The organism is Neptuniibacter sp. (genome assembly GCF_024231755.1).
GTDB lineage: Bacteria > Pseudomonadota > Gammaproteobacteria > Pseudomonadales > Balneatricaceae > Neptuniibacter.
Genome location: NZ_JAAEQH010000279.1, coordinates 1 through 57,671, shown reverse-complemented (window position 1 = coordinate 57,671; position 57,671 = coordinate 1). Strand labels below are relative to the sequence as shown.

Annotated in this window: 46 protein-coding genes and 1 riboswitch; of the genes, 32 read left to right on the top strand and 14 right to left on the bottom strand. The window is 43.7% G+C overall.

What is annotated here, in order from left to right:
- Window positions 1–71: 71 nt before the first annotated feature.
- Window positions 72–1,202, bottom strand: coding sequence for a DNA-processing protein DprA (gene dprA / locus GY843_RS16060; protein WP_297311062.1), 1,131 nt, complete (start codon window positions 1,200–1,202; stop codon window positions 72–74).
- A 12-nt stretch (window positions 1,203–1,214) separates the two neighbouring features.
- On the bottom strand, window positions 1,215–2,246 hold the full coding sequence (locus GY843_RS16055; RefSeq protein WP_297311060.1) for a LysM peptidoglycan-binding domain-containing protein: 1,032 nt from the start codon (window positions 2,244–2,246) through the stop codon (window positions 1,215–1,217).
- Between the two features lie 203 nt (window positions 2,247–2,449).
- Here GY843_RS16055 and def point away from each other — a divergent pair, with 203 nt between their 5' ends.
- The 10 genes from def to GY843_RS16005 all read left to right on the top strand — a co-directional run bounded on the left by def (window position 2,450) and on the right by GY843_RS16005 (window position 14,043).
- On the top strand, window positions 2,450–2,965 hold the full coding sequence (gene def / locus GY843_RS16050; RefSeq protein WP_297311058.1) for a peptide deformylase: 516 nt from the start codon (window positions 2,450–2,452) through the stop codon (window positions 2,963–2,965).
- Between the two features lie 69 nt (window positions 2,966–3,034).
- Window positions 3,035–3,979, top strand: a complete 945-nt coding sequence (gene fmt / locus GY843_RS16045; RefSeq protein ID WP_297311057.1) for a methionyl-tRNA formyltransferase — start codon at window positions 3,035–3,037, stop codon at window positions 3,977–3,979.
- 4 nt (window positions 3,980–3,983) lie between these two features.
- Window positions 3,984–5,282, top strand: coding sequence for a 16S rRNA (cytosine(967)-C(5))-methyltransferase RsmB (rsmB, locus tag GY843_RS16040; protein ID WP_297311056.1), 1,299 nt, complete (start codon window positions 3,984–3,986; stop codon window positions 5,280–5,282).
- 56 nt (window positions 5,283–5,338) lie between these two features.
- Window positions 5,339–6,715: a Trk system potassium transporter TrkA gene (gene trkA, locus GY843_RS16035; protein ID WP_297311055.1), complete on the top strand. Its 1,377-nt coding sequence runs from the start codon at window positions 5,339–5,341 to the stop codon at window positions 6,713–6,715.
- Window positions 6,716–6,730: 15 nt separating this feature from the next.
- Window positions 6,731–8,179 (top strand): TrkH family potassium uptake protein, encoded by a 1,449-nt coding sequence (locus GY843_RS16030; RefSeq protein WP_297311053.1) that lies wholly within the window; start codon window positions 6,731–6,733, stop codon window positions 8,177–8,179.
- Window positions 8,180–8,225: 46 nt separating this feature from the next.
- Entirely contained in the window at window positions 8,226–8,672 is a 447-nt protein-coding gene (locus tag GY843_RS16025; protein ID WP_297311051.1) for a YtoQ family protein, read from the top strand.
- A 204-nt stretch (window positions 8,673–8,876) separates the two neighbouring features.
- Window positions 8,877–9,845: a glycine--tRNA ligase subunit alpha gene (glyQ, locus tag GY843_RS16020; protein ID WP_297311050.1), complete on the top strand. Its 969-nt coding sequence runs from the start codon at window positions 8,877–8,879 to the stop codon at window positions 9,843–9,845.
- Window positions 9,845–11,893 (top strand): glycine--tRNA ligase subunit beta, encoded by a 2,049-nt coding sequence (glyS, locus tag GY843_RS16015; RefSeq protein ID WP_297311048.1) that lies wholly within the window; start codon window positions 9,845–9,847, stop codon window positions 11,891–11,893. Before glyQ ends, glyS begins: the two co-directional genes overlap by 1 nt.
- Before the next feature lie 89 nt (window positions 11,894–11,982).
- Window positions 11,983–12,540 (top strand): D-glycero-beta-D-manno-heptose 1,7-bisphosphate 7-phosphatase, encoded by a 558-nt coding sequence (gmhB, locus tag GY843_RS16010; protein WP_297311046.1) that lies wholly within the window; start codon window positions 11,983–11,985, stop codon window positions 12,538–12,540.
- Window positions 12,541–12,687: 147 nt separating this feature from the next.
- A complete protein-coding gene (locus GY843_RS16005; protein WP_297311044.1) occupies window positions 12,688–14,043 on the top strand; it encodes a patatin-like phospholipase family protein in 1,356 nt (451 codons plus the stop codon).
- Between the two features lie 116 nt (window positions 14,044–14,159).
- Here GY843_RS16005 and GY843_RS16000 read toward each other — a convergent pair whose 3' ends face one another.
- Window positions 14,160–14,822 carry a porin family protein gene (locus tag GY843_RS16000; RefSeq protein WP_297311042.1) on the bottom strand — a complete coding sequence of 221 codons (663 nt, stop codon included), beginning with the start codon at window positions 14,820–14,822 and terminating at the stop codon, window positions 14,160–14,162.
- A gap of 290 nt (window positions 14,823–15,112) precedes the next feature.
- On the opposite strand from GY843_RS16000, the gene GY843_RS15995 reads away from it, so the two are divergent.
- The 6 genes from GY843_RS15995 to GY843_RS15970 all read left to right on the top strand — a co-directional run bounded on the left by GY843_RS15995 (window position 15,113) and on the right by GY843_RS15970 (window position 20,373).
- The gene (locus GY843_RS15995; RefSeq protein WP_297311040.1) at window positions 15,113–15,826 is read left to right on the top strand and encodes a response regulator transcription factor; all 714 of its coding nucleotides are present in this window, start codon (window positions 15,113–15,115) and stop codon (window positions 15,824–15,826) included.
- Between the two features lie 22 nt (window positions 15,827–15,848).
- Window positions 15,849–17,363 carry a HAMP domain-containing sensor histidine kinase gene (locus GY843_RS15990; RefSeq protein ID WP_297311038.1) on the top strand — a complete coding sequence of 505 codons (1,515 nt, stop codon included), beginning with the start codon at window positions 15,849–15,851 and terminating at the stop codon, window positions 17,361–17,363.
- A 240-nt stretch (window positions 17,364–17,603) separates the two neighbouring features.
- Entirely contained in the window at window positions 17,604–18,542 is a 939-nt protein-coding gene (locus GY843_RS15985) for a LysR family transcriptional regulator (protein ID WP_297311037.1), read from the top strand.
- Window positions 18,543–18,636: 94 nt separating this feature from the next.
- Window positions 18,637–19,098, top strand: coding sequence for a cytochrome c (locus GY843_RS15980; RefSeq protein ID WP_297311035.1), 462 nt, complete (start codon window positions 18,637–18,639; stop codon window positions 19,096–19,098).
- Between the two features lie 70 nt (window positions 19,099–19,168).
- Window positions 19,169–19,828: a cytochrome b/b6 domain-containing protein gene (locus tag GY843_RS15975; protein ID WP_297311034.1), complete on the top strand. Its 660-nt coding sequence runs from the start codon at window positions 19,169–19,171 to the stop codon at window positions 19,826–19,828.
- A gap of 140 nt (window positions 19,829–19,968) precedes the next feature.
- Entirely contained in the window at window positions 19,969–20,373 is a 405-nt protein-coding gene (locus tag GY843_RS15970) for an SgcJ/EcaC family oxidoreductase (protein WP_297311032.1), read from the top strand.
- Window positions 20,374–20,572: 199 nt separating this feature from the next.
- Here the strand turns inward: GY843_RS15970 and GY843_RS15965 are convergent, their stop codons facing one another.
- On the bottom strand, window positions 20,573–21,073 hold the full coding sequence (locus GY843_RS15965) for a hypothetical protein (RefSeq protein ID WP_297311031.1): 501 nt from the start codon (window positions 21,071–21,073) through the stop codon (window positions 20,573–20,575).
- Window positions 21,074–21,189: 116 nt separating this feature from the next.
- Between GY843_RS15965 and GY843_RS15960 the strand changes: the two genes are divergently transcribed.
- From GY843_RS15960 to GY843_RS15950, 3 genes are all read left to right on the top strand, one after another.
- On the top strand, window positions 21,190–21,324 hold the full coding sequence (locus tag GY843_RS15960; RefSeq protein WP_297311030.1) for a hypothetical protein: 135 nt from the start codon (window positions 21,190–21,192) through the stop codon (window positions 21,322–21,324).
- A gap of 2 nt (window positions 21,325–21,326) precedes the next feature.
- Window positions 21,327–21,488: an alpha-amylase gene (locus GY843_RS15955; protein ID WP_297311028.1), complete on the top strand. Its 162-nt coding sequence runs from the start codon at window positions 21,327–21,329 to the stop codon at window positions 21,486–21,488.
- Window positions 21,489–21,629: 141 nt separating this feature from the next.
- Entirely contained in the window at window positions 21,630–21,905 is a 276-nt protein-coding gene (locus GY843_RS15950; protein WP_297311025.1) for a hypothetical protein, read from the top strand.
- 30 nt (window positions 21,906–21,935) lie between these two features.
- Here the strand turns inward: GY843_RS15950 and GY843_RS15945 are convergent, their stop codons facing one another.
- The 5 genes from GY843_RS15945 to GY843_RS15925 form a co-directional block, all read right to left on the bottom strand.
- A complete protein-coding gene (locus GY843_RS15945) occupies window positions 21,936–23,816 on the bottom strand; it encodes a TniQ family protein (RefSeq protein ID WP_297311023.1) in 1,881 nt (626 codons plus the stop codon).
- Entirely contained in the window at window positions 23,813–24,757 is a 945-nt protein-coding gene (locus GY843_RS15940; RefSeq protein WP_297311022.1) for a TniB family NTP-binding protein, read from the bottom strand. The genes GY843_RS15945 and GY843_RS15940 overlap by 4 nt, the downstream gene beginning before the upstream one ends.
- 4 nt (window positions 24,758–24,761) lie before the next feature.
- On the bottom strand, window positions 24,762–26,684 hold the full coding sequence (locus GY843_RS15935; RefSeq protein ID WP_297311020.1) for a Mu transposase C-terminal domain-containing protein: 1,923 nt from the start codon (window positions 26,682–26,684) through the stop codon (window positions 24,762–24,764).
- On the bottom strand, window positions 26,626–27,270 hold the full coding sequence (locus GY843_RS15930; RefSeq protein ID WP_297311187.1) for a TnsA endonuclease N-terminal domain-containing protein: 645 nt from the start codon (window positions 27,268–27,270) through the stop codon (window positions 26,626–26,628). The genes GY843_RS15935 and GY843_RS15930 overlap by 59 nt, the downstream gene beginning before the upstream one ends.
- A 281-nt stretch (window positions 27,271–27,551) precedes the next feature.
- On the bottom strand, window positions 27,552–27,938 hold the full coding sequence (locus GY843_RS15925) for a helix-turn-helix transcriptional regulator (RefSeq protein ID WP_297311019.1): 387 nt from the start codon (window positions 27,936–27,938) through the stop codon (window positions 27,552–27,554).
- A 420-nt stretch (window positions 27,939–28,358) separates the two neighbouring features.
- Here GY843_RS15925 and GY843_RS15920 point away from each other — a divergent pair, with 420 nt between their 5' ends.
- The 6 genes from GY843_RS15920 (at window position 28,359) to GY843_RS15895 (ending at window position 40,404) form a co-directional block, all read left to right on the top strand.
- Window positions 28,359–29,270 (top strand): DUF4007 family protein, encoded by a 912-nt coding sequence (locus GY843_RS15920; protein ID WP_297311018.1) that lies wholly within the window; start codon window positions 28,359–28,361, stop codon window positions 29,268–29,270.
- Window positions 29,267–32,737: a hypothetical protein gene (locus GY843_RS15915; RefSeq protein ID WP_297311017.1), complete on the top strand. Its 3,471-nt coding sequence runs from the start codon at window positions 29,267–29,269 to the stop codon at window positions 32,735–32,737. Before GY843_RS15920 ends, GY843_RS15915 begins: the two co-directional genes overlap by 4 nt.
- Window positions 32,727–33,557, top strand: a complete 831-nt coding sequence (locus GY843_RS15910) for a phosphoadenosine phosphosulfate reductase family protein (protein WP_297311016.1) — start codon at window positions 32,727–32,729, stop codon at window positions 33,555–33,557. Before GY843_RS15915 ends, GY843_RS15910 begins: the two co-directional genes overlap by 11 nt.
- Before the next feature lie 40 nt (window positions 33,558–33,597).
- Complete coding sequence (locus GY843_RS15905) at window positions 33,598–35,955, top strand: sensor histidine kinase (RefSeq protein ID WP_297311014.1); 2,358 nt, start codon at window positions 33,598–33,600, stop codon at window positions 35,953–35,955.
- Window positions 35,952–37,871: a hypothetical protein gene (locus GY843_RS15900; protein WP_297311013.1), complete on the top strand. Its 1,920-nt coding sequence runs from the start codon at window positions 35,952–35,954 to the stop codon at window positions 37,869–37,871. Before GY843_RS15905 ends, GY843_RS15900 begins: the two co-directional genes overlap by 4 nt.
- 100 nt (window positions 37,872–37,971) lie before the next feature.
- Entirely contained in the window at window positions 37,972–40,404 is a 2,433-nt protein-coding gene (locus GY843_RS15895) for a hypothetical protein (protein ID WP_297311012.1), read from the top strand.
- 161 nt (window positions 40,405–40,565) lie between these two features.
- Here the strand turns inward: GY843_RS15895 and gyrB are convergent, their stop codons facing one another.
- The 4 genes from gyrB to dnaA all read right to left on the bottom strand — a co-directional run bounded on the left by gyrB (window position 40,566) and on the right by dnaA (window position 46,955).
- Entirely contained in the window at window positions 40,566–42,992 is a 2,427-nt protein-coding gene (gyrB, locus tag GY843_RS15890; protein ID WP_297311011.1) for a DNA topoisomerase (ATP-hydrolyzing) subunit B, read from the bottom strand.
- Window positions 42,993–43,013: 21 nt separating this feature from the next.
- Window positions 43,014–44,105: a DNA replication/repair protein RecF gene (gene recF, locus GY843_RS15885; protein ID WP_297311009.1), complete on the bottom strand. Its 1,092-nt coding sequence runs from the start codon at window positions 44,103–44,105 to the stop codon at window positions 43,014–43,016.
- Window positions 44,106–44,172: 67 nt separating this feature from the next.
- A complete protein-coding gene (gene dnaN / locus GY843_RS15880) occupies window positions 44,173–45,276 on the bottom strand; it encodes a DNA polymerase III subunit beta (RefSeq protein WP_297311008.1) in 1,104 nt (367 codons plus the stop codon).
- 53 nt (window positions 45,277–45,329) lie between these two features.
- Window positions 45,330–46,955 (bottom strand): chromosomal replication initiator protein DnaA, encoded by a 1,626-nt coding sequence (gene dnaA, locus GY843_RS15875; protein ID WP_297311007.1) that lies wholly within the window; start codon window positions 46,953–46,955, stop codon window positions 45,330–45,332.
- A gap of 633 nt (window positions 46,956–47,588) precedes the next feature.
- On the opposite strand from dnaA, the gene rpmH reads away from it, so the two are divergent.
- The 4 genes from rpmH (at window position 47,589) to mnmE (ending at window position 51,271) form a co-directional block, all read left to right on the top strand.
- A complete protein-coding gene (rpmH, locus tag GY843_RS15870; RefSeq protein ID WP_007021587.1) occupies window positions 47,589–47,723 on the top strand; it encodes a 50S ribosomal protein L34 in 135 nt (44 codons plus the stop codon).
- Window positions 47,724–47,751: 28 nt separating this feature from the next.
- Complete coding sequence (gene rnpA, locus GY843_RS15865) at window positions 47,752–48,123, top strand: ribonuclease P protein component (RefSeq protein ID WP_297311006.1); 372 nt, start codon at window positions 47,752–47,754, stop codon at window positions 48,121–48,123.
- A gap of 14 nt (window positions 48,124–48,137) precedes the next feature.
- Window positions 48,138–49,778, top strand: a complete 1,641-nt coding sequence (yidC, locus tag GY843_RS15860) for a membrane protein insertase YidC (RefSeq protein WP_297311005.1) — start codon at window positions 48,138–48,140, stop codon at window positions 49,776–49,778.
- A gap of 125 nt (window positions 49,779–49,903) precedes the next feature.
- A complete protein-coding gene (mnmE, locus tag GY843_RS15855) occupies window positions 49,904–51,271 on the top strand; it encodes a tRNA uridine-5-carboxymethylaminomethyl(34) synthesis GTPase MnmE (RefSeq protein WP_297311004.1) in 1,368 nt (455 codons plus the stop codon).
- Between the two features lie 41 nt (window positions 51,272–51,312).
- Here mnmE and GY843_RS15850 read toward each other — a convergent pair whose 3' ends face one another.
- Entirely contained in the window at window positions 51,313–53,205 is a 1,893-nt protein-coding gene (locus tag GY843_RS15850) for a TonB-dependent receptor (RefSeq protein ID WP_297311003.1), read from the bottom strand.
- Window positions 53,206–53,238: 33 nt separating this feature from the next.
- Window positions 53,239–53,465, bottom strand: a riboswitch (cobalamin riboswitch).
- An 815-nt stretch (window positions 53,466–54,280) separates the two neighbouring features.
- Between GY843_RS15850 and mnmG the strand changes: the two genes are divergently transcribed.
- The 3 genes from mnmG to GY843_RS15835 are packed head-to-tail and all read left to right on the top strand — an operon-like array spanning window position 54,281 to window position 57,605.
- Window positions 54,281–56,170 (top strand): tRNA uridine-5-carboxymethylaminomethyl(34) synthesis enzyme MnmG, encoded by a 1,890-nt coding sequence (mnmG, locus tag GY843_RS15845; RefSeq protein WP_297311001.1) that lies wholly within the window; start codon window positions 54,281–54,283, stop codon window positions 56,168–56,170.
- A complete protein-coding gene (gene rsmG, locus GY843_RS15840) occupies window positions 56,170–56,808 on the top strand; it encodes a 16S rRNA (guanine(527)-N(7))-methyltransferase RsmG (RefSeq protein ID WP_297310999.1) in 639 nt (212 codons plus the stop codon). The genes mnmG and rsmG overlap by 1 nt, the downstream gene beginning before the upstream one ends.
- Before the next feature lie 2 nt (window positions 56,809–56,810).
- Window positions 56,811–57,605, top strand: a complete 795-nt coding sequence (locus GY843_RS15835) for a ParA family protein (protein ID WP_297310997.1) — start codon at window positions 56,811–56,813, stop codon at window positions 57,603–57,605.
- The last annotated feature ends 66 nt before the right edge of the window (window positions 57,606–57,671 follow it).

The following is a 57,671-nucleotide window of genomic DNA, read 5'->3' as shown; positions in this document are numbered from 1 at the left end:
AGCCGGGCAAGTTTAGGAGGCTGAACACTAAATGTTCAAGGTGCTTTTTTCAACTCCTGTCTGGAAGGGATTTAGAGTCTCATATATCCACCAGCATGTTGAGCCACCAAACCTTTCAGTTCCAGCGCAACGAGGAGCTGACTCAACTCCGGCAATGAAAAACCGCTGTTTTGGCTTATTTGATCAATATGCAGCACCTCAAACCCCATGAAATTCAGCAACAAGCTCTCACTCGGGCTGAGATCGTCTGTGAGCGCTTTTTCATCTGAGGTATGCTCTGGGTTCAATTGGTTCGAAAAAACACCCAATATTTGGCCGATTTGCTCAATAATCTCCTCAGCACTTTCAATTAAATAGGCTCCGTCCCGGATCAACCTGTGCCCACCTTTACTTAGCGGGTTATTTAAAGCACCAGGAATTGCAAACACCTCGCGGTTTTGTTCCAACGCCATTCTCGCCGTAATTAGTGAACCGCTTTTCAAAGCCGCTTCGACAACTAGCACCCCGGTACTCATTCCACTGATAATCCGATTTCTTTTCGGAAAGTTGGAAGTTAATGGAGGAGTACCAGGAAAGAATTCACTTACCCAGCAACCATTCTGCTCCAAAATTTGTGCTGCAAGGTTTCGATTACGCGCCGGATAAAGCTTGTCGATACCTGTACCAAACACCGCAACAGTTTTCTCCGCCTTATCGACAGCCCCCTGATGCGCAGATGCATCTATTCCCAAAGCAAGTCCGGAAGTAATCACCAAACCATGCCCAGACAGATAGGAGGAAAAGTCGTATGCCTGCTTTAAGCCTGTAACTGAAGCGTTACGACTACCAACGATAGCTAGCTGCGGTAGATTTAATGCTTGTAGATTCCCTCTGACAAAAAGCACCGCTGGAGGATCATAGATTTCACGCAAGAGAGCAGGGTAGTCAGTGTGTGTAACAGGCAAAATATGCGCATCAGTAAAACGCTCCTGCCAGGCTAACGCCTCTGTTACTCGAGTTAGAGTGGGGGTATTTCTGTTCTGAGACAGCCCATTCAGGGCATTGATTGTTTTCTGCTTAAGACCTAACCGCTGCCATTCAATCACATCGACTGCGAGAAGCTTTTCCGGCGTCCAGCCAGCATCCCACAGTTTTTTGATGGAAGCCGCACCCAAGTCGGGTAGGGCGGCAACGGTGATCCAGTCCTTTGGATCAACCGTCATATTATTTACCTTTTATGGTTCGCGTAATTCGTCACCAATAGAAACAACATTAGTACTCTGCATGATCAGGCCATAGCTGACCTTTTCAAATACTTTAAAGACCATCAGTTCACCAGAACGCTCTGGTGGGAGGTTCAGCATCTCATTAGTTACTGGGTCTTTAATCAACTCACCCTTGCGGTAGATTGCAAAGACATGACCAGCTTCAAGACCTTCACGCATTCCGCGGTTGAGTGCTACCACGTTGAACTGACCAGCATCACGAACACCGCTGAGAACCGAGAGCACTTTACCTTCAACACCTTCAGGAGATGCCTTGGGATAGAATACAGACTGGATACGCACCTCTTCTGTCGGCACAACGCGATCCAGAATGCGCACTTCTTTGTGAGACTTAACGACATCCAGTGTGACTATTTCATCTTTAGAGTGAGCAACTACATCAGCATCAGCAATCTTCAGCATTTCGTAACCCAGAAACTCTTCAGTATCTGGATCTTTATATTCGCTAGCAGCCCGGTAGATACCCTGACGACGCTGATCTTCCAGTAAAGTACCACGAGCATAAATACGATCGCCGGCACCAGCGATGATGCGTTCACTCTGTCCGCCTAAAACATAAGGAGCTTTCTTCAACAAATCTTCTGACAACACACGGTTATCATTCAGGAAACTGATGATGTCCCGAAGCGGAATTGCATGTATCGCTTGTTCCAACGGGCTAACACGTGCTTTGGGATAGATACTACTATCACGCTTCACGCCTAGACGAGGCTTACCGTCCACCCAGGTCAGATAAATAATATCGCCGGGATAGATCAGGTGGGGGTTATCAACCTGAGGGTTTACCCCCCAAACCTCAGGCCACTTCCACGGACTTTTCAGAAAACGTCCGGAAATATGCCAGAGGGTATCCCCTTTAACCACAACATACTCTTGCGGATGATCGTCACGGAGAAGCAGTGTGTCCTTGCGTGTCTCAGCCTGAACAGGCAACAGAGAGAGCATTACGAAGGCGAGCAAACTGCAAAGCAAGTTTTTCATGTCCAGTTCCCTTGTTCCTTCCATCTACACCCTAAAGAAGGCAATCCCTCTGAGGTAATGAAAGTAACGACAATGCATTGAGCGTTCTATTCAGTATAATAGGCAGATTAATTTTTTTCGCTATTCTTCTCGATAATATATTTCGGCTAAGAGTCTGAAAATTCGAGTAAATAGCAGCTAATAAATGTAGATAGTATTCAATCATGGCAAAACTGACCATTCTGGAATATCCGGATCCACGCCTGCGCACTATAGCAGAACCTGTAGAAACCGTTGATGATGAGGTTCGAGCACAGATCGATGATATGTTCGAAACAATGTATGCAGCCCCAGGCATTGGTCTAGCAGCTACTCAGGTCAACATCCACAAACGTATTGTAACTATGGACATCTCTGACGATCAGAATGAACCTCTGGTTATGATCAATCCTGAGTTCGAAGTACTGGATGAAGAGTTACATAAATATCAGGAAGGCTGTTTGTCGGTTCCGGGCTTTTACGAAAACGTCAAACGTCCTCAGCGCGTCAAACTAAAAGCTCTGGATTACAACGGTGAAGCCTACGAGCTAGAAGCCGAAGGCCTGCTGGCTGTTTGCATCCAGCACGAACTCGATCACCTAAACGGTAAACTTTTTGTGGATTATATCTCCATGCTTAAGCGCAACCGCATCAAAAGCAAGCTTGAGAAGATTCACAAGCTGCAGGAAAAACAGGCTTAATTCCATTACTGAATTGCATGCAGGCTTGCAGGTGTTACCGGCAAGCCTGTTTTTATTTGGAGAAGATCCATGTCAGATCAGCCGCTACGTATCGTCTTTGCCGGCACGCCCGATTTCGCCGCAGCAAACCTGCAAGCGATTCTGGACAGTGAGCACGAAGTTATTGCTGTTTACACTCAGCCAGATAAGAAAGGAAAACGTAAAAACCAGATGGCTCCACGTCCGGTTAAAGACCTGGCAAACGCAAATGGCATTCCGGTTTATCAGCCTCACAGCCTAAAAGAAGCAGAGGAACAGCAAGTACTCGCTAACCTGAAAGCCGACATTATGGTTGTGGTTGCCTACGGCATGTTGCTACCAAAAGCGATTCTTGAGACACCCCGCCTAGGTTGTATCAATGTACATGGCTCAATTCTTCCTCGCTGGCGTGGCGCTGCACCCGTTGAACGTGCAATGCTGGCTGGAGATAAAGAAACTGGTGTGACCATTATGCAGATGGATGAAGGTCTGGATACCGGCGATATGCTGTATAAGGTTTTCACTCCTATTGAATCAACAGATACTGCCGCCAGCCTATTTAACCGTCTGGCTGATCTTGGCTGCGATGCTCTGGTTGAGACACTGAAACAGTTCCAACAGGGCACTATTACCGCAGAAGCTCAGAACGGTGAACTGGCTACCTACGCTTCCAAACTCAAGAAGGAAGAGGGCATTATCGACTGGACAGCTTCAGCTGCAGATATAGATCTAAAAGTACGCACGCTGAGCCCACGCGTAGCAGTTACATTTAAGTTAGGTGAAGATGCAGTGAAGCTGCTTGGCTGTGAACTGCTGGAACAATCAGGTACGGCGGGTGAAATCCTTCCTTCCGACAAAAAAAGCATTGTTGTGGCATGTGGGGAAGGTGCACTGAAGATTACTCAGTTACAACTGCCCGGAAAAAAACCAATGGATGCAGCTGCAGTGCTAAACTCCAAACGAGAACAACTCAGTGCTGGAGTAACGTTGGGATAGTTTTATGGCTGTAAATATCCGCGCCCTGGCGGCACAGGTTCTAACCCCGCTGCTACTAAACAAAGGCTCCCTGAACACTCAGTTTGCCACTGTAGAAAAACGCTGTCCGGAAAAAGACCGAGGACTGCTGCGTGAGCTTTGCTATGGCACTATGCGTTTCTACCCACAGCTGAACGAGATACTTAAGCTTCTTCAGAACCGTCCCTTCAAATACAAGGACATCGATGCCCGTGCTGTCGCCCTGATTGGCTTATACCAACTAATCCACACCCGTATCCCGGGGCATGCGGCGATTAACGAAAGCGTAGAAGCCTGTAAGGTTCTCAAAAAACCAGGAGCAGGTAAGCTTATCAATGCTCTATTACGACGCTTTCAACGGGAGCAGACCGAGATAGAAGCCGAATTGGCTCATAACGATAGTTATACTTTTAACCATCCGGACTGGATGATCGCCAAGTTAAAAAATAACTGGCCAGAGCATTGGCAGCAGATACTGGAAGCCAACAATCAACAAGCTCCGCTTACCTTACGTGTTAACCAAAAAGCCACAGACCGTCAAAGCTACCTTACGCAACTTCAGCCCGTTGTTTCAGCTGAGGTAACAACTCATAGCGAACAGGGGTTACGTCTTGCTGAATCAGTAAATGTGGAATCACTGCCTGGATACAATGTCGGTGCTTTCAGCGTTCAGGATGAAGCAGCTCAACTCTCTGCTGAACTACTGGATCTGCACCCAGGTCAGCGAGTGCTTGATGCCTGTGCGGCACCAGGGGGCAAGCTTTGCCATATTCTCGAAACAGAACCCGCTTTAGCCGTAGTTGACGCTATAGAACTTGAAGAGAAACGCGCTGGACGGATCGAAGAAAATTTAAAACGGTTGCGCCTTAAAGCTAACCTCATTATTGCGGATGCCTCCTCACAAACATGGTGGAAGGGTGAGCAATACGACCGAATTCTTTTGGACGCTCCCTGTTCAGCCACCGGTGTTATTCGTCGCAACCCGGATATAAAATACCTTAAAAAAGGTGAGGATATTCATGAAATATCCAAACTCCAGTTTGCTATCTTGCAGAACTGCTGGGAACTATTAAAACCCGGTGGAAAACTTCTATACGCCACCTGCTCAATTTTTCCTCAGGAAAATGAACGTTTGGTGAAACGTTTTATTGAGCAAAGTACTAATACCCAACATCTGCCGATAGATGCAGGTTGGGGGGTGGAACGGGAATATGGACGACAGCTGTTCCCGCAAAAAAACGGCCACGATGGTTTCTACTATGCACTTTTGCAGAAAACAGAGTAAGCTCGCATAAACATCTTTAGCACCTGCTAAATTACAGCAGTAGTAAAAGGCTGATCATGAAGATCATTATTCTTGGTGCCGGTCAGGTAGGCGGCACATTGGCAGAAAACCTGGCTAGCGAAGATAACGATATCACTATCGTAGATACCGATACCGGACGCTTACGAGAGCTACAGGACCGCCTTGATATCCGTACTGTTGAAGGCAAGGCCTCTTATCCTTCAGTGCTTGATCAAGCAGGCGCACAGGACGCCGATATGCTCATCGCGGTGACCAACTCCGACGAAGTTAACATGATCGCCTGCCAAATCGGCCAGACCCTTTTTAATACACCAACAAAAATTGCTCGAGTACGCGAACACGATTATCTGCGTAAGAATCAGAAGATCTTTGGTGAGAAGGGCATTCCAATTGATGTACGTATTAGTCCTGAGCTGCTGGTTACCAAGCATATTAAGCGACTGATCCAGCATCCAGGAGCACTGCAGGTACTCGACTTTGCCGAGGGTAAAGCCCAACTAGTAGCCGTGAAAGCCTATTACGGTGGCCCTCTGGTTGGCCGCGAGATCTCATACCTTCGCGCGCATATGCCAAATGTTGATACCCGCGTTGCGGCCATCTTCCGTCGCGGCAGCCCGATAATCCCTGAAGGTAATACTGTCATTGAAGCTGACGATGAGGTTTTCTTCATCGCCGCGCGTAAAGATATCCGTGCAGTAATGAGCGAACTTCGCCGTCTAGACAATCCTTATAAACGCATCATTATCGCTGGTGGTGGTAATATCGGAGCTCGTCTCGCAGAGTCGATTGAGGATGAGTTTCAGGTAAAAATCATCGAACGTGGTATTCAGCGCTGTAACTGGCTGGCCCGTCATCTGGACAACACCATTGTCCTGCAGGGTAGTGCCTCAGATCGTGAACTACTTATCGAAGAGAATATCGAAGATACCGATGTTTTCTGCGCACTCACCAACGATGATGAAGCCAATATCATGGCCTCCATGCTGGCAAAACGTCAGGGTGCCCGTACTGTGATGACCCTGATTAACAATCCAGCTTACGTTGATCTGGTACAAGGCGGTGCTATCGACATAGCTATCTCACCACAACAAACAACCATTGGTGCTCTGCTTACTCACGTACGTCGCGGTGATGTAGTAGCAGTTCACTCACTCCGTCGCGGTGCTGCTGAGGCGCTGGAAGCGGTCGCTCATGGTGACAAGTCATCTTCCAAGGTAGTAGGTCGATCCATTGAAGAGATTAACCTGCCACCCGGCACAACCATCGGAGCGATTGTACGTAACGATGAAGTACTGATCGCCCATGACGATGTTGTGGTAGAGAGTGGCGACCACGTTATTCTATTCCTTGTTGATAAACGTCGAATCACCGAAGTGGAGCGTCTGTTCCAGGTCGGTCTGACGTTCTTCTAGGCGGATACTTACCCGATGCATTACAAAGTCATCCTGCGAATTCTTGGCATCCTGCTGATGATCTTCAGCATCTCTATGCTGCCACCTCTCGGGATCTCGTATCTTTACGACGACGGAGCCGAACTGGCCTTTATCGCCGGATTCCTGATCACTTTGATGACCGGTTTTTTTATCTGGATACCGGTTTACAGAGTAAGACAGGACTTAAGGACCCGAGATGGATTCCTTGTAACAGTTCTGTTCTGGTCGGTACTGGGTCTGTTCGGTGCCTTCCCGTTTATGCTGACGGACAATCCACATCTGACATTCATTGATGCGTTATTCGAATCTCTTTCTGGATTGACTACAACCGGGGCAACCGTAATTACTGGGATCGATGACCTGCCAAAATCCATTCTATTCTATCGTCAGGAGCTTCAATGGCTTGGCGGGATGGGTATCATCGTATTGGCCGTGGCTATTTTACCAATGCTCGGTATCGGTGGTATGCAGCTATACCGCGCCGAAACTCCTGGTCCTGTGAAAGACTCCAAATTGACACCACGTATTACCGAAACAGCCAAGGCTCTCTGGTATATCTATCTGTCCCTGACGGTAACCTGTGCATTAGGTTACTGGATCGCAGGTATGGATCTGTTTGATGCCGTCAGCCATAGTTTCTCAACGGTCGCCATCGGGGGGTTCTCCACCCATGACGCCAGTATCGGTTATTTTGATTCAGTCGCCATTGAGATGATCTGCATCTTCTTCATGACCATCTCTGCAGTGAATTTCGGCCTGCACTTCTTCGCTTGGCGTCAACACTCAATAACTCATTATCTACAAGACCCTGAGTTTAAATTCTACTTGGCGACGCTTTCTGCCATCACTGTAATCGCAATATTTGCTCTGGTAAGCACCGAGACCTACGCACCCGGCGAATCTATACGAAAAGCTGCCTTCATGGTGGTATCCATCGCAACAACAACAGGCTTTGCCACCGCTGATTTCGCTCACTGGCCTGTAATGCTCCCATTCCTGCTATTTGTAGCAGCCTTCGCCGGCGGCTGCGCAGGCTCCACAGGGGGTGGCATGAAGGTTATCCGCGTACTATTAATTCTTAAACAGGGTTATCGTGAGATCCAACGCCTGGTTCACCCCAACGCAATTATCCCAGTAAAACTCGGTAAGAAGCCCATCTCAGACAAGGTTCTAGAAGCGGTATGGGGTTTCTTCTCCGTGTACCTAATTGTGTTCGTTATTATGCTGATTGTTCTTCTGGCTACTGGCCTAGATCAGGTAACAGCATGGTCAGCAGTTGGCGCGACACTGAATAACCTTGGTCCTGGGCTGGGAGATGTTTCTGCCCATTACGGTGATCTGAATGAACCGGCAAAGTGGGTTCTATGCTTTGCCATGCTGCTGGGCCGCCTTGAAGTATTTACATTGCTGGTACTATTCACACCAGCATTCTGGAAACGATAGGGCAGCACAGACTGCCTCCACACACTAAATTTAGACGAGTCTAACCATGCGCTATACAGTTTACTTATCTGGCGAGATTCACACCGATTGGCGTGACAAAATCAAAAAGGCTGTTAATGAGAATGGCCTGCCTGTTGAGATCCTTACACCGAATACCGACCATGATTCCAGTGACGGATGCGCAACAGAGATCCTTGGCCCTGAAGAGAAAAATTTCTGGACTGATCACAAATCCGCCAAGATGAACACTATGCGTCATATGACAGCGATCAAACGAGCTGACATCGTAATTGTTCGTTTTGGTGATAAATACCGCCAGTGGAATGCAGCATTTGATGCTGGCTTTGCCATTGCGAATGGCAAGTCTCTAATCGTTGAACATGCGCCAGAATTAACTCATCCTCTAAAAGAGATTGATGCTTGCGCTCATGCTGTTGCAGAGAATACAGAACAGGTAATTGAGACCCTGAAATACCTTTGCCTGGATTACTAATTCCAGCTTCTCTATTAATCTCCAATGGGCAGAAACTCCTTCTGCCCATTCTTTTAGTTAAAATTGCCAATTTATCGCTATTTCAGCGCTTTTCCTGACACCTGCTGTTCATTTTTTGTTGTATAATTGCCGCCTTATTTTTCGGGCTAATACAGGTGCCGCATCGCAACTTAAGCGATTTAACATGCGGCATATTTGCAAAAGGTGAACGCTGTGACTGACAAGGCGACCCCAGACGTAAGTACATTTCAGGGTCTGATCCTAGCTCTGCAGGAATACTGGGCAGAGCATGGGTGCGTAATCGTACAACCATTGGACATGGAGGTTGGTGCCGGCACCTTCCATCCTGCAACTTTTCTTCGTGCAATTGGACCTGAGACTTGGCGCTCTGCATACGTGCAGCCAAGCCGTCGTCCGACTGATGGCCGTTACGGTGAAAACCCTAACCGTCTACAGCACTACTATCAGTTCCAGGTTGTTCTTAAGCCATCTCCTGACAACATTCAGGAGCTCTACCTGGGCTCTCTAGAGCGTATGGGTATCGATCTTGGTATTCACGACGTTCGCTTCGTAGAAGATAACTGGGAGTCTCCAACACTGGGCGCTTGGGGTCTTGGTTGGGAAGTTTGGCTGAACGGCATGGAAGTAACTCAGTTTACTTACTTCCAGCAAGCAGGCGGTCTTGAATGCTACCCTGTAACCGGCGAAATCACTTACGGCCTTGAGCGTATCGCAATGTACCTGCAGGGCGTAGACAGCGTTTACGACCTAACATGGGCAGTAAACCCAGATGGTTCTAAAGTTACTTACGGCGATGTATTCCACCAGAACGAAGTTGAGCAATCTACTTTCAACTTCGAGCATGCAAACGTTGAAGAGCTATTCAAAACCTTCGACAACTGCGAAGCTGAATGTAACAAATTGCTTTCTCTGGAAACACCGCTTCCTCTTCCTGCTTACGAGCAGGTGTTAAAAGCGTCTCACACGTTCAATCTACTGGATGCGCGCCATGCTATCTCTGTAACTGAACGTCAGCGTTTCATTCTGCGTGTCCGCACACTAGCCCGTGAAGTCGCACACGCATACTTTAATGCCCGTAAAGAACTGGGCTTCCCACTGGCACCAGAAGCGCTTCGCCAAGAAGTTCTGGCTAACTGCGAGGAGAGCAAATAATGGCACAACACGATTTTCTCGTTGAGTTGGGAACCGAAGAGCTACCACCAAAAGCCCTCAAAACTCTGTCCGACGCTTTCACTTCTGGCATTACTGCTGGCTTAAAAGAAGCGGGAGTTAATTTTGGTGATGTAAAGAGTTATGCATCTCCTCGCCGCCTAGCAGTTTTGATCAACGCGCTAGATGATAAACAGGCTGACCGCGAAATCGAAAAACGTGGCCCTTCTGTAAAAGCTCCAGAAAAAGCGGTCGAAGGTTTTGCTCGTTCTTGCGGTGTGACTATCGATCAGCTTGAAAAGATCGATACAAACAAAGGTGAGTACTACAACTTCAAGAACACGGAAGAGGGCAAAGCGACATCTTCTCTGCTACCTGAACTTGTAGAAACATCTCTAAACAAATTACCGATCCCTAAGCGCATGCGCTGGGGTGCATCTCGTGTTGAGTTCGTTCGTCCAGTTCACTGGTTAGTAATGCTATTCGGCGACGAAGTTGTAGATTGTGAAATTCTTGGTCTGACATCGGGCCGTAAGACTCGCGGTCACCGTTTCCACTACAACCAAGAGATCGAGTTGATCGCGCCATCTGAGTACGCTGATCGTCTAGAAAACCCGGGTATGGTAATCGCTGATTACGACATCCGTAAGGCGATGATCAACGAGCAAGTTCAAGCAGAAGGCGAGAAGCTGAATGCGACTGCTCAGATCGACGAAGATCTTCTTGATGAAGTTACAGCACTTAACGAATGGCCAGTAGCACTAACAGGCCGCTTCGAAGAGCGTTTCCTTGAAGTACCAGCGCAAGCGCTAATCTCTTCAATGAAAGAGCACCAGAAGTACTTCCACCATCTGGATGCTGATGGCAACCTTCTGCCTAACTTTACAACGATCTGCAACATCGTTTCTAAAGATCCTCAGCAGGTAATTGAAGGTAACGAGAAGGTTATTCGTCCACGCCTATCTGACGCTGCGTTCTTCTTCGAAACCGACAAAAAGACTACGCTGGAATCTCGCATTGAGAAGCTAAAAACCATCGTATTCCAGAAAGACCTTGGCACTGTTTACGATAAAGCAGCACGCATCAGCGCGCTGTCTGGCAAGATCGCTGCGACTCTAAATCAGGATCAAGCTAAGGCAGAACGCGCTGGCTTACTATGTAAAACCGATCTTCTTACAGACATGGTTTACGAATTCACAGACCTGCAAGGTTTGATGGGTTACCACTATGCTCTGAATGATGGCGAAGATCAGGATGTAGCACTAGCTCAAAATGAGCAGTATATGCCTCGTTTTGCTGGCGACGAACTGCCTCAGACAGCTCCTGGCATCGCTGTAGCAATTGCTGACCGCCTAGACACCCTAACAGGCCTATTCGGCATCAATCAGCCACCTACAGGCTCTAAAGATCCATTCGCACTACGTCGTGCAGCACTAGGCGTGCTGCGAATTATCGTAGAGCGCGAACTAGACCTGGACCTGCGAGAGCTACTAACTATTGCGGCTAACAATCACAACGATCTACCAGGACGCGAAGGCCTAGAAGATAAAGTTCTAGACTTCATGCTTGAGCGTTTCCGCGCATGGTACGAAGACGCAGATATCAATGCTGAAGTATTCCTTTCTGTATTGGCGCTAAAACCAAGCCGTCCATTAGACTTCGATCGTCGTGTTAAAGCGGTTAATCACTTCCGCTCTCTTGCTGAAGCTGAAGCTCTTGCTGCTGCCAATAAGCGTGTATCTAACATTCTTAGTAAGCAGGGTGTAACAGGTACTACTGACGTTAACAACGAGCTACTTGCTGAAGCTGCAGAGAAAGCACTTGCGGCTGATATCGAAGCCCAGAAAGCCGCACTTGCACCACTATTTGCAGAAGGTAAATACCAAGAAGCGCTTGAGTCACTAGCTGGCCTTCGCGGATCTACTGACGCCTTCTTCGAAGACGTAATGGTTATGGCAGATGACGAAGCCGTTAAGAATAATCGTCTGGCTCTTCTTAGCCAATTACGAGCTCTCTTCCTTGGCGTAGCTGATATCTCAGTGCTCGGATAATCCCAGCCATTTAGATAAAATAAAAGCCGGCTTACATAGCCGGCTTTTTTTGTTCCACGTGAAACATAACAGCAGAACTGGTACCTGAAGTGAATACGATACCCCCAGAAAAATTAATAATCCTAGATAGGGACGGTGTAATAAACCAAGACTCTGATGAATACGTAAAGTCTGTTGATGAGTGGATACCTATTGAAGGGAGCATTGAAGCAATCGCAGACCTACACAAAGCCGGATTCACTATTTGCATCGCTACAAACCAATCTGGCTTAGCAAGGAAATATTTTACTTTGGCGACCCTAGACGCGATGCATGAGAAGCTTAGATCTCTTGTAGAGTCAAACGGTGGCAAAATTCACTCTATAGAATTTTGCCCACACGGGCCGGACGACAACTGCGACTGCAGGAAACCACTGCCCGGAATGTTCCGCACCATTGCTGACAAATTTAAACTCGATGACCTAACAGGCTGCACAACAGTAGGGGATAGCCTTAGAGATCTAGAGGCTGGTTCTAAGCTCAATTGCACTACGATACTTGTTAGAACAGGTAAAGGAGAAAGAACACTCAGTGCTGGCAAGGAACTACCAAACGGTACTATAGTTTTTGACAACCTGAGAGCATTTGCGGACTCAATACTGAACTAAAAATTCAATGAGTCTATTTATTTTCGCCTATGTTTCACGTGAAACATAGGCAACCAAAAGATCAGCAGATAGCCGAAATACTTATTAGCATTCGGCATAGCCCTAACTTAAGCAAATCATGCACAAAACCTAAAGATGGGACAAGAGATGGAACTTTCAACAACAGCTAAATTATTAATTGTCACATTCTTTAGCTGCTTTCTATCAGCCTGCACATCATACGGTGTAATAGAGAATACAGAGAAACTCTCAGTAAATGAGCTCTCACTTAACACACAGAGAGAAAGAGCACGGATAAACGAGAACGATGCAACCATTATCCTTGCTTTCTCAGGAGGGGGCAGCAGAGCAGCAGCCCTATCATTCGGCGTACTACAAGCTCTGGAAAGCATAAAGTTAAGTGATAAAAAGACACTGCTAGATGAAGTAGACAGCATTAGCGCCGTATCCGGCGGATCCATTACAGCAGCTTACTACGGGCTAAACGGTAAACGAATATTCACAGAATACAGAGAGAACTTTCTTTACCAAGACAATGAAAGCCAGATAGTAAGGAGAGCCTCTTCACTCTCACATCTATCAAGCAACAAAGGGAGAAGTGAGGCAGCAATAGAATACTTTGACCAACAGCTATTTTCTGGTGCCCAGATATCACAACTTACACAAGGAGCTGGCCCCAATATCATTCTCAACAGCTCAGATTTAGGGAGGGGCGTACGCCTGTCATTCACCCCCGAATACTTTGATTTGTTGTGCTCTGATGTGAGTGTGTTTCCCGTATCAAGAGCCGTTGTCGCATCAGCAGCAGTACCATTACTGTTCAATCCTATTGTCGTTAGAAACTACCAAGGCTGCGGTCAGGGCGTGCCTGGATGGCTTAAGAGAGCGAAAGCAAGACTTGCCAATGATGAAGAGATGTCACTGGTAATCAAAAAACTTGAAACTCTGACCGATAAGAACAACAGACAATATATCCACCTTGTCGACGGGGGTATAACAGACAACCTTGGTCTGAGAGCTATCTACGAAACTGTCGAATTAGCAGGTGGTGCTGAAGCGCTCAGCAGTAACAGAAATAAGGACTACCCCGAGGCAGCAATAGTCATTGTTGTTGACGCCTCCACTGAACCGCAACACAAAATGGACACTAGCCTTGAAGAGCCAAGCTTAAGTGAGTCGATTAATGCAGTCACAGACATTCAAATTCATAGATACAATGCCGCCACATTAAAGTTATTTGAGTCCAAACTTGAAGAATGGGCAGCAAGCATTAGCACCACACAAAACAAAGTTACGCCTTACTTTGTAAAATTGCGACTGCAGGATCTAACTGATCCAGAGGAAAGAGCATACTTCAACAGTATACCAACAAGCTTCACCCTACAGCAGGATCAGGTAGATAAGTTGATTAATAAGGGAAGCCAGCTACTAACTGACAATCATGATTTCATCAGATTTATTGATAAAACCTGGGGGTCAGCAAAAACCAGTTCAACCTACTAAATATCTTTGTATTTATAATTTGGTATTTAATTTGTTCCACGTGAAACAATGTTTTATATAAAACTAAAAGTTTCACGTGAAACAACATCTCTAACGAAGGGGGGGGGTAGAGACTTTTAGAAGGAATAGCTGACAGCAATAGAAAGGCTATCGTAGTCGACCTCGTTAGGGTTAATCTTCCCAGGGATCGCGACTTCAGGCAGAGGATCAAAATTCACATCTTTAACCTGTACATATTCACCTTTGACAGACCAAGCACTGTCGACCTGATATTCAAAACCAGCACCAAGACTTAAACCGACCTCATCTGTGCTACCGCTACGCATGGGTGGCGCGAATGGGTAGCTATTGTGAATATCGAAGTCCAGCCAAGTTGCTCCGGCGATACCATAAACAGAGAACTTTTCTGTAACGTCTACACCTGCCTTGAAATTGACACCGTATGTTGATTCCAGTTCAAGTTGTGTCTGGAGCATATTATTGATGTTTGTCGTAGAAGCACTTTCAGAGTTATAAAACAGCTCAGCAGCGACAAAGGTATCATCAGTTACATGCATTTTGTAACCAAGAAAAACGCCACCAGCAACATCTGTTTCCTCTGCAAAAGTAGTAATACTAGGATTATCAGCAGCTCCCGTATTTCGCTGAAGCTCATGCCCAAATGTAGAGCTCTGGAGTTTAGCGCCTGCATAAAACCCATCCGCAGCTAATGCACTTGCGCTTATACCTAGTGAACCAAGCATCAACGCAGTAAAGCCTAGATCTTTAACTTTTATCATCTCTGTTTCCTTTGTTTCTGTTGGGCTAACTGCCCTAAGTAATCGAGGGGACTGTCGTAGTTTAAGGAAAGTAGACGACACGATTATCCAGCAGAAGTAAGGAAATTCTTAAGAAAATATCCGCAACATTCACGGAGAAGAAACAGATCTCACGGTTTGTGATGAATATAAATACGCTGTGATATTCACGTGATAATTGTCATATAGAATTTATTAGCTTCCGGGTTGTCACACTTCAACAAGACTGCTTCGTAGAAAAAAAGAAGCACTAAAGAATTGAGAAGGGCCATATGGAAAACAAAAGGATTCTGGTAATTGAAGACCAGGAAGAGATTGCACAGATTCTATTACTGCATTTAAGTGATTTAGGCGCAAAGGTTGACCATGCAAAAGATGGTCATGAAGGATTGTATAAAAGCCTGAACGAAAACTGGGACATGATCATTTTAGATATACAGCTGCCAGGTCCTTCTGGGCTAGAGATATGCAGGAAACTCAGAAAAGAGCACAGCTATGTCCCTATCTTGTTACTGACCTCCCGAGCAACTGAGCTAGATAGGGTTCTGGGATTAGACCTGGGGGCAGACGATTACATCACAAAGCCCTTTAGCATTATGGAGCTAATTGCACGTATTAAGGCAGTGTTCCGTAGAGAGGCAGCACTGAAAGAAAAAAGTTCAATTCCAGAAACTCAAGTCACTGTAGGCTCTTTAGTGGTTGATGATGCTCACCACCAAATTGAACTGCATGGTCGAGGCATAGAACTGACATCACGTGAATTTGATCTTCTTAAGTACTTTGCAAAACACCCAGGCCGCGTGTTTAAGCGTTCTGAGCTTCTAGACAACGTTTGGGGTTATGGACACGAAGGTTATGAACATACCGTCAACTCTCATATAAACAGGCTTAGATCAAAAATTGAAAGGGATCCTAACAATCCAGAAATCATCGTTACCGTCTGGGGCGTAGGGTACAAACTAGAAGAGAAAACGTTGTCTGCATAGCAGTACAGAATAGGTAAAAGCAATGGCATTACCCTACTGGATTAAAAGCCCACTCAATACAAAACTGGCGATTGCTCTCATCGGGATAGTTTTTGCGTCAGGGGTCTTTATGTTATTAAGCACCCAATATTGGATGAATCGATTCCATGAAGAATCCATTCAAAAGCTTAATGCCAGCATTGCTATGTACATTAACGACGAATACCAACTTCTTTCTGGCCGGGAAAACAGCGTTAACTTAGACGCAATTAAACAGCTTTCCCAGCAAGCCATGATTATCAACCCAATGGTTGAAGCTTACCTTCTTGATAGGGATGGTAATGTCATTGCTCATGGGCAAGAACAAGGAAAGATAAAACAAACTCATATCGACTTGGCGCCTATTCGACAATTCATATTAGCAACTAGCAACGAACTACCAATCTATGCCCAGGACCCTAAAGCAAATAACCAACATAAAGTTTTCTCAGCAACAGAGCTAAGAATAGAAGGTGAACTGCATGGCTATTTGTATGTAGTTTTGGGTAGCAGCCTGTACGAAGACATCACCACTTTGGCATCGAAGAGCTACAGTGCAAGCATGTTGATAGTAAACATTGCATTGGTCTCTCTATTAGCCGTGCTTTGTGGATTGCTTGTCTTCAGAATGATTTTGAGCAGGCTTCACAACCTTACACATCAAATTTGTAACTTTACCCAACAGCACACTAAAACAGTCGCATGCGATAAGGCTGAAAGTGATGTGAAAAGTACAGATGAAATCACTCTTCTGACTTCAACCTTTGAAGAGATGTCGGATGAAATAAGCCGACAATTTCAATTACTCAAAGAGTCTGATCAAACGAGAAGAGAACTGATCTCCAATGTTTCCCATGACCTAAGAACCCCCTTAGCATCGATTCAAGGTTATCTTGAAACCTTAATTATCAAAGATAATAGCCTCACTAAAGAGCAACGACAGTATTATCTGAACACCGCGATGAGCAGCTCAAAACGATTGAGTAATCTTGTTGGCGAGCTGTTTGAGCTTTCAAAGCTAGAAGCGGCAACCACATCCCCCAACGTAGAAAGCTTCTCACTAACTGAGTTGGTGTATGACACTATGCAAGAGTTTGAGCTGGAATTGCAGAAGAAGGGAATTACCTGGCGGCTAGAAAGCCCACAAGAAAACATCTCGGTGATCGCAGATATAAGTCTGATCCAACGCGTCTTTGAGAACCTAGTGCGCAATGCTATTGCACATACGCCTATGAGTGGTGAAATCACTTTTGTACTAGAACAAAATACAGAGCAGCAATATAAACCAATCAAGGTGAGCATTATGGATAACGGGGTAGGTATTGGACAGGAGGATCTACCTCACATCTTCAATCGCTTTTACGCCAACGCTGATAAAAGCAGAAAAGGAACCGAGTCAAACGGTCTGGGGCTTGCAATTGTTAAACGTATTTTGGATCTTCATAACTGCCCTATAAGGGTTGAGAGTAAACCAGATCAAGGGACCAAGTTTGAGTTTGAACTGCCTTCAGCAGCATAAAGCCAACCTGGGCAGAAGCTGCCTTAGAGAATAGAGCATTAGATAAGGCCATACAGACCTTCTTATCGTCCAGAATAAAATATCTCTTAACAGTAAAAGCTAGTTTCAGTTCCCTTTATAACCCGTTCAAAGTGCACCAGAATTTAAGTACAGGGCTTAGTAGTAATACCATTCATCTTTCTCCCAATATTTTTCATTAGGATAGAGAACAGCAATCATGAAGAATAACAGCCTGTTTTCATGGCCTTTGTTGATGGACCAAAATTGATAGAAAGAGCACATTTAAAAATACTCAGGGAGATAAATCGTCAGGGCTCGTTAACCGCTGCTGCAGACAAACTCTGCCTCACTCAATCAGCGCTAAGCCATACCATCCGAAAATTAGAGGATGTCCTAGGCTGTGAGCTTTGGGAGAAAAGAGGGAGAAATATCCATCTTACTCCATCTGGTAACTACCTTTTGAAGGAAGCTGAACGCATCCTGCCTCAACTTGAAAGAGTAGATAGCAAACTAAAAGAGTTTGCTAATAATGAAGTCGGCAACCTACATATAGGTATGGAATGTCACCCTTGTTATCAGTGGCTAACAACAGTCTCGGCTGCTTACCTGAATAGGTTCCAAGGAATAGACCTGGATGTTAAACAACGGTTCCAGTTTGGTGGCATAGCAGCACTACTCAACCATGATATTGATATTCTAGTAACACCTGACCCAATAGAGCTGAGTGCGATAAACTTTGAACCCGTGTTCGAATATGAACTCGTTGCTGTAGTTAGTGATGACAACCCTCTCTCACAAAGAGAATCACTAAAACCACAGGACCTAAATAAAGAGACCTTAATCACATACCCCGTGTCTATTGAGCGGCTAGATCTGTTTCAAAAGTTTCTGTTACCTGATAACTGCCGCCCTATAAAACATAAAACGATCGAAGCTACGGAAATTATCATTCAGATGGTAGCTGCAAACAGGGGCGTTACCGCACTGCCTAAATGGTTAGCTGATGAGTACTCAGGAACATTACCGATCAAGACGGCACGTTTGGGCGAAGAGGGGATACACAAATTTATTCACTTAGGGACAAGAAGCAGCGATACAACAAATGAACAGATCAGCACGTTTATTGAGATCGCTAAAGGCTGTAGCCTCGACAAGAAGAAGCTCACAAAAGTTATATAAAAACTTAACTTAACTTAACAATGCTATATTAGCCGCTACCAATATATTGAGATATGATTGTCAAACTCGGTGAGAAACTAAAGGACTGTTGAGCATGAAGCACCTAAGAAAAATCGTTCTGAGCACAGTAGTAACAGCAGTAATCGCTACTCCAGTTTACGCAGAAAAACCATTTGAAGACCAGATCAAAGCCCGCCAGGGTTACTACCAGATGTTGAAGTTTAACTTTGGTCAACTGGCAGCGATGGTGAAGGGTAAGAAAGAATACAACGCTGAACAGGCAACAACAGCTGCCAATAATATCTACAGCCTAAGCAAGTTGAACAACGGAATGCTCTGGCCAAAAGGTTCAGACAACTCGCAGCTTGATTACACCAAAGCGAAACCAGGCATCTGGGAAAACTTTCCAGATGTAAAAGAGAAAAGCGGCAACTGGAAAGCGGCTGTTGAGACTTTGGCTGGCGAAGCAGGTAATGGCCTTGGCGCGCTTAAATCTAGTTTTGGCCCTGTAGGTAAAGCCTGTAAAGCATGCCATGAAGAGTACAGAGCTAAGTAATAAGGCGAGTTATAAAAAAGAAAAGGCCTCTTGATGAGGCCTTTTACGTTTAGAAAGGATGATCTTTAACATGGGCACAATGGTCAAAATCTGGGATCTACCAACCCGCATATTTCACTGGAGCTTGGTACTGTTATTTATCTTTATGATTATCAGCGGTGAAAGTGATGACCTATTGGAATGGCATTTCTATGCTGGGTACCTGATGTCAGGCCTTATCCTGTTCCGCGTACTTTGGTGGTTTTTAGGTACGCGCTATGCCCGTTTCAGCGCACTAAAACTAAGCCCTATGGAGCTAATGTCATATAGTAAAGATCTGCTCAGATCGAAGCACACGCCATCTTACGGTCATACACCACCAGGCAGCATGATGGTTGTGCTTGTGCTCGTTTTGTTAACTATTCAGCTTCTTACTGGAATGATGTCCACAGACGATATCATCTGGAACGGGCCGTTTTATAACTATGTCAGTGGAGATACGTCAGAACTATCTGGACAGGTTCATGAAGTTATTCAGCTGATCTTACAGATATTGGTGGGAATACATGTGCTGGCCATTATTCTCTACAAGGTCAAATTTAAAGAAGCGCTGGTACCTGCAATGGTTCATGGAAAAAAAACAGAGCAGGGCGATGAACCCGCCAGAGAAGATATGAGCCTGGTTAAACTACTTATTGCCGCTTTACCGTCAGCCGGATTAACCTATTGGCTCTTTAGTTTACCGATCTGAATATTATTCTGAATTGCTGTTATCGAAACTATTATTACAGCACTTATATTCTGGAAATAAGTGTAATTCCTAGGATATATTGCAAGGTATTGATCTCATTAATAGTGCTACGTTTTAACTAACAGCCGAAGGTGGAAAATTTGAGTGCTCAGGAAATCAAAGATGTAATTGCCAGATGGGCTTCTGCATTTGAGGAAACACACTCTCAGGATATCTGTAAGCTTTATGCTAATGATGGAGTTTTACTCGGCACACTCTCACCTTTCTACCGCGATACACCCGAGTTAATCAAAGAGTACTTTGATGGGTTATTCGAGCTTAAGAAACGCTCAGTTGAAATCACAGAGATCAATGTAAAAGAGTACAGTGATAGCGCAATCCTTGACGGTTTCTATACCTTCCACTGGGACAGTAGTGGTCAGCAGATAGATTTAGATTCCCGATTTACCTTTGTGCTTGAGAAGCAATCAACAGGCTGGTTGATTGCTCATCACCATTCATCAGCCTTACCGAAAAACCATATCGCCGTTTGTTCGGATGATTGATTAAAACCTTTCTTCAATCAATAAAAAGCCCCGGTATCTCTACCAGGGCTTTTTAGTAAGTACATACTTTGTCGAATCTCATTTCGTGCGATACGAAGAGTTACGAAAGAGCAGGGGATATCAACCGTAATGAGATTTCACTAGGTATCCAATATCTCACATCGGATACGATGATTCGAACGAAATCTCATATCTAATACTACTCGGCACCAACTTGTTCTTTTTGCTTCATATACTGCCGAAAATCTTCAATATTTTGTTTGGCTTTATAAGATGTAAATAGTGGTCTTTCGTACCAAGGCAAAGCACTACATTCTTCCCAATTATCCGAGCAGGGCTTCCAGACAACATACCAAACAACACCAAGAATCATTAGAAAAAAAGTACAGGCCACTATTGTCGATAACCCTCTACGGTATTCGATAGCGGCATCACTCAACGGCTCAAGCTCACACTTGAAACGTCCATGACCAATTCGATTCAGTAACTTTTCCACCTGAGCTCTCTTCGGTAATTGCTTGTGATCTTGCTTTCCCCAATTAGATACAGTTGTTTTTGATACACTGCATAATTCTGCAATCTGATCGTACGTAAGGCCAAATTGATTAGCCGTCTTAATCAAGTCAGCACCATTGAGCACCTTACGATCATCAAAAGATCGATCACGTGTTAATACTTCCAACTTTCCTTGCAAGCTCATAAGCCTCTGATTCCATGAGAGTTAATCAAAGTTAACTAGTAGTTTCCTATTGTTAATTAGAAATATGGGGGTTCGTTACTTACTCTGCAACCTCATTCAACCGTGAGGACAGACATATGACGAAACCAACGAATCGAAACAATCAACGTGCAGATGCAAGAAACACCAATAGAGGAACAACAGGCAATAACCAAACCAATGCTCACCGAAATGGCCAGATCGGCGCAGCGAAAAACCCAAATAGGAAATAAAAATGAGCAGAACATCAAACGATGATCGTAGTGACAGTATGAACCCCAACAATGATGCATATTGGGCTAGTCTGGATAATCACTCTAATCAGTTGAACCCAAATCACGAAGAGTATGGCGGGAAATCAGATAACACCCAAGACCCAGACCAGACTGAAACCTGATTGATCCATAAAAGAGTAAGACGGGCTGTGTCGGGCCCCTCTTACTCATTAAACTTCAACTGAGCATCCCAAGCCTATTTCTTCAGAATACCACCAGTATCATCTACTATTACTTAGGGACTCTTACAGGCAAATACATCAATGACAGACTCTATTACGCCCTATGACCCAGCAAATTCTCTAACGTCTAGGGAGGCTATAGCTGGTTTTCTTCAAGATGCATTAGATTCCGAAAACCCAGAATATATAGCTGCTGCGTTCAAACTTGTCGTCAAGAAACATCACGTAGATAACAATGAGGCTTCTGTGGGGTCCTTGGAAGAGGATAGCCTAGAAGCTGTAATCAACATGTTAAAAGATATGGAATTAAAGCTCAGCGTCTGCAGAAAGCACCATTGCCGATCTGAAGACGAATAAAGAAACTTCAACTGTGCATCCCACCCTAAACTAAAACGACTCATACTCCCAATCCGCCATTGAAGAAACGAAAACTTGTACATCAGGTATCGATAGCAGGTCATGCCGGTAGTAAATCTTTTGTACAAACTGATCCTCAGCCTCCCAATCATGATCTATCGGGAAGATCTGATTTGCCTCGAATTTTTTCATCAATGCAGCCGAAGATGCAGATGTACAGAGAGATAGCTTTGATAAAAGAACATAGCGTTCCTTAAACTGATTAACAGCCTGAATTGATATAAATTTATGTGCAGCACTTGATGGTTTTTTTACCCGATGTATCAGTCCCTTATGCACTAACTGAGGAATCAAGTCAGACGATACCTGGAAATGGCTTCTCAACGTTTGCATAGTGAAGTACTCAGCCGCAGCTTCTTTTGTGTTTTCTAGATACCAAGCTCGAAGTTCTTGCGAATCAATTTTTAGCCGCCGAAAACCTATTTCATTAGGATCTAATTGCGCAGATACCTCACCAGAGAAAATCGCTTTGATCAGGGAAACAAAAGGGCTCTTAATCCCATTTCCTATCTTGCGAATCGCATCAGGAAGGGAGATCAGATCATGCTCCACAATACTCAATCTAGAGTTCAAACTGTCCATCAACCCTTGTAGCTCATCTAAAAAATAAGCACCTGAGGGAGGGAAGCCTGGTCGCGGATGCCTGCTTAAAACGCCATCATTGGTAAGGTCATATATTTGGCTCTTCGTTATTCCCAAGAGAGAAGCTGCTGTTACGGTGTTTACGTAGGAAGTGCTATCTTGATTTAGTTTGATCACATCATCCCGATGAACCAATACTAACTCTCGGGACTCACTATTTTTCACTTGATGCCTGACAGCCCCAGACTCGATACCTTTTTTGATAACCGACTTGCCGATACACAGCTCTCTAGATGCAGCCTGAAGCGCTAACCATTTGTGCTTCGCAATAGTCTCTGTAATGAACAAGCTATTGCGCCGGTCAATGGAGTGCACCCAATGATCATGCATATAAGTCTGTATAGAGTCTTTAATAAGTTGAAAATTAGGATGAACTAGATTTCTAAATATCTTCTTATAGAAAAACCTGAATAACTCATCACCTTCCTTCTGATCCCCGCATATCTTGTGCTGCAAGGTATCCAGATACTTATGAAATTGCTCTTCTGACTTCAGCCAACTATCTGCAAATGACTGAATGCAGGCTTTAGCCGATGGAAAGGAATTTAATCCTGCGAAGTTACCAGTTACATGGAAATACTCATGTGACGTTAGACTCCAACGAGCAAGCATATTTACAAGATTAACTCGCTCCGATAAAGAATAATCCGATCCATCGAAGCAGCTAGAAAAGTAAAAACGATCCTTATCTATTGGAGGTAGTCCACTGAAGAACCTTTCATACCGAATAGCTGACTCCGAAGCCGCACTCACTGCATCTGAAGCTAAACTCGCGCCACAAGAACAGTAGCCTATAGAATCTAGTTCTCTAAATTTGAGCGGGGAATGACATTCTGGACAGCTATCAACTAGCCAACATGAGTGCTCCAGACAAACAACTGATCCAGCCAAATACCATTTAGCACGATGATATGGCTCTTCTTGAATACACTTAGGACAGAAACGCATTGCCGATATATTCAGGCTACGCACACCTTGCTTACAAATAGCCTCAACATCTGCAGAAACCTTATCAAAGCCTGTCCAATTGGCCTCTGTTAGTTGATCGAACAATTTACCAGGAGACAAAACGAAGGGAGGGGCGTCTTGGTTATACAACCAGGTGATGTGCTTATAAGAATTTACTTCTGCGGTTCTTATTAAGTAGCTTATGGGGGATTCGTCGCTGTAAGGCCCTGGAAAACAAATGGGCATGATTAAGGAACTCATTTCTCACACTCCGTCATAGGCAGCGAGTTAAATGGCTCCCAAAATTTAGTTAATGACTTTTCTTTGAAGCTTGGATTGAAAGGGTTTGAACAACCGGTTCCATCTAACCAAATAGACTCTGTAAAAGCCTGCTCCAAACACTGTAAATTCAATCCATCTTGTTTTTTTCTAACCGCAACCTGATAGGCAGAGATAATCAGGTTAACCGCATATCCTATGACACCGTTCGTAGCACAATGGAAACGATGAACCAGGTCTTCTGATAACTCCAAAGGCTGAGGCAACATTAAAACGCTGTCTAGTGCTTTAATAACTCTAAAGAAGTCCCAAAAGCTCTCCTGATTTGCAATAGAAAAAGGCTTGAGATCAACTCTTCGGCTAAACCGTCTACGCAACTGTTCATTGATTTCAAGTATGTGCTCACTTCGCTTGAGACCCATGAGAACTGTTGATGCACCTGAATTATCAATCAGTGATTTAAGCCAATCAGATACCTGCCTAGGAGCAGCCTTGTTGCCTTGATCAATGAAATGTTGAAGCTCGTCAATAATGACTAACTTAACCTCACAGGCTTTCATGTAGTTTAAAATTCTACCTGTCTTCTCAATTGCAGATCCTTTATTGAAGTTGGGATCTCCCAATTGAAGCAAAACAGCTTCAGCCATATTCTTTACAGTGGGAATGGAAGGCGTATCGATTACAAGCACAGGAATTCTCTTCCCAAGTTCCGTTTGAATTACAGGATATTGATCATAGAATTTCCGTTTTAACGTCGACTTACCGGTTCCTGAAACACCAATGCAAATCAGGTTTTGTTGAAAACCAACCTGCTCATTCAACTCATATGCTTGAACAATTTGCTCAAATGCAGAGACATATTGAGGATGAGGAATAACCGTCTTCTTAAATCTAGCTATTGTTTCCAGATGATCTCTCTGCATCCTGCTAACCCCACTGAATATCAAAATCATCTAAATCATCAGGTAGCGAAAGAGGAACCTGGCCACGTACTTCTTTCTCCTCATGAAGTTCGATAGCTGGCTCAACAAGAGGATTCTGGGAATTCCTGGCAGCTTTAGTTCTTTGTCGTAGGCTTTTATCGGTACCTGCTGCACGAACTTCCTTAACAAAATCAACTTTTCGCTGCAGAAGCTCCTTGGTGTCCGCAGCTTTCCTTCGGTTTGTCCGTTTCTCCAAAAGATACTCTAGTTGGCGCAGAGACAACCCTTCAGCAACAACCTTCGAGCGGCAAGGCACTGAAATGAATTCACCTCTAAATTCATCAAACACCCACACAGAGCCTAAGTTTTCCGGATCAACGCGAACTCTGACAGGTTTTGAGGACGGTAACTGCCTACGCAAAATCCCTAACGCTTCTGAGTTATATTTAAGCCTTTTAAAACTCACCCCTTCATGATTAATCTTGCGTGTGAATTCCCTGGTAAAAATGAGATCTAAACTTTCCTTACTCACTGGCAAACTCGGCTCAAATTTTTTTAAGCCCTCTGTCCATAGATTGAATGGAGTCTCACCGATACCTTCATGAAAACGGTGGTTATAAATAGTAATAATCCACTTGAGTATCAGGCACTGCAGCTCCTGCAGGGTACACTTTGCTTCTTTTACCGACTCATAGTCACCACGCTCACCTATGTTAGAGAACGTGGTTCCTTCCATCTTGTTGCCAAGAGATTGGTTTAAATGGCCTACATATCTTTCAACAGATCCCTTAAACCAGGGGTGCTGTTTTGGGCAGTAAAGAAGCTCAATATTTAACTCCCCACAAATCCGCTCAAGCTGCTTGTCGTGAAACTCTGCTCCATTATCACAAGCAAGGAGAGCCATGATTCCATATGCAGGCCAAGTAAACGAAGGATCAGGCAACTGCTTTTCAATATCGTTTTTGGGGAGAATTGCGTTGCGTATAGCCCTAATAACAGAGACAAATGAGGGGGGCTCAAACCCTATATAGATACCTAGCGGCATCTTTGAATAGTGATCTATCACAGCGGTTAAAGAAGGGCGTCCATTTACTTCACCGGTAACTTCATCAACAACCATGATATTCATAGGTGTGTGATCTATCTCAACTCGCTCAAGAATACGAGTAGTTCTGACGCCCTCGCCAGTAGCTCGGAAAGCTTGCTCTGCAGCCCTTCGACCTTGTTGATGTAATACAAGATCATATGGATCGGTAATTTTATCGATTAAACGGTATACAGTAGCCCTGGAGGGAATTGGAACTGGAATGGGTTTCAACGAGTTTGCTTGCTCAGCTTTTATCAGGAATGCCTCATACGCATCCTGCTTAGTACCCGGTACTCGCTGATAAAGAAGCTCATTGATGACCTCAAGCAAAAGCCCATGATGCTCTCGTAAATGAGAAGATACACGCCCTCTGTTTTGCTTAGGTACTAAAGCCGTAATATCTTCGCCTGAATCTTTCCACGTTCGCCACCATGTATAAACGGTATATGCTCCGGGAGGCTTGCTATCACCTAAATGCTGAGCGAATAGCTGTAGATAGGGCTTTAACTTAGAACATGAGGGTTGTTCTCCAAACTCTCGGATAGCCAATTTAATATATGACATTCGGTACAAAGCTGTTTCTTGATCTTCTTCAACACAAGAGTCTAAAGGCCCCTTAATCGAGGGCACTTCAGAACGATGTAATTGGGCCCCATCCAAAACAAAGCTTAAACAATTACTAGAAAGTGCATTCAGTAGTTCAGTTTTTGAGCGCATTACATGCGCTAAATCAGATTCCCTTTCTAGTACACAGTCACCATTCTCAAGAATCCTCCAGACCTTATAGGTTACAGAGTTCAAAAGCAGGCGCTGTCCGATACGAAAACAAAAGCGTTGCATGATGGTCCTCCTCTGGTAGGTACAAGTTAGATCCCGAACTGAAAGGGGAAGTTAGATCCAGACAAATGTATTGCTGGGAAATAAGGACAAACGCTGTTGTCATATCACCAAAATATTCATGCATTTTCCCTAAAGTTGGGCTATCGGTTTGTAGCACCCAGTTTCTAGCCTGCCTGATCGTCAAATCAGACAGCTCACGAAGTCGGTAATAATGGATATGAGTCAGGTTCGACTCCAAGTCAAAGTGGTTAAGCTCTTCGTCAGTGATAACAATAAAACCGTACCCCTGATTTCTGTACTCATCCGAAATAGTGAGAAATTTCTGAAACAAATCTGGACGCTGAAGATGCTTAAGAGGTTTAACTTCCACAAACCAGGTTTCGCCGTTATTTAGATGAAGCCTGAAATCTGGCGTATACCTAGAAAGCTTTCCTTGAAAGTAAAACTTAATGGGGTCAGGTTGCTCATAAAAAGCAATAACAGCAGGAGAAAACTCAAATCTATAGCAAGCACTCCTCTCAAGGAGAGACTCCCAAGCGATTGAAGGCCTTCTTTTTGATGACCGAAAGCGCCCGCGAACTGTCATCCTAGATCTTGTAACGGGATCCCTGGATGGCTTGTAATCTGAATCCGAGGTCATTTTCAAAGCCATAGTAGACCCATGCCCCGTACCAAGAGGTACAACATTCCTAATTTTTGACATACGAAATCCTTACCTTTTTTGGTAATGAAAATTTTTGGTCTTGGTTAGGTAGCTTGACGGGCTAAGGAAGGGAATAGATACTGTAGTTCTCACACAGCGGTATCTTTACCGTTCAGAAGCGGGTCAAGCATTAGCTTTTCCCGTTTTTCTTTATATAGACTCTCCTAAATATTCGTATTCAGCCGTTCATTACAGTCATTCCGTTCCATTGATATGACCGAGCGAATAACATTTACCTGACCTGCAGAGAGGCTCTTCAGAGATTTTCGAAATTCCTGGATCAGCGCATACGTTTCTAACGGTAGGTCGTCCGGAATGTGCATTACTCGAATTGACTGATCCGCGTAATTCCATAGCAATGCCTCTTCATCTTTAGGCAAAGCTAGCTCACCAACGATTTCACGAATCACTCTATTAGAAGGAGGAGGCTTTTTACCGCTTTCAATAGCGCTGATATAGCTTGGATCAACCCCCAAAGCTTCAGCTAGCTCCTTCTGCTTAACTTGGCGGTTCAATCGCAGTGTTGCCAGGTAACGGCCAAATGGGGTCATATCGACTACCTGAAATTGACTAGATATAGTCAGGATATGGCTATTTTTAAGACAACGCAAACACCTACATATCTATAAAAATCATAAAGTTACCGATATATCTTAATCTTTTAATAGGTAACTTATCAGCTAATCTCTCAACTAGGAAAATCACCAATAACGCTATAGCCCTGTGGTAGAGGGGCTTTCACGAGCAACATACTGTCCATACGACTCTTTCAGATTACCAATACGCCAAAAGTAAGCTGTTCCGATATAACCGAACTAAAAAAATTGATTGGTAAAGCAGTCTGCAATCGCAATCATTTCTATCAGGAACTGATATACTCATCTGTTGTTTTATTTTTCATGGACGAAGCCAATTTCAGCTCTAACTAAATAGGCTAAATGGACGTCTTTTTCTACAGGTAGACAAGATCAATGCAGCTAGTTCCGGAAACTACAGCCTTTGGGAGACACGAAACGTTTGCACTGCGTTACGGCTGGCTTACTAAAGGGTTTCTCGCTTTAAAGAGTGACAGAAAAATATTCGAATCTGATGATGCGACTGTTCAGCTGGGAGTCGGTAAGAACATGGTCACATCAATTCGTTACTGGCTACGGGCTTGCCAGCTGCTTGAAACAAACTCAACAGAACCAACTGATTTGGGGAATCTACTGTTTGACCCAGATTCAGGTCTCGATCCTTACTTGGAAGATGAAGCAACTATATGGTTGTTACACTGGCTTCTTGCATCCAACCCAAAACAAGCAACAACATGGTTTTGGTTTTTTAATAAATTTCATAAGACCAATTTTGAAACCGTTGAGCTAGTAGACACCCTTAAGGAATACGTTTCTGAAAATGTAAAAACCAAGGTGTCGCCAAGTACATTGAAAAATGACATCTCTGCAATAACTAGGATGTACACTAAAAGTAAAACTAACGGAAAGCTACCTGCTGAAGAATCGCTTGATTCTCCTTTTTCCGTTTTAGGCTTAATTACAAATACCCACAGTGGATTCGAATCAAGTCCTAAGTATCGTAGTCAATTACCGACAGCAATCTTCGCCTTTGCTGTTACTCAGTTCTTTGAAAACCTTACCACGAACTCAGTGCCTTTGGAGCAAGTTATGTACTCTAGGGCAAATCAAGTAACCCCCGGTGCTGTATTCCGCCTCATAGAGAGCGATGTCGTTAACAAGCTGGAAGATATGATTTCTCTTATTCCAAATGCATATGAACTGCGCGATGTGGCAGGGCAACTGCAAATTTTCAAAATAGGGGAAGAAAGAGCAACTGATTATTTGTCTCTCTACTATACGAGTAGCACTCAGGAAGTTGCATCATGAGCTTAGTAAATAAAGTTTCAGTTAACTCTCGGTATACAAGATCAATAAATATTGAGCGCGATGCTAGCTCTATAGAACTTGCTAAAGGTTACATACCAACAACCAGAGCAATCAGTACAATTAGCCGCTTTGCAGATACACTAAATGCAGAACAAACACCTCGAGCCTGGTCGCTAGTTGGCCCTTATGGGTCTGGTAAATCATCATTTCTTTTATATTTATCTAACGCACTAGCAACAGAAACAAATGAATGTCTGAATCTGCTTGAAGCATACAGTCCAGACATAAATAAAAAGCTATGTACTAAATTATCGTCCTCGACTGGCTATCTTAGTGTACTCGTAACTGGCTCACATCAAGGTCTAGCTCGTAGCATCTTAAGCTCGCTATTAAAGTCATTAACAAGCTATTTAATTGAAAACCACACATCATCTAAAAGCCTGACTAGTCAATTAAGTACGATTATTGAACAGAATAAAATTTCCACTTCTGATGTGATTGACGCTTTCAAGGCAACACAGAATGCATTTAAGTCTTCAAAGACAATTAGATGCCCTGGGATTTTGCTATGTGTTGACGAGCTTGGAAAGTTCCTAGAATTTGAAGCGCTGCAGTCAGAAGCGAATGATATCTACCTACTTCAAGAGCTAGCTGAACATGCTTATGCCGCTCATGATGTAAATCTTAGCTTATTCGTTTCATTGCACCATTCCCTCGAACATTACGCAAAAGGGTTAGGGGATACACTCAAACATGAATGGTCAAAAGTTCAGGGGCGCTTTGAAGAAATACCATTCCTTGAATCTTCTGAACAAACACTACGAGTAGTCAGCAACGCGATACAAACCGACTTTAGTGAAGAAGATAGCCATCGAGTTCACACGATAACTAATCCGATTATTAAAACTCTGCACGAAGAGCATGCCTTACCACACGGCCTTAACGTTGATGAAGCAAATCAATTATTTTCTTCGTGCTATCCACTTCACCCTCTAACAGCTCTGATTTTACCAACGCTGTGTCAGAAAGTGGCTCAGAATGAAAGAACCCTATTTAGTTATCTATCCAGTCATGAAGACAGCGCCTTTCAGCATATTTTAAAGCAGCTCAAGGGAATTGGAGAATTCATCATGCCAAGTGATGTCTTTGATTACTTCATGAGAAGCCGGTCTGGGATTCTGGGTGACCATATTACCAACAGGAGATGGGTGGAAGTCTCTACTGCTATTGATAGGCTCGATCATCAATCTGAAATTGAACTAGAACTTCTTAAAACTATTGGTTTACTAAATGTTATTGGTTCGAATAGGGGTATCAAAGCCTCTGAACCAATACTAGAAACTTGCTGTAAATCCTATGAGGAATTTAAAGAAGGAATCCAAGTCTTAGAGACATCCTCGTTAATTACTTACCGCAAGTTCAATTCTGAATATAGAGTTTGGCAAGGCAGTGACTTTGATCTTGAGTCTTGCATCCATGACGAAGTATCCAAAATCAAAGCTTATTCCGTAGCTCAAGCTCTTAACAACGGATCATATATTGATCCCATAGTTGCTCGGCGCTACACAATACAAAATGGAGCTCTACGCTATTTTTTACCGAGGTTCTTCGACTCGGTAGAAGAGCTTACTCAAGCTACATTTGATGAGCCAACCCTTGCCTATGTGTTATCAGATACCTCCCAGAACGAGGTAGAAATTACCAACAATTTAGCATCTCACTCTGAGTTTGTAGTTATAGCTCTGTGTTCAAATACACCCAGACTGAAGCAACTGTTAGTTGAAGAACAAGCTCTCAGCCAGATTGAAAATCAGTACCAAGAACTAAACTCTGATCCAATAGCAAAGAAAGAATTTGTTGAGCGTAAGAATGCAATATTAGTTACCCAGCAAAATATGCTAGAACAGCTATTGCAGCATCCTGAGAATAACTTGTGGTTTTGGAAGGGCGAGCCTGTATCCATTGAGAGTAAGCGTAGATTTCAAGAGCTTCTCTCAAATATTTTTGAAGAGGTTTATTCCAAAGCCCCATCTATACATAACGAGCTTATTAACAGGGACAAGCCTTCAAGCCAGGCTGTAGCAGGGAGAAACAAACTTCTCACTGCAATGTTGGAAAGCGAATCTAATGTTGATCTGGGCATAGATAAATTTCCACCTGAAAAAGCTATATATAGAGCTGTATTGAAGGCTACAGGGCTTCACAAGGAAGTAGAGGGTGAATACAGATTCATCGAGCCAGAAACAGGGTCTGAATTTGATGATACTTGGAATGCCGTAAGAGACTTCTTCGCTACAACAGAAGATAGCCCTCGTTCATTTGCAGAGTTAACAAAGATATTATCAGCTCCACCTTACGGAATTAAGCTTGGTTTACTACCCATCGTATACTTCGCAGCATATCTAGTTGATCGTCATGAGCTTGCCTTGTACGAAGATAGGAAATATATACCTGCTATCCAACCTGATCATCTAGAGCGTTTTTCAAGAAAGCCAGAATCCTTCACTGTTCAACGTTTTAGAATCGAAGGTCTGAAAGCTTCTATTTATGAAGAATACTCTAAGGCTTTGTTTAGTAATAAGAACCAAAGAACTGTCATACAACTGGTATCTCCTCTGGCTAAGTTTATGTCTGAGCTACCCGAATATACGCTGAAGACAAAGTCATCAGTTTTATCGAAGGAAGCAAAGGCTGTTAGAGATGCCTATCAATTAGCAAAGTCGCCAGAAGCTTTATTATTTTCTGAATTGCCTAAAGCTTTAGGATACAAACTCCTGGAATCTTCTGAGCCTGGCGAGTTAGAAGGTTTCGCTGATAAGTTAAGGAATGCTCTTAGAGAATTAAAACACGCTTTCCCACAGCTAATCGAGCACCAAAAAACTCTCTTAGGGCAAGCTTTCAATATCGAATACTCTAGCCTCGAAGAGCTAAGAAGAATCATCGTAGGACGTTATTCAGGTCTAGAACTTTACACTGTTGATATAGACGGATTAAAAGCATTTCTTATGCGTCTCACTAAAACAAGCATAGACGATGATAGCTGGCTGCAGAACATTTTGATGTTCCTTGGTTATAAGCCTGCTAAGAAGTGGACTGACGGAAATCGTGCTGAAGCAGAGGTCAGGCTAAGTGATTTCTCAAAAAGGCTACTAGACCTTGAGACCCTCCGTGTTCACAGCGATAGATATCAACAAAAGTGTTCAGGTGACTTTGACGTTTTCTTACTAAAGTCTGTTAAAAAAGGCGCAGAACCCTTAGACCGGGTTATTACAATCGATAAGCAGCAGCACTCAGCTATTCAGGATATTAAACAAGAAGTTCTCAGTCTTCTGAAAGATGGAGATACAAATCAAGAAATACAACTGGCCGTACTTGCTGAACTTGTAGATGAGTTCCTAAGCCCATCAAAGGATAATGGTTCGAAAGAAGCATCAGCCCCACTAAAAGAGGTCTCTAGTGGCAAATAAAAGCAACATGAAGGACGCAATGGTCGCCGATGATAGAAGGCATGTACTGGGCATTTCAGGTGGTAAAGATAGTGCAGCATTAGCGATATACCTGAAGGATCGATATCCAGAGATACATTCTCGTGTTGAGTACTTCTTTACAGATACTGGTGCTGAACTTGAAGAAGTGTATGAATTCTTAGATAAAATGGAGGCCTATCTAGGTAAGGAGATCATTCGCCTTTCAAGTGGCCGGGATTTCTCGCATTGGTTGAAGCTTCATAATGATTACTTACCATCAGCTAGACAGAGGTGGTGTACTCGTACAATGAAAATAAAGCCATTTGAAGACTTTGTAGGTGAAGATCCAGTTATAAGCTATGTAGGAATAAGAGCTGATGAATTTCGAGAAGGGTATGTAAGCTCGAAGGAAAACATTACCGCTATATTTCCATTTATCGAAGATGGCTTAGTTAGAGATGATATTTTCCAGATTCTTGAAGATAGCGTAGGAATTCCCGAATACTATCAATGGAGATCTAGATCCGGTTGTTACTTCTGCTTCTTTCAGCGGCAAGATGAATGGCTAGGTTTGAAGAGATACCATCCAGAGCTGTTTGAAAAAGCTAAAGAAATTGAAAAGACATCTGGTAATGGATATACCTGGGTACAAGGTAAGACACTTGATGAAGTCGTGGCTCGAGCCGAAGAGAGAGAAAAAGAAGAGGGTGTCATCAGCAAATCGTCTTCTATAAACGAGCAAAAGTGGCAAGAAGTTCTTAGATACCAACAAGACGATGATGATCCTGAAGATCAAGCATGCTTGATCTGTTCGTTGTAGTGCTGTTGTTCCTAAACTTAATTCAAGGAGGAGATCTTCAGTGTTCAAAATTTCTGCAAGAGCAGTTTTAGAGCTAGGATCAGAACTAATTAGCTCAGATATTATTGCTTTCTATGAACTAATAAAGAATGGTTTTGATGCCCGTACGAAAAGCGGAGTCTCTATTGAATTTAATGTGTTATTACGTAGAAATGCTTTTCTAACTCTATCGAATCGTATAGAGGTCGATCCCGATAACTTTGAAAAACATAAACTATATGCATTAAAGGCCATTAACCTTGATGCTAACAACTCTGATAACGCTCAAGAATCGATAAAGTTATCTCATACACCCGAAAAGCTCTTAGAAACCCTACAAGAAATATATAACTCAAGCACTATAACCATATCAGATACTGGATCAGGTATGTCTTCTAGTGACTTGGAAAATAACTTTCTCGTTATCGGTACATCCTCAAGGAAAAAAGCTGTAGATGAAGCTATTAAAAGTAAGGCTTCAAGAAGCCCATACCTTGGAGAAAAAGGAATTGGTCGTCTATCCGCAATGAGACTAGGTGACCACTTAAGAGTTGAAACAGCTACAGAAGATGACTCAAGACTAAATATACTCGATATTGATTGGAATGAGTTTTCTCAAACTGACGCAATGTTAAGTGACATAAGCGTTACACCATCACAAGGCCAAAATAAGAACTCCTCCGATTGGAGTGGAACAAAAATAATTATCGGGAAACTTTCTGAAGATTGGACAAAAACTCGATTAGAAGAAATGGCCAAGCATGACTTTTCACGACTTACAGACCCATTCAAGGACGCAAAGAAAAGGCCAAGAGTAGCTTTATCCTGGAATGAAGAAAGAATAAAAATTCCATGGATGAATAAAACTCTTCTTGAACATGCTCAGGCAACAGTTAAAGGCTCGTACTCAATTGAGAATGGAGAGCCTGTTCTACGCTGTAAAATGACTGCAAACAATCTTGGTTTCGATCACCCGAAGGAAGAGGAAGAAACAGTAAGAACCTTAGTAGATCTAGAGGGATCTTTAATTGGAACCGATTCAGAAATTCATGATGATGCATTACTTAATCTCGGTGACTTTTCATTTGAAGCCCACTGGTTCAATAGACAAAGATTAAAAAAGATAGAAAGCATTGGCAGCTTAAAAGATGTAAGAGCCTTACAGCGTCAGTGGTCAGGAATCATGCTATTTCGGGATGATTTCCGTGTATTTCCATATGGCGATGACGACGATGATTGGTTAGCTCTAGATAGAAAAGCCCTTGCAAGATCTGGTTACGCCTTAAACAAAACCCAATTTATTGGCAAAGTTTGCATTTCTAGAACGACAAACCCAATGCTAGTTGACCAAACCAACCGCGAAGGGCTAAGAGAAACCCAAGAACAAAAAGCTTTTTTAGAAGTAATGAGTCTTGTCATACAGGATGAATTACTCAGCTTTATGAAGAGAATTGAGAAACAGTATAAAAATCAAAAAATTGACCTATCAACCTCTAAAGCTCAAATCGCAACTTTGGAGCAACGTGCTAAGGGCTCACTAGGTACTCTAAGGAAAAAGGTTCCAAAGGAAGGCAAAGAAGCTATCGAAGACTTACAGCAAACGCTATTCGAGTTCTCTGACTTTGCTAAAAAAGCAAAAATAAGAATTGAAGAAGTTGAGCAAGAAAGTCGGCAAATGATAGAGATGGCAGGTGTTGGTCTTATGGTTGAAGTGGTAGCTCATGAGCTAGCCAGGGCTTCTGAAAATGCCATATCGAATCTTAATGACCTGAAAGGCAGCACTGTACCTGATTCTGTGCAGAAAAAGCTTGAATCTCTCCGGTCGCAAATGAAGAGCTTAAGCAAAAGGATTAAAGTGCTAGACCCTCTAAGCGTCTCTGGAAGACAGCGTAAAGAAAGTTTCTCACTAAATGAACTTATTCAGGATACACTTGAAGCACATTCTGCTCAGTTTGACCGTCATCATATCCAAGTTAACCTTGATTTAGCAGATTCACCAATCAGAGTTAACGCAGTTAAAGGCATGATCGTCCAGATCTTAGAAAACCTGATTTCTAATTCCAAATACTGGATGGAAATGAAAGCTCAACGTAATGATAGGTTTATACCTACTATATCTATCTCATCACACGATTCTCCTCCAACTATCATATTTGAAGATAATGGTAGAGGTATTGCGCCAGAAAATAGAGAAAAGGTATTCCAAGTATTCTTTTCTTTGAAAGAAAAAACTAAAAGGAGAGGGCTTGGGCTATTCATTGCTAAAGAGTGTGCTCAATACAACGATGGCATTCTTACACTCGACGAGACCCCTAGCCTGAAGACCAAGCGGCTTCACCGATTTATTTTAGAGCTACCTGAAAAGAAGATAACAAAATGACGGACCTAAGTACCACTTTGCATGAAGCAAAAATAAAATCAGTATTGCTTATAGATGATGCTTACGATTCAGCACCAACACCTGGTGACCTTGCTATTGATGATGATGAGTGGACAGCTTTTTTTGATGATATAACAAGTGAAGATATAGCAACAATAAAGAGCTTTTATCCTAACTATGATGAAGTAGATGGGGATGACCTGATCAATGAAGCAGAATTTGTAGAACAGCTATGGATGCATAGATCTGACATCAGGACCGAGTTAGTTTCACCTTTATTTGAAAGATACGAATTCGATACAAATCAAGATATTGAATTCCTCTCACCAGTTATTGATCAGCTTAAAGAGTTAGGCCTGGAATGCAGCACTTCTGGCAGATCCGTAGATACAGAGACAATAAGTGCTGAATTAATCATCATTGACCTATTCCTTAGTTCTGCTCAAACAGATACCGATATGGATTTATCTATTTCTATCCTTAAACGTATTATAGATGCAAGATCTAAGAATCCTCCTTTAATAATATTGACGTCTAGAAATAATAGATTGGAAACTGAGAGTTCTTACTTTCGAGACAATGCAGGCCTATTCGAATCAGGATTTAGGTTTATTCCTAAAAATGAACTTTCAAAACCAAAATTCACAAGAATACTATCAAGGCTTGCTAGGCATTACACTGACACTCTTAAACTTTCTAACTTTGTCTATGCTTGGGAAAAAGGCCTGATTTCCGCAAGCCAAAGAACAACTTCACTTTTACGCAGGCTCAATATTTCTGATTTTTCCCAAATTAATCAGCTACTTTTAAAAGAGGAAGGAGAGGCAATTGGCAATTATTTGGTAGATACTTTCGATAATGTACTCAAGCATGAAGTCGAGAGAGAACGATCTATTATTGATGCTGCAATAAATCTCAATGAGCTTGATTTAGAAAACTATCCTCCACCCAATGTCACTGGTTCATCTGATCTACAAGAGCTAGTCCATAAGCTTCTATACATTGGCCCAGAGCGATTAGAGCTTAAGCAAGAAGAAGGGCCTGTTGTTCATTTCGGTGATCTTCTATCTCTTTCCAATCTTGAAGAAGCTGGCGAGCAGATTAGTGATACTTTTGTTCTTTTTTCTCAAAGAGTTGAGCCATCTAATATTCTATTAGTTGTTACTCCAGCGTGTGATCTTCAAAGAGCTGGATCGAAGAACATATTATTACTAGTAGGATCCCCAATAGAACTCACTTCTGATAACTGGGACAAAAAAAGTACAAAGGAAAGGACTCCTATTTTCTATAAAAAAGACGACGATAAGAAATACTGGGTTAAGTGGGACTTAAAGCATATAGAAACCATTTCACACTCAGAGCTCAAAAGCCTACTGCAAGAGAAAACTGTAAATAACATAGGGCGAATGCGTGAATCGTATGCATTAGAGCTTCAACAACTATTACTCTCTGATATTGGTAGGGTAGGGCAAATAGCAACCATGCCTGGAACATTTAATGTTGGTGTTAATATTTATCTTGTAGGCTCTGAGGATCAGAAGTTTTTCTCAATAGCAGAAGGACTTGAAGGAACGTGTTTCGTAAATAAAGATCGAGTGAAAAAGCTAGTTCTACCTGAAGAAATTTGCGAAGAAATTTGCTCTAAGCTAGCCGAAGTAGACATAGATAGTGTAAGTGAACACTCCAAAGAAAGGCTAGATTTAGTTGTAAATAGTGATGAATTGTTAGTTCTCTTAGAGGCAGGAATTGATATACCAAGCGGAACTGGACTAACGCAGATAAAGTCTTTAAGACAGCTGAATGGGAATCAGCCTCTAATTCTTGGTTACATTACTAAAGGAGTAACTAATAATACTGTAGGGAGGCGAGAAGCCTTAAATTGTGGTGTAGTTATAGAGATAATTGATAATCAATGACTCTTTCCAGTAGTAGGTACAGTTAATCTCGCAATCACTTCGTGGTAAATATTTATAAGTTAAATATTGATCTTTTACCAACTTTTAATGAGATCATTAAATGGATTTAGAACAGCTTTTTGTGCAGCTTTATAGCGCCGATACAGAAAATGATTTAGACCATGTAATTGAGTCTATTTCTGGCAACACTCATGTGTCATGGACACCCTATGGAGATAACGAGAGCTTCTTCGGGGTGATAGAAAATCAACAGGCCTCCCCAGTACCTGCTTTAGTAGAGAAAGTAACAAATTCCATTGATGCGATTCTGATGCGCCGTTGTCTTGAAGCGGGTATTGATCCAAAAGGCTCTAAAGCCCCAAAGTCTGTCAATGAAGGAATAGAAACCTTTTTCTCTTCTTCTCAAAGTTGGGATCTACCAGGAAAAAGATCTTTTCAGGCTGAGTCGATACAAATTTTAGCCAGAGGCCCCAGGAATGACACTTCGCTCATCATTTACGATGATGGTGAAGGTCAACATCCACAGGACTTCGGGGATACATTTTTGTCTTTGTTACGTGGTAACAAAAATGAGATTCCCTTTGTTCAAGGTAAATACAATATGGGAGGAGCTGGGGCCGTTGTTTTTTGTGGGAAAAAGAGATACCAGCTAGTTGCATCCAAGAGGTTTGATCAAACAGGAAAGTTTGGCTTTACCATAATGCGCAAACACCCTCTAAGTGCAGAGGAAGAAGCAACTAGGAAAAATACTTGGTATGAGTATTTACTTGTTGATGGGCAAGTTCCATCCTTCGAAATCGATAGTTTAGATCTTGGTCTTCATAATCGAGAATTTACCACTGGGACTATCATAAAACTCTATTCATACAACCTACCAGCAGGTTCTAGATCTGTTATATCTCGAGACCTTAATCAAAGCATAAACGAGTTTTTATTTGAGCCAGCTTTGCCTATATATACGATTGATATCAAGGAAAGGTACCCCAAAGATAGGGCTCTTGAACGTCATTTATATGGCCTGAAGAGAAGATTGGAAGAAGATGGTAGTAAATATATTCGTTCATTTTTCTCTGAGTCTTACAATGACAGTGAAATAGGGTCATTGAAAATAACGGTCTATGTCTTTAATCCACGTATTGATGGAAAGTCTGCTAAAGAGACGAAGGAAGCTATTAAAAGAGAATTCTTCAAAAACAACATGTCCGTAATGTTTGCATTAAACGGACAAGTCCACGGGAGCTTTACATCAGAATTTATTACTCGATCTCTTAAGTACAACTTATTAAAAGATTACTTATTAATTCATGTAGATTGTACAAACCTTAAAAACTCCTTTCGAACTGAACTTTTCATGGGCTCGAGAGATCGATTGAAACAAGGTGAAGAGTGTTCGCAACTCAGGAAACTAATTGCAGATATACTAACTAAGGGAAGATTAAAAGAGATTTATAAGGAATGGAAGGACTCTATCACTACGCAGTCTGATAGTGCTGAAGACCTGTTAAAGGATTTCAGTAAGCATCTTCCTATGAATAAGGATCTAATGAAGCTACTTGGTAATACATTCGCCCTTGATGCCAAGGACGATAAAAAGGATAAAAAAAGGGAGCGACAAAAACCAAAGAGCACTCCTAGACAGGAAATCCCATTCAATCCTAAGAGATTTCCATCAGTATTTGATATTGATCTTAAATCGAAAGATAAAGACCAAGTTCCACTTACTAAAATTCCTCTCGGTGGAGACAAAACTCTATCCTTCTCCACTGATGTAGAAGATCTGTACTTCGATAGAATTGATGAACCTGGCGAGCTAAAGATATCTGTTCTGTCTCATTCTTCTAATGAAATAGAAGGTGGTACTGAACCTGGAGAGCCAAAGGACCCAGGAGCAATAATTGATGTGGCCATCTCGAGCCCTAGTAAAGGTAAGATACGAGTCAATATCAATCCTAAAAATGAAGTAAAAGTCGGAGACTCAATAACGATCAACGCATCTTTAACCTCTCCAGGTGAAGATTTAAATCAGCTCTTTATTGTAAAAATCACCGATAAAGATCAAAAACCTAAAAAAATACCAGACCAACATAAGGATAATGAAAATATTGGTCTCCCAAGGCTACAAGAAGTCTTCGAGTCTCCAAAAGAGGGTTTCAAGGGCTGGGGGGACTTAGACTTTGTTGAAATGGACTACTCGACTGTCATGCATCCTTTTGTAGAGGGTGACAAACTTGATACGATTTTTATCAATATGGATAGTTCAGTATTAAAAACATACAAGTCTAAATTACGCTCGGAAGAACAACTACTTGTTGCCGATAAGCGCTATGTATCAGCGGTGTACTTCCATACATTATTTCTATATATGATCAGCAAAAATAGGAAGTATCAGATAACCAAGCCAATGCTTGAAAATACGGACTCTTATGCTGAAATTGATCTATCTGAATACTTGAAAGATATTTTCGACAGCTATTATTCGGAATTCTTACTCAACTTTGAAATGAATACTCTCATAGAAGCTCTTGCTGATTAATGAAAGGTCAGTATTCGTAACCTTTACATCAGACATGATCCAAATAAAAAAGCAGCCAAATGGCTGCTTTTTTGTTCCTGTATCATTTCAAATGAGACACCGTAGCAAACTTCTGAGACGGTATCTCACCCAATATGAGATTTGACATACTTACAAACCTATTAAACGTCCAGGTTAGCAACCTGAAGAGCGTTAGATTCGATAAAGTTACGGCGCGGTTCAACTTCATCACCCATCAGGGTAGTAAACAGTTGATCGGCTGCAATAGCATCATCAATTGTTACCTGAAGCATACGACGAGAATCCGGATCCATTGTAGTTTCCCACAGCTGTTCCGGGTTCATCTCACCCAGACCTTTATAGCGCTGGATGTAGTGACCACGACGGGATAGATCCAACAACCAGTTCAGGCCCTCTTCGAAGTCTGTTACTTCCTTCTGGCGCTCACCACGCTGTAGATAAGCACCTTCTTCAAGAAGACCAGATAGCGTATCAGCCATCTTTGACATCTCGGTGTATTCACGTGAAGCGAAGAACTCTTCATTCAGAACGTAATCATGGGCAACACCGTGCTGCTGCATAACTACCTTAGCTACGAAGTTACTGTGTTCTTTGTCTTCCTCTACCAGACACTGGTAGCTGACCGCTTTATCAGAGTAGCCTGCCAGTGCATCGTCAAACTGGTCACACCAATCAGCAACAGTAGCCTGATCAGTCATGTTGTCACGCGGGAACGCTGATGTATCCAACAGGGATTTCAGCATTGCGTACGGGTAAACACGGGACATACGGTTAATCGTACGAATGACTGCACGGTACTGGTAAACAAGTTCTTCCAGCTGCTCACCACCGATACCTGGGGCATTAGCATTTACATGCAGGCTAGTGCCATCCAAAGCGCCCTGAAGCAGATAGGAGTCCAATGCTTCATCGTCTTTCAGATACTGCTCCTGTTTGCCTTTCTTGATCTTGTATAGAGGAGGCTGAGCAATATAAACGTAACCACGCTCGATCAACTCCGGCATCTGACGGAAGAAGAAGGTCAGAAGCAGGGTACGGATGTGCGATCCATCCACGTCGGCATCGGTCATGATGATGATGTGGTGGTAACGCAGTTTATCCGGGTTGTATTCTTCACGGCCGATACCACAACCCAATGCAGTGATCAGGGTGCCAACCTCTGCAGAGCTAAGCATCTTATCGAAGCGTGCTTTCTCTACGTTAAGGATCTTACCTTTCAGCGGCAGGATAGCCTGAGTCTTACGAGCACGGCCCTGTTTAGCCGATCCGCCCGCAGAGTCACCCTCCACTAGGTAGATTTCAGAAAGCGCTGGGTCTTTCTCTTGGCAGTCAGCCAGTTTACCCGGCAAACCTGCAATATCTAGGGCACCTTTACGGCGTGTCATTTCACGTGCTTTACGTGCAGCTTCACGGGCACGTGCTGCGTCGATCATCTTAGAAACGACAGACTTAGCTTCCTGCGGGTTTTCCTGCAGGTATTCAGCCAGACGCTCACCCATGGTTTGCTCAACGGCAGACTTCACCTCAGATGAAACCAACTTATCTTTGGTTTGCGAGGAGAACTTAGGATCTGGAACTTTAACCGAGATAATCGCTGTCAGACCTTCACGGCTGTCATCACCTGTAGTGCTGATCTTACCGCCTTTGTTCAGGCCTTCACTCTCAATGTAGTTGTTAAGAGAGCGGGTTAACGCCGCACGGAAACCTGATAGGTGAGTACCACCATCACGCTGTGGAATGTTGTTGGTAAAGGAATGGATGCTTTCCTGGAAACTGTCGTTCCATTGCATCGCAACTTCTACCGCAACACCAGACGCTTCGTGATCAGCAGTGAAGTGGAAAAGTTTGTTAACGGTTGTCTTGTTAGTGTTCAAGAACTCAACAAATGCGCCTAGGCCACCTTCATATTCGAAAACTTCTTCTACGGCTGTGCGCTCGTCTTTAAGCACAATACGTACACCGGAGTTAAGGAAGGAAAGCTCACGCAGACGCTTAGCCAGAATATCGAACTTAAAAGAAACGTTTGAGAAGGTATCTTCAGATGGCCAGAAACGAACCATAGTACCGCTGGTTTCGGTTTCACCCACAACGGACAGAGGCGCTTCAGGTTCACCGTGCTTGTAGACCTGCTCATGAACCTGACCATTTCGACGAATGGTCATCTTCAACTTAACGGAAAGGGCATTTACTACCGAGACACCTACACCGTGCAGACCACCAGATACCTTATAGCTGTTATCGTCAAACTTACCGCCGGCGTGCAGTACAGTCATGATTACTTCGGCAGCCGAAACACCTTCTTCTGGGTGAATATCAGTTGGGATACCACGGCCATTATCCATAACCGTAATACTCTCATCCGGATGGATAATCACTTTGATTTCACTACAGTGACCCGCCAAGGCTTCGTCGATAGAGTTATCCACGACCTCAAATACCATATGGTGAAGACCGGTACCGTCGTCTGTATCACCAATGTACATGCCTGGGCGTTTCCTTACCGCATCAAGGCCTTTTAGTACCTTAATACTCGAGGAATCATAATCTTGATTATCTTCGCCGCTCATCCAAGTCTCCTAACTTTTTCGTTACATTGGCAATGCAATGTTGCCATCTGTGATACGAAAAGTGGCTATATCCGTTTGTGGATGCCAGTACGATTTCAATGAACTGTCATCAACACAAGTTATAAAACACTGGTTAGAACTTTGTTCTAACACTTTGCAGAACAGTTCCCCATGTTGGCTATCTAGTTCCGACGGTAAGTCATCGATAAGATAGATACAGGGCCTGCTGTTCATACGCTGGAACAATGCACCTTGCGCAAGCTTCAATGCACTGACCACTAATTTTTTTTGTCCGCGGGATAAACGCTCTGCAGCATTGTGTCCGTCAACTTTTAGACGGATATCTGCCCGCTGCGGTCCGCTGCCGGTAAAACCCTGACGCAGATCGCGCTCAAAGTTATTGGAAAGTACCTCATCCAGCTCGCGTTTTTTGTCCCATCCGCAGCTGAAACCCAGCTCAATATGCATATCATCTAACAGCTGCGAAACCACCTTTTCAAACTCCGGTTTCAACAGGCTGAGATACTCTTTGCGCAGCCGGGTCAGCTGGTCTGAAAAGGCGACAAATTCGCGATCCCAAACCTGACGTAACTGGTTGTCAATCTTACCACATTTCAGCAGGGTATTACGCTGTTTTAATACCCGTTTAAACGCTCTCCAGAGCTGAATAAAGGCTTTATCTGCATGGAACACTCCCCAGTCCAGAAATTGACGACGAATCGCTGGAGATCCTTCCAGAAGCATGAAGGTATCTGAGTTGATAACCTGTAGGGGAATAAGCTCTGCAAGGGTGGAAATATCAATATCAGAACCTTCGTAACGTACCCTAGCTTCACCCTCAATAGGGCGCTCTACACCCAGGGACTGCTTAAGGCCATGACCCAAGGGATCAATAGAGGCAAACACTACACTGCTTTGTTGCTCGTTCTGTACAAGGTGGCGTGCTTTGCTAGTACGGAAGGAGCGAGTCAGACCAAGTAGGTTTATCGCTTCCAGAATACTGGTTTTACCGCTGCCGTTTTCACCACAGATAATGTTGATAGCAGAGGAGGGCTCAAAGCTGATTGAGCTGATATTGCGGACGTGTTGAATCTGGAGTTTAGATATGGACATCAGTAGTAGGCTGATACGAAACGGGGGCTACATTAGCCCCCATCATAAATCGGTTTAAAAACCTTAATTACATACGCATTGGCATAACAACGTAAAGGCTGTTCGGCTCATCGAAGCCTTCAACCAACGCACTGGAATTGGAATCTGACAGAGTCAGACGCACAACATCTGAATTCAGAATAGATAGGCAGTCCAACAGGTAGTTTACGTTGAAACCTACTTCCAGGCTTTCACCTTCATAATCTACTGCCAGTGTTTCTTCCGCTTCTTCCTGTTCCGGGTTATTTGCCATTACCTGCAGGTAACCATTGGACAGTGCTAGGCGAACACCACGGTATTTTTCGTTAGAAAGAATCGCGATACGGCTTAGAACCTGGCGCAGTTCCATACGATCACTTAGCAGGATCTTGTCGCCATTTTTCGGAATTACGCGCTCATAATCCGGGAACTTGCCGTCTACAAGTTTAGAAGTGAAAGTAAAATCACCTACGTGAGCACGAATATGGCTGGCACCAATGACCAGACGTAGTGGGTCATCACCATTCTGCAGCAGACGCGCCAGCTCAAGAATACCTTTACGCGGTACGATGATCTGGTGCTGCATACCTTCCTGCGCTTCAACTTCAGTAATGCTGGTTGCCAGACGGTGACCATCTGTCGAAACAGAGCGTAGCTGACCTTCAGCAATCTCTAGCAACATACCATTCAGGTAATAACGTACATCCTGCTGCGCCATGGAAAAACCAGTTTTGTCGATAAGATGACGAAGCTGGTGCTGCAGCATGGACAGTTCCAGAGTTTCCGGGCTGTCTTCTACATTTGGAAATTCTGCTGCGGGCAGGGTAGACAGAGTAAAACGACTGCGGCCCGCTTTGATCACCATCTTCTGACCCGTCAGAGTCAGTTCGATGCGTGCAGAGTCTGGCAGCGATTTACAGATATCCATCAACTTACGCGCCGGCACTGTAACAGAACCCGCTTCAGCCGGCTCATCCAGTGTGACACGACCAACCAGCTCGACCTCAAGGTCTGTACCGGTCATAGACAGCTGATCCCCTTCAGCTACCAGCAAAATATTGGATAGCACTGGCAATGTCTGTCTGCGCTCAACAACACCTGCAACCAACTGCAGCGGTTTGATCAACGCTTCACGTGAGATGACAAATTTCATCGTTTACCCACCTACCTTATATATGGCCGGTCCATTGTTGGCCGGTAACATCTTTACGCCGTCAGATGGCGTAGCAAATTCTGATAATCTTCTCTGATATCCGTATCACTCTCACGTAGCTCCTTTATCTTTCGACAAGCATGGAGCACAGTGGTGTGATCTCGACCACCAAATGCATCACCGATCTCCGGCAAGCTATGATTGGTCAGCTCCTTGGACAGACTCATCGCCACCTGACGAGGTCGGGCCACAGAACGACTGCGTCGTTTCGACAACAGATCAGAAACCTTAATCTTATAGTAATCGGCTACAACCCGTTGAATATTATCAATACTAACCTGTTTATCCTGCAAAGCCAGCAGGTCTTTAAGAGATTCTTTAATAAAAGGTGTAGTAATGGCGCTGCCGGTGAAATGAGCATTGGCGATAACACGCTTTAAAGCGCCTTCAAGCTCACGAACATTGGAACGAATCTTCTGCGCGAGGAAGAAAGCAGCATCATCAGGCAAACGGACGCGAGCCTCATCAGCTTTCTTCATCAAAATAGCAACACGGGTTTCCAGCTCTGGCGGTTCTATGGCAACCGTCAGACCCCAACCAAAACGGGATTTCAGACGTTCTTCTACACCGTTGATCTCTTTTGGATAACGATCGCTGGTTAGAATCATCTGCTGACCACCTTCCAACAATGCATTGAAAGTATGGAAAAACTCTTCCTGTGAACGCTCTTTTCCAGCAAAGAACTGAATATCATCGATCAACAAAGCATCTACAGAACGGTAGTAACGCTTGAAATCATTAATCGCATTCAGCTGCAACGCCTTAACCATATCTGCTACGAAACGCTCAGAATGCAGATACACAATTTTGGCATTCGGGTTACGTTTCAGCATCTCGTTACCCACCGCATGCATCAAGTGGGTTTTACCCAAACCAACACCACCGTATATAAAGAGTGGGTTGTATGAAACGCCTGGGTTATCACCAACCTGACGTGCTGCCGCCAATGCCAGCTGGTTGGATTTACCCTGCACGAAGCTTTCAAAGGTAAACGAGTGATTCAAGTTAGATTGGTGATGCTTCAAACCACCTTCAACATCGACTGTACGCTGAACCGGTTCGGGAGCAGCTGGCGCAGAAGGCATGATGATCTGCGAAGAGGTCGTCTCCAGAATCTGTTGTGAAATCGGAGGGAAGCTACGGGAATCACGTGGCGCTTCAGCAGCAGGTTCAAAACGAGATGGTGGCTCTACTTGCTGTGTAAAACTATTAACTGGCTCAGATGGAGCAACAACTTCAGCTCTTTCCATTCCATTATTATTAACTACAGGCTCAGCAGCAAATTGTTGCTGCGGGGCATGAGAAGGAGGAGCAGGGGGAGCCGGACGACGATTGAAGTTAGCAGCAGGGCGAGGGCGCGGGGCCATGCCTCTGTTGTTTGCAACTTCTAGAGATACTTCGGTAGAGATATCGCCGGTTACATCGCAGACAACCTGACGAATACGAGAAAGAAACTTGTCATTAACCCAATCACGGACGAAACGATTTGGCGCAACCAGTACCAACTGCTCTGAACTATCCTGTGACACCTGCAGCGGTCTGATCCATGTGTTGTATTGCTGTGCCGGAAATTCTTCCTGAAGGCTGTGCAAACAACGCGCCCAGAGTTCCATCGACATATGGGAGAAGCCCTTCTCTACCTGTAATTATTGTTTATAGGTTCTTTCTCTACACTCTTTATAACTGACTTCTTTCAACTGACTTGTTTTGTGCTGTCTGAAAGCTACACAACAGACATATATAAAGGCCACAAGAAAAATTTAGGGCCTCGAAAAGAGAAGTTGTTAAGAGATTCTTGAATTCTAACTAGTTCCTCTTCACTTATCCACAATAAATCAGCGTTTTTTCTCCTACTTTTTTACATTGACCTAAAGATGCAAAGCCTTACGGCATGCGGGATCCAGAAAACTTATCAAGAACATATTTGCAACCTTGTCACAATTAACTAACTACTTATCCATAAAGTTATACAACTTGTAACCTATGAAAATCTGGTAAAACTCTTGAGTTATCCACAGAATTAACAGATTTAATAACAAATTTGATCAAAATATCTGAGTGGGGACAGATTTAAACCAACCCTCCACAGGCATAAATACAGAAAAATCACCCTAAAAAGCTAAAATATTGAATTATTCATAAAAACTGATTGAACCCGAGGCACAAATTCACTAGAATTCTGCGCTCTCAATTTTTGGGCGTAGCAATTATCGCTACGTTGTTATTAACGAACGCGTTGGCAGGATTGACCGATGAAAAGAACATTTCAACCAAGCGTACTTAAGCGTAAGCGCACACACGGCTTCCGTGCTCGCATGGCTACTAAAGCTGGCCGTCAGGTGATCAACCGTCGCCGCGCGAAAGGCCGTAAGCGCCTGTCTGCTTAAGACTGGTAATACGGTCTGGTTTATTTGAATGACCGAATTCAGATACCCTCGCCGGTTACGTCTGTTAACCGGCAGGGACTTTCAAAGTGTGTTTGATGACGTACAGCTGAAAGTACCAGACCAGCCTATCCTCATACTTACCCGTCCAAATAATCTAAGTCACCCCCGACTTGGTTTTGTTATTTCCAAAAAAAATATTCGTCAGGCGGTGAAACGTAACCGCGTTCGGCGTATCATTCGCGAATCTTTTCGTCTGAACCAGGATAATTTGCCTGCAGTGGATATGATCATCCTTGCCCGACGAGGTCTGGGTGAGCTGGAAAATGATCAAGTTCACAAGCTGATGAAGAAATGTTGGTCGCGACTGATAAATAAATCAAAAAAGCAAAAGAAAACCTGATTGGTCCTAACCCTATGGATGTACAGCGTATTATTCTTATTGGAGCACTCTGTTTAATCAGCTATCTGCTGGTGCTGCAATGGAACCAAGACTACGGTCAGCCACCTGCTGCCCAAGAAGCAACTACTTCTGTGTCTGCTTATGATAGTCAACCGGTAAGCTCCGAACTGCCTAAAGCTGAAGAGACAGCTCAAACTGGTGACGTACCAGGCACTCTGACTCAGGCCACTGCACAGGCAAAACTAGTTACTGTTAAAACTGATGTTCTGGATGTAATCATCGACACTAAAGGTGGCGATATTATCCAGGCGGCTTTGCCTCAGCATAAAGCAGCTCTGGGATCTGAACTGCCATTTGTTCTTCTGGAACAAACGACTAACCGTACCTATGTTTCTCAAAGCGGTCTGGTAGGTAAGAACGGTCCAGATGCAAGCCCTGAAGGTCGCCCAACTTACACAGTTACTCAGAATGAGTTCTCACTTGGCGACCAGGATAAGCTTTCTGTAGATCTGAGCTTCACTGATAAGACCGGTGTTGAGGTAACTAAGCGCTTCACCTTTACTAAAGGTTCTTACGAGATCAATCTTGAATTCATCGTAAATAACCAGTCTGAGCAACAGTGGGCAGGTAATCTGTTCGGTCAGATCAAGCGTGACCGCAGTGATGATCCTACTCAATCTACCGACATGGGCATGCAGTCTTACCTGGGTGGTGTATTCTCCACAGCAGAAGACCCATACGAAAAAATCGACTTCGACGACATGGACGATGCCCAGTTCAAGAAATCCAGCCCTGATGGTTATGTTGCCATGTCTCAGCATTACTTCCTGAGTGCATGGATTCCAGCACCGGGCGCTGAATACAGCTATCAGTCTCGCAAGCTGAACGGTAACTACATTGTTGGTTTCTTGTCTCCTGACTTCCTTGTTAATGCAGGCGAAAGCAAGACAGTAAGTGCTAACTTCTATGTAGGTCCTAAAGATCAGGAGATCATGGAGCTGGCACAGGAAAACCTACCTCTGACTGTAGACTACGGCTGGTTATGGTGGGTTGCTTCGCCACTTTACATGCTGCTTAAGTGGATCTATGGCCTAGTAGGTAACTGGGGCTTGGCAATCATCGGCATCACGATTGTAGTTAAAGCAGCTCTGTTCCACCTGAATGCTAAAGCATTTAAGTCGATGGCGAAGATGCGTAAGTTTGGTCCTGAGATGACTCGTCTGAAAGAACTGTACGGTGATGACCGTCAGAAGATGTCTCAGGAGATGATGAAGCTTTACCAGAAAGAGAAGATCAACCCATTGGGTGGCTGTCTGCCAATTCTGGCTCAGATGCCGATCTTCATCGCGCTGTACTGGGTACTGATGGAGTCTGTAGATCTGCGTCACGCTGAGTTCCTGTACCTAGCTGACCTTTCTGTTAAGGACCCTTACTTCATTCTGCCTATCATCATGGGTGCGAGTATGTTTATTCAGCAGATGCTGAACCCAACTCCTCCAGACCCGATGCAGGCTAAGATTATGAAGATGCTGCCGTTGCTGTTCACATTCTTCTTCCTGTGGTTCCCTGCAGGTCTGACTCTGTACTGGGTTGTGAACAACATTCTGTCTATTGCACAGCAGTATGTGATCAACAAGCAGATAGATAACGAATAGACCTGATTTCTGAGATCTATTAATGAAAAAGCCGCTACTCGTTAGCGGCTTTTTTATATCTGGCTTTTATGCCTGAGCAGAACAAAGTGATAAACTTCGCCCAAATTGTATAAATGAGATCCGTTATGACACTTGCCAACAACGACACCATTACCGCACAAGCTACACCTCCAGGTAGAGGTGGCGTTGGTATTGTTCGTATCTCAGGCCCATTAGCTAAACAGATCTCAGAGACAGTTTTAAAAACCGAACTTAAACCGCGTTATGCCTATTACGGCCCCTTCTTTGATAACAGTGGTCAGGAAATTGATCAGGGAATAGCTTTGTATTTCCCAGGACCCAACTCTTTTACGGGGGAAGATGTTCTCGAGCTACAGGGCCATGGCGGTCCCGTAATTGTCGACCTTTTACTCAAACGAGCTATCGAACTCGGTGCCCGTCTGGCAAAACCAGGAGAGTTCTCGGAACGGGCTTTTCTAAATGACAAACTGGATCTGGCTCAAGCAGAAGCGATTGCCGATCTGATCGATAGTTCCTCTGAACAAGCCGCACGCTGTGCAATCCGTTCTCTACAAGGCGAGTTCTCCAACCGTATCTATGAGCTGGTAGAAGCTCTGATCAATCTGCGGATCTATGTCGAAGCTGCTATCGATTTCCCAGAAGAGGAGATCGATTTCCTTGCTGACGGCAAAGTGCTGTCAGATCTTAAAACGGTGTTAGGTAAAGTTGAGCTAGTTCAGTCGGAAGCCCGTCAGGGTAGTCTGTTACGTGAAGGCATGAGCGTAGTTATTGCTGGCCGCCCTAATGCGGGTAAGTCCAGCCTACTTAATGCGCTGGCAGGACGTGAAACCGCTATCGTGACTGATATCGCCGGAACCACACGCGATGTACTACGCGAGCATATTCATATCGATGGTATGCCACTGCATATTATCGATACAGCTGGGCTGCGTGATGCACCGGATGAAGTGGAACGCATTGGTATCAACCGTGCCTGGGAAGAGATCAATAAAGCCGATCGCGTACTGTTAATGGTAGATAGCCAGAGTACTTCGACTGATGATCCTGAACAGATCTGGCCCGAGTTTGTTCATCAACTACCAGAATCCAGCCGTATTACTGTGATTCGCAATAAAGCGGATCTGAGTGGTGAGGAAATTAATATCCGTGAAGCCCATGATCACACGACCATTACTCTCTCTGCCAAATCGCAGACAGGTGTAGATCTTCTAAGAGATCACCTAAAAGAATCCATGGGTTTCAGCTCCACCACAGAGGGTGGCTTTATGGCCCGCCGCCGTCATCTAGACGCACTGGAACGTGCCCACGAACTACTACAAACAGGTTTAGATCAGTTGGAAATGAATGGAGCAGGGGAGTTACTGGCTGAAGATCTACGTCAGGCACAACAGTCTCTGAACGAGATCACCGGGGAATTCTCTTCAGATGATCTTCTGCGAAGAATCTTTAGTTCATTCTGTATCGGAAAATAAAAAAGGGCTGAAATATCAGCCCTTTTTCAAACTTAATAAACTTAGAAGTTATAACCCAGAGTCAACAAAATCTGACGTTCAGCAGCCGGATAGTAGGCTGTTCCACCAGGTAACCACCAAGCAGCAATCGTATAAGCGTCATACTCTTTATCAAGCAGGTTATTTACACGTAAAGATGCATCCCAGTTATCCTTTTTCCAGGAAACATTGGCATTAACAACTGTATAACCACCTACTTTGGATAAAGCATTCGCTTCATCATCATCCTGATACTGCGAACCTGTATATTTAGCATCGATATAAAGGTTAGTTTGTGCATTCAGTTGGTAATCAGTGCTAAGAACAATGCTGTGCTCAGGTACGAAAGGCACCTCATTACCTGCAAAGGTTCCTGCTTGGATTTCTGAATCCGTATAGTTATAGCTACCGCTTACACGAAGATCTTTACTGATATCTTTGCTCGCAGAAAGTACCAAGCCACGACGGCGAGATTCATCTAGATTCACGTTGGCATAGGTAAGCGCGTTATATTTGATTTCGTTATCAAGATCTAACTGGAAAATTGTCGCCTGAACCTGTGCGTTAGCAGGATTCCACTCCCAACCTAACTCATAAGAAACACCTTCTTGTGGTTCAAGAAATGTTTCACCAAATGGAAGCGCAGCCAGTTCATCCATGTTTGCATGACGGAAACTTTCATCACGGCGCAGGAAAACTCGCTGTTGATCATCTAGCTGATAAGTAACACCAATCTCTTTCACAAAACGGGACTGATTGTTATCAATATTGTTTGCTAAATCGCGATCTTTAACACGGCTTTCACGACCACCTAAGGTTAACTCAAGGTTATCCAAAAAGAGTGGCATTTGAGCACGGGCATAAAGTGCTTTAACTTCCTGATTTCTGGTTTGTGGTGCAAATCCACCACGCTGATAATCAGTTTCGTGGAAATCATAACCAACAGTTACAACTGCTTGATTAATACGTCCCATAACTCGCGGAGTGAAGGAGGTCACGCGAGTATCTTGCTCATAGGCAGCCCACAGAATTCCTTCTCCATCACTGTCACGAACACTGTATTCACCACGAAACTCCCAATTCTCAGAAAGTTCCTGCTCAAGACCTAATGAAACAATATCACTATCGTAATTCAGGTAATCTGAAGAAGTGCTCTGACGTCTATCTTCCAGTTTCTGATTAATGTTAATCGCGTTTGGTAGCTGAACATTATCTTCAACTTTCTGAACCTCAAGGAAAACACGGCCTGTGTCGTAGTTTTTCTCTAACTCAGCAAAGAAATTATTAAAATCTGTGGCGCTATGATCACGGTAGTTGTCAGCATGCTTCGCTTTTGCACTCAGACGAACACCAAATCCGTTATCAAAACCTTTACTGAAAGCAAAAGAGTAATCTTCGTAGTCGTCAGTACCACGAGTCACTGATACTCGACCTTTAGCATCTGTAATAGGTTTAGTAATAATATTAATCACACCACCTACAGCCTGATCACCATATAAAGTGCCCGCACTACCCTGAATGATTTCGATACGTTCGATATCCTGCAGAGCAATAAGATTTAGGTTTGGTGCTTCTAGAGTCTGGTTATTCAGACGGCGGCCATTAACCATAATTAATGCATTGTTAGAACTATTCTGACCGAATCCGCGCATAGATACAGAAACACGACTATTTGTTCCTGTGGAGTCTCTAACATGCAAGCCTGGTTGAACACGCAGAACATCAGCAATGCTTATAGCACCACTCTTCTCAATCTGTTCAGCAGTAACCTGATTAACAATAGTAGGTGTAGTGTTTACAGCCTGATCGAAACGGGTTGCTGTTACGATTACAGAATCCAACTCAGTTACGTTTTCCTGAGCATAGACAGGGAGTGCCATAGCAATAGCTACAGCTAAAGACAGTTTAGCTTTCATCGATATCCTCGATATGCGCCCGCCGCGCATGAATGGAAAAATGTAGCTACTGGCCGGTCTACGGGCTTTCAACCTGTCCTAATAAACTTAAGACGACAGTTAAACCTTCCCAAGCTGAATCAATATCCTTTGCTCAGTGGATTACTTAACTGTTTAGGGCTGATTACCGTTGCGGGGGCAGCGTTGGAATTGCAGAAATGCTCACCAAACTTCCCGATTATCCTGTCTATTTTTCAGGCACCAGTAACGTTGCGGCGCAAGTGTAAGGGGGCAGAGGTGCTAATGCAAATGAAAGGCTATCAGGATAGGTTGAATCTGACTCAGCTAATTCTTTAGATAGAAAGTGCCTTTATATAGGAACTAGTTCAGGGGACAGGTTTAAACCTGTCCCCATCTGAAACTCAATCGATCAGATAATGATCAACTTTTTATGTAACTATTTGATTATCGGCTAAATACTCAGCTTTTTAACAGCTAAATACAAAGTTATTATCATCTTATCCACATTTTTAAGTTAATTATTTAAAAATATCAACAGAGTAACATCAAGAAAAAAACTTAATAAAATCAAATTAACACTATATAAATTATATAGTTATGCTGATGTTTAATAATATACGTAGGAAATTATCAATAAGCCTAAATTTTAGGCTTTCATGTTATCTACAGATCCTGTGCATAAACTGTATACCTAGATGGGTTAATCCTTGGGGTAAGGCTGTGAACAAACAGATCTGTGGACAACAAGCCCTTTTACCCACAAGTTACAACAAAGATCTGCAAACGATATAGGCAGGATTAACCACCACTTATCATTAACGTAACTTAATGATTTTATTAGATTATATTGAGTTAATAACAGAAAAATGGCTGTCCATTAATAATCATTAAAATAAAAAAACATATATCTTCTTTATCTTTTTTATTCTTTATATAAAGAGGAAAACAACTCTGTTCAAAAAATGATCATTTCTAAGTTAGTCAGGTAGAGGTATAATCACCGCCCTTTTTCAGATCGTCTCACCTTACAGATACACAGACAGATCGAACGCTTTCTTTTAGAGGTAATACAACGGTGGATTTTCCAACCCGCTACGATGTCATTGTTATTGGTGGTGGCCATGCAGGAACAGAAGCTGCTCTGGCTTCTGCCCGTACAGGTGCACAAACTCTTCTGTTAACACATAACATTGAAACTCTGGGGCAGATGTCTTGTAACCCTGCTATCGGCGGTATTGGTAAGAGCCATTTGGTAAAAGAGATCGATGCGCTTGATGGCGCAATGGCGAGAGCAACCGATAAAGGTGGTATCCAGTTCCGTACTCTGAATTCACGAAAGGGGCCTGCAGTTCGTGCTACTCGTGCTCAGGCTGATCGTATTCTGTATAAAGCGGCGATTCGTAATATTCTGGAAAACCAGCCAAATCTTCACATCTTTCAACAATCAGCTGATGACCTAATTGTTGAAGGAGATACAGTTAAAGGTGTGGTCACACAGACAGGTATCCGTTTTTTCTCTGAGTCAGTTGTACTGACAGCTGGAACATTCCTTGGTGGTGTGATTCATATTGGCTTGGAGAATCATTCGGGTGGCCGTGCAGGAGATCCGCCTTCAATCGCTTTGGCAGAACGCTTGCGAGAGATGCCATTCCGAGTTGATCGATTGAAAACAGGTACACCACCGCGTATTGACGCCCGCAGTGTAGATTTCTCTGTGATGCAGGAGCAGCCAGGTGATAGACCAACACCGGTGATGTCCTACATGGGCAGCCTGAGCGACCATCCGCAGCAGATCAGCTGCTATATCACTCACACAAACGAGCGCACCCATGAGATTTTACGCAGTGGTTTAGATCGTTCGCCTATGTATACCGGTGTTATCGAGGGTGTTGGGCCACGTTACTGCCCATCGATCGAAGATAAGATCATGCGTTTTGCTGATAAAGATCAGCATCAGGTGTTTGTGGAGCCTGAAGGTTTAACTACCCATGAGCTATACCCTAATGGTATTTCAACTAGCCTGCCGTTTGATATTCAGCTGGCGGCAGTACAGTCGATCCGTGGTTTCGAGAATGCGCATATTGTGCGTCCGGGTTATGCGATTGAGTATGATTTCTTCAATCCTCAGGATTTGAAACATACCCTGGAAACCAAATACATGAACGGTCTCTACTTCGCGGGTCAGATCAACGGTACAACCGGTTATGAAGAGGCGGGAGCTCAGGGGTTATTGGCAGGTGCGAATGCCGCACTTCGAGCTTTGGATAAAGACCAGTGGTATCCACGCCGTGATGAAGCTTATATCGGTGTGCTGGTGGATGATCTAATTACCCTGGGTACTTCAGAGCCATATCGTATGTTTACAAGTCGCGCTGAGTACCGTCTAATCCTCCGTGAAGACAATGCTGATCTGCGTCTGACGGAAAAAGGTCGTGAACTGGGCCTAGTAGGTGATGATCGCTGGCAGGCATTTTGTGAGAAACGCGAAGCGATTGAGCTTGAACAGCAGCGTTTGCAATCAACCTGGATTCAGCCAAAAACACCGGAAGCAGATGAATTAGCTCCGAAACTGAAAACACCATTGTCTCGCGAATACAATCTGGCGGATCTGCTGAAACGTCCTGAATTGGTCTACAGCGATCTGGCTCATCTGAAAGGCGAAGGGGTTGAAGACCTTCAGGTAGCTGAACAGGTTGAGATTCAGAACAAATACGCCGGTTACATCGATCGTCAGAAAGATGAAATCGAACAGATGCGTCGCCAGGAGAATACGCCACTACCAGAAGGGTTTGATTATGACCAGGTGGGTGGCCTATCCAACGAGCTGAAAGCCAAATTGAAAGAGGTTCAACCTCAGACAATTTCTCAGGCTTCACGCATTCAGGGTATGACGCCGGCAGCTATCTCTCTGCTGCTGGTTTATCTGAAGAAACACCAAATGACTAAGGGTAAGGTTGCCAGCTGATGCATCAGGTTTCCGAGCAGCAGCTGGAAGCTGCACTGAAAAAGGGCGTTCAGGCACTGAATCTGAATCTGTCCGAAGATAAAATTGAAACACTCATTCGTTATCTTAATCTCCTGATCAAGTGGAATAAGGCCTACAATCTGACCGCGGTAAGAGATCCAATGGAGATGGTGGATCGCCATCTAATCGATAGTTTGAGCGTTGTTCCTTACGTTGAAGGAAAAAGAATTATTGATGTAGGCAGTGGGCCTGGATTGCCTGGCATCCCTTTAGCTATATGCTATCCGGAGCTGCCAATCACCACTTTGGACAGCAACGGTAAGAAGACTCGCTTTCAGCTGCAGGTTAAAACTGAATTGGGTCTAGATAATCTAACCGTGATTAATGATCGGGTAGAAAATTGCGATTTTGAGCCTTTTGATCAGGTCATATCCCGTGCATTTGCCTCTTTGGAAGATATGATCAACTGGACCCATCAGCTTTGTCATAAAGATGGTGTTTTTCTTGCAATGAAAGGTCTGTATCCTGAAGAGGAACTGTCAGCGCTGCCTGATGGTTATGAACTAAAAATCTGTCACCGGTTGAATGTTCCCGGGACGGAAGGGGAAAGGCATCTGCTAGTTTTAGGGAGACGCTAGGCGTGGCAAAGATCCTTACGATCACAAACCAGAAGGGCGGCGTGGGTAAAACAACTACCTGCGTAAATCTGGCTGCTTCACTCGCTGCAACGAAAAAGCGGGTTTTACTTGTGGATATGGACCCACAGGGAAATGCCAGCATGGGTAGTGGTGTCGATAAACACACGCTGGAAAATACCGTTTATGAAGTTTTGACGGATAATGCCAAAATTCAGGATGCGATCGTCAAAGATACCCCTGCTGGATATGACTTGATCGGATCCAATGGGGATCTAACAGCAGCTGAAGTTGAACTCTTGCAGATTCCTCGCCGTGAGTTCCGCCTGAAAATGGCACTGATGGAAGTGGATGATGAATATGATTTCGTTCTGATCGACAATCCACCTTCCCTTAACCTGCTGACAGTTAATGCCTTAGCATCTTCAGCAGGGGTTATTATTCCTATGCAGTGCGAATATTACGCTTTGGAAGGGATATCCTCACTGATCGGAACCATTGAGAAGATCAACAAACGACTCAATCCTGCTCTGAAAATTGAGGGCATCCTGCGTACCATGTTTGATCCGCGTATGAGTCTGACCAAAGACGTGTCTACCCACCTGGTGGAATACTTCGGCGACAAAGTTTACCGCACTGTCATTCCACGTAACGTTCGCCTGGCTGAAGCACCGAGTCATGGTCTGCCAGCGTTACTCTATGATAAAAACTCCCGTGGAGCAGTGGCCTACCTGGCATTGGCAGGTGAATTGATCCGTCGTACCCAACTGGAAGAAAAAGAACAATCACAGGAAGCATAATCAATGGCTAAAAAGCGTGGACTGGGTAAAGGTCTGGATGCACTACTGTCCAGCGTCAGTGATGTT

What these genes read in the sequence shown, in the direction of transcription:
- dprA (WP_297311062.1), bottom strand. Translation starts at nt 1,202, where the DNA reads ATGACGGTTGATCCAAAGGACTGGATCACCGTTGCCGCCCTACCCGAC.
- GY843_RS16055 (WP_297311060.1), bottom strand. Translation starts at nt 2,246, where the DNA reads ATGAAAAACTTGCTTTGCAGTTTGCTCGCCTTCGTAATGCTCTCTCTG.
- def (WP_297311058.1), top strand. Translation starts at nt 2,450, where the DNA reads ATGGCAAAACTGACCATTCTGGAATATCCGGATCCACGCCTGCGCACT.
- fmt (WP_297311057.1), top strand. Translation starts at nt 3,035, where the DNA reads ATGTCAGATCAGCCGCTACGTATCGTCTTTGCCGGCACGCCCGATTTC.
- rsmB (WP_297311056.1), top strand. Translation starts at nt 3,984, where the DNA reads ATGGCTGTAAATATCCGCGCCCTGGCGGCACAGGTTCTAACCCCGCTG.
- trkA (WP_297311055.1), top strand. Translation starts at nt 5,339, where the DNA reads ATGAAGATCATTATTCTTGGTGCCGGTCAGGTAGGCGGCACATTGGCA.
- GY843_RS16030 (WP_297311053.1), top strand. Translation starts at nt 6,731, where the DNA reads ATGCATTACAAAGTCATCCTGCGAATTCTTGGCATCCTGCTGATGATC.
- GY843_RS16025 (WP_297311051.1), top strand. Translation starts at nt 8,226, where the DNA reads ATGCGCTATACAGTTTACTTATCTGGCGAGATTCACACCGATTGGCGT.
- glyS (WP_297311048.1), top strand. Translation starts at nt 9,845, where the DNA reads ATGGCACAACACGATTTTCTCGTTGAGTTGGGAACCGAAGAGCTACCA.
- GY843_RS16005 (WP_297311044.1), top strand. Translation starts at nt 12,688, where the DNA reads ATGGAACTTTCAACAACAGCTAAATTATTAATTGTCACATTCTTTAGC.
- GY843_RS16000 (WP_297311042.1), bottom strand. Translation starts at nt 14,822, where the DNA reads ATGATAAAAGTTAAAGATCTAGGCTTTACTGCGTTGATGCTTGGTTCA.
- GY843_RS15995 (WP_297311040.1), top strand. Translation starts at nt 15,113, where the DNA reads ATGGAAAACAAAAGGATTCTGGTAATTGAAGACCAGGAAGAGATTGCA.
- GY843_RS15990 (WP_297311038.1), top strand. Translation starts at nt 15,849, where the DNA reads ATGGCATTACCCTACTGGATTAAAAGCCCACTCAATACAAAACTGGCG.
- GY843_RS15985 (WP_297311037.1), top strand. Translation starts at nt 17,604, where the DNA reads ATGGCCTTTGTTGATGGACCAAAATTGATAGAAAGAGCACATTTAAAA.
- GY843_RS15980 (WP_297311035.1), top strand. Translation starts at nt 18,637, where the DNA reads ATGAAGCACCTAAGAAAAATCGTTCTGAGCACAGTAGTAACAGCAGTA.
- GY843_RS15975 (WP_297311034.1), top strand. Translation starts at nt 19,169, where the DNA reads ATGGGCACAATGGTCAAAATCTGGGATCTACCAACCCGCATATTTCAC.
- GY843_RS15965 (WP_297311031.1), bottom strand. Translation starts at nt 21,073, where the DNA reads ATGAGCTTGCAAGGAAAGTTGGAAGTATTAACACGTGATCGATCTTTT.
- GY843_RS15960 (WP_297311030.1), top strand. Translation starts at nt 21,190, where the DNA reads ATGACGAAACCAACGAATCGAAACAATCAACGTGCAGATGCAAGAAAC.
- GY843_RS15955 (WP_297311028.1), top strand. Translation starts at nt 21,327, where the DNA reads ATGAGCAGAACATCAAACGATGATCGTAGTGACAGTATGAACCCCAAC.
- GY843_RS15950 (WP_297311025.1), top strand. Translation starts at nt 21,630, where the DNA reads ATGACAGACTCTATTACGCCCTATGACCCAGCAAATTCTCTAACGTCT.
- GY843_RS15945 (WP_297311023.1), bottom strand. Translation starts at nt 23,816, where the DNA reads ATGAGTTCCTTAATCATGCCCATTTGTTTTCCAGGGCCTTACAGCGAC.
- GY843_RS15940 (WP_297311022.1), bottom strand. Translation starts at nt 24,757, where the DNA reads ATGCAGAGAGATCATCTGGAAACAATAGCTAGATTTAAGAAGACGGTT.
- GY843_RS15935 (WP_297311020.1), bottom strand. Translation starts at nt 26,684, where the DNA reads ATGCAACGCTTTTGTTTTCGTATCGGACAGCGCCTGCTTTTGAACTCT.
- GY843_RS15930 (WP_297311187.1), bottom strand. Translation starts at nt 27,270, where the DNA reads ATGACAGTTCGCGGGCGCTTTCGGTCATCAAAAAGAAGGCCTTCAATC.
- GY843_RS15925 (WP_297311019.1), bottom strand. Translation starts at nt 27,938, where the DNA reads ATGACCCCATTTGGCCGTTACCTGGCAACACTGCGATTGAACCGCCAA.
- GY843_RS15920 (WP_297311018.1), top strand. Translation starts at nt 28,359, where the DNA reads ATGCAGCTAGTTCCGGAAACTACAGCCTTTGGGAGACACGAAACGTTT.
- GY843_RS15915 (WP_297311017.1), top strand. Translation starts at nt 29,267, where the DNA reads ATGAGCTTAGTAAATAAAGTTTCAGTTAACTCTCGGTATACAAGATCA.
- GY843_RS15900 (WP_297311013.1), top strand. Translation starts at nt 35,952, where the DNA reads ATGACGGACCTAAGTACCACTTTGCATGAAGCAAAAATAAAATCAGTA.
- GY843_RS15895 (WP_297311012.1), top strand. Translation starts at nt 37,972, where the DNA reads ATGGATTTAGAACAGCTTTTTGTGCAGCTTTATAGCGCCGATACAGAA.
- gyrB (WP_297311011.1), bottom strand. Translation starts at nt 42,992, where the DNA reads ATGAGCGGCGAAGATAATCAAGATTATGATTCCTCGAGTATTAAGGTA.
- recF (WP_297311009.1), bottom strand. Translation starts at nt 44,105, where the DNA reads ATGTCCATATCTAAACTCCAGATTCAACACGTCCGCAATATCAGCTCA.
- dnaN (WP_297311008.1), bottom strand. Translation starts at nt 45,276, where the DNA reads ATGAAATTTGTCATCTCACGTGAAGCGTTGATCAAACCGCTGCAGTTG.
- dnaA (WP_297311007.1), bottom strand. Translation starts at nt 46,955, where the DNA reads ATGTCGATGGAACTCTGGGCGCGTTGTTTGCACAGCCTTCAGGAAGAA.
- rpmH (WP_007021587.1), top strand. Translation starts at nt 47,589, where the DNA reads ATGAAAAGAACATTTCAACCAAGCGTACTTAAGCGTAAGCGCACACAC.
- rnpA (WP_297311006.1), top strand. Translation starts at nt 47,752, where the DNA reads ATGACCGAATTCAGATACCCTCGCCGGTTACGTCTGTTAACCGGCAGG.
- yidC (WP_297311005.1), top strand. Translation starts at nt 48,138, where the DNA reads ATGGATGTACAGCGTATTATTCTTATTGGAGCACTCTGTTTAATCAGC.
- mnmE (WP_297311004.1), top strand. Translation starts at nt 49,904, where the DNA reads ATGACACTTGCCAACAACGACACCATTACCGCACAAGCTACACCTCCA.
- GY843_RS15850 (WP_297311003.1), bottom strand. Translation starts at nt 53,205, where the DNA reads ATGAAAGCTAAACTGTCTTTAGCTGTAGCTATTGCTATGGCACTCCCT.
- rsmG (WP_297310999.1), top strand. Translation starts at nt 56,170, where the DNA reads ATGCATCAGGTTTCCGAGCAGCAGCTGGAAGCTGCACTGAAAAAGGGC.